Raw genomic sequence first — 54,091 nt, 5'->3', positions numbered from 1 at the left:
CCCAGGTCGTTTAGCTCAGCTGGGAGAGCACCTCCCTTACAAGGAGGGGGTCACTGGTTCGAGCCCAGTAACGACCACCACTTTCTTGAAATAGAAAGTACAAAAATGATACAGATGGGTCGTTAGCTCAGTCGGTAGAGCAGTTGACTTTTAATCAATTGGTCGCTGGTTCGAATCCAGCACGACCCACCATCATTTAGCCATATCCCAGGTCGTTTAGCTCAGCTGGGAGAGCACCTCCCTTACAAGGAGGGGGTCACTGGTTCGAGCCCAGTAACGACCACCATGTTTTACAAATGATTTAGATGGGTCGTTAGCTCAGTCGGTAGAGCAGTTGACTTTTAATCAATTGGTCGCTGGTTCGAATCCAGCACGACCCACCATCATTTAGCTTTATCCCAGGTCGTTTAGCTCAGCTGGGAGAGCACCTCCCTTACAAGGAGGGGGTCACTGGTTCGAGCCCAGTAACGACCACCATGTTTTAAAAATGATTTAGATGGGTCGTTAGCTCAGTCGGTAGAGCAGTTGACTTTTAATCAATTGGTCGCTGGTTCGAATCCAGCACGACCCACCATCATTTAGCCTTATCCCAGGTCGTTTAGCTCAGCTGGGAGAGCACCTCCCTTACAAGGAGGGGGTCACTGGTTCGAGCCCAGTAACGACCACCACTTTCTTGTATTAGAAAGTCAAAAGCCCGCTGCATAGTGGGCTTTTTTGTATCTGCAATTTGCTGAGCAGGAACAGGCAAAGAATTATGCAGCCTATTTAGGCACTTGTGTCCTGCCAGATTTGTTGGTGGGCTTGCGCCCTGCTTCTGGTTATAATTTTTGCCTTTCCAAGCGTTGATGGAACAGTCGCAATGAGCAATGCACTGAGCACGGTCCCTCCGGCTATCGAGATGGACTATCCCTTTCCGGTCAAACCGGCCCCGTTGACTGCCGCCCAGAAGGCAGGCCTGATCGCCGAGATCAAGGATCTGCTCGAGAGTCGACAGGCGGTGCTGGTCGCCCACTATTACACCGATCCCGAGATCCAGGCACTGGCCGAGGCCACGGGTGGCTTCGTCGGTGATTCGCTGGAGATGGCCCGTTTCGGCCGGGATCACGCCGCCCAGACCCTGATCGTGGCGGGGGTTCGTTTCATGGGGGAAACCTCCAAGATTCTGAGCCCTCACAAGCGGGTGCTGATGCCGACGCTGGAAGCGGAATGTTCCCTCGATCTGGGCTGCCCCATCGATCAGTTCTCCGCCTTCTGCGACGCCCATCCCGACCACATCGTCGTGGTCTACGCCAACACCTCGGCGGCGGTCAAGGCGCGCGCCGACTGGGTGGTGACCTCCAGCATCGCGCTGGAGATCGTCGAGCACCTCGACAGTCAGGGCCACAAGATCATCTGGGGCCCGGACAGGCACCTCGGTGCCTACATCGAGAAGAAGACCGGTGCCGAGATGTTGCGCTGGCAGGGCCACTGTATCGTCCACGACGAGTTCAAGGCCAAGGCCCTGCGCGAGCTCAAGGCCCAGAACCCGGATGCGGCCGTGCTGGTGCATCCGGAATCCCCGGCCTCGGTCATCGAGCTGGCCGATGCGGTGGGCTCCACCAGTCAGCTGATCAAGGCAGCCAAAGAGCTGCCCCAGCAGAAGCTGATCGTGGCGACCGATCGCGGCATCTTCTACAAGATGCAGCAGGCCTGCCCGGACAAGGAGATGGTCGAAGCGCCAACTGGTGGCGACGGTGCTACCTGCCGTAGCTGTGCTCACTGCCCCTGGATGGCGATGAACGGTCTGGTGGCAATCAAGGAGGCGCTGACCGATGGCGCCGAGCGTCACGAGATCCTGGTAGACGAGGCGCTGCGGGTGAAGGCGCTGATCCCGCTCGATCGCATGCTGAACTTTGCGGCCGAGCTCAGACTCAAGACGCAAGGCAATGCCTGAGTGATTGAGGCAGTGAATGCAAGAAGGGCACCCAGTGGGTGCCCTTCTTCGTGATGGCGGCCAGCTTGGATATTGGCCGCCTGCATTGCATCAGATAAGCACGGTGGAGAAGCTATGCTCCTCGTCCGGCGCTATGGTGACGCCGGCATCGGCGGTGATGGCGGTCTCGACACAGAGCATGGTGCGATAGCCATCATCGCTCATGTCGGCCATGGCGCTGGCGCCTTCCTGCCAGGGGTTCCAGACCACGACGCTGTCATGGTTGCCACTCACCACCTGAGTGGTGCGTTCAGCGTCCTTGATCCTGACGATGGTGTCGGCTTGGCGATAGATGCGATCCATGGCGGCAGAGAGCGTCAGAGCACCCTGCTGCTGCGCATCCTGACCGCTCAGCTTGTCGAGGTAAGGCTCACCGAGCCCGGTGACGCTGATGGCCTCCGGGCTGCTTATCTGCAGATAGCTGTGCAGGGCGGCGTTATAGACGATGGGGGCCTTGCCGGTATTGCGGGTGGTCAGCACCAGCGAGAGCTCCTTGCCGACCAGCACATCCAGCTCCAGCTCGAAGGCGTGGGGCCAGAGGGCGCGGCTGGCATCGCTGTCGGTCAGGGAGAGATGCACCAGGGTGCCATCCTCGTGATCGGAGACGCCATCGAGCGTCCACAAGCTGGTGCGGGCGAAGCCGTGAGCTGGCTTGCCGCTGCCGACACGAGCAGGGGCCGGGCCGAACCAGGGCCAGCAGAGTGGAATGCCACCGCGAATGGGTTTGCTGCCATCCAGCACGGCCTTGTCGCTGAGCCAGAGGGTGGCGGGTTCACCATGGCGCTGGTAGCGCAGCACATGGGCACCAAACAGGCTGATCTCGGCCTTGGCATAGCCATTGTCGATAGAGAGCTGGGGTTGGCCCGTCTCGTGGCTGAGGCTGCAGTGGGCAGTCAGAGTGCGTATGGGTTGCATGAAGACTCCTGTGCGTTGGCACATTCAAAGAGGGTCGGAAGATCCCGAAGACAAAAAAGGCGGCCAATGGCCGCCTTTTTTACGCTACTTGATTGCGCATCCCAAATTACTTGGAGATGTGAGCGATCAGGTCCAGAACTTTGCTGGAGTAGCCCATTTCGTTGTCGTACCAGGATACAACTTTAACGAATTTGTCGTTCAGTGCGATACCGGCTTTGGCGTCGAACACGGAAGTCTGACGCTCACCCAGGAAGTCAGTGGAAACCACTTGATCTTCGGTGTAGCCCAGCACGCCCTTCATGGAACCTTCGGAAGCGGCTTTCATGGCTGCACAGATTTCAGCGTAGGTAGCGGCTTTCTTCAGGTTGACGGTCAGGTCAACAACGGACACGTCCGGAGTCGGTACGCGGAAAGCCATACCGGTCAGCTTGCCGTTCAGTTCCGGGATAACAACGCCAACAGCCTTGGCAGCACCGGTAGAGGACGGGATGATGTTCTGAGCCGCACCGCGGCCACCGCGCCAGTCTTTAGCAGACGGACCATCAACGGTCTTCTGGGTAGCAGTGGTAGCGTGGACGGTGGTCATCAGGCCGGATTCGATACCGAAGGTATCGTTCAGAACCTTGGCGATCGGGGCCAGGCAGTTGGTGGTGCAGGAAGCGTTGGAAACGATGTCCTGGCCAGCGTAGGTGGCGTCGTTAACGCCCATGACGAACATCGGGGTCGCGTCTTTGGACGGGCCAGTCAGTACCACTTTCTTGGCGCCGGCAGCGATGTGCTTACGAGCAGTGGCGTCGTCCAGGAACAGACCGGTGGCTTCGGCAACAACGTCAACACCGATGGCATCCCACTTCAGGTTTGCCGGGTCACGTTCAGCGGTAACACGTACGGTCTTGCCGTTGACAACCAGGTTGCCGTCTTTGACTTCAACGGTGCCATTGAAGCGGCCGTGAGTGGAGTCGTACTTCAGCATGTAAGCCATGTACTCAACGTCGATCAGGTCGTTGATACCAACCACTTCGATATCGTTGCGCTCAGCGGCCAGACGGAATACGAAACGGCCGATGCGGCCAAAACCGTTAATACCTACTTTGATAGTCATAATTGGTTACCTAACTGTTCAGTAGTCAAAGAAAATTCCGTTTGTAAATTTACTAGAACTCCCCCGTGAGTCAACCAACAATCTGCGTGAAATTGCGCTATATCATGAAAAACTGTGAAATTTATTTTCGGTTTATGTAACTGACTACCAACTTTTGTCGAAAATGTCATCGGCTGGTTTGCGTCACAGAGATCAACAATAGTGCCTGTCTGGTCACACATCCAGCCGGGGAGATATGTAAAAATGTGCGCGGTTTAGCATGGCCAAAGAGCCACTGTTCAAGTACCACCCATAAAAATTAATCATATAGATAGAATCCACAGCGGGAATTCTCAAACTATGACCACCCTGATTGAACAGCTGGCTGCCGCCAAAGGTATCGCCAGTGAGTATGTTGATGCCTGGGGCAATCCGGCCCAGGTATCGGAAGAGAGCAAGGCCGCCATGCTGGGCGCCATGGGCTACCACGTCGACGACGAGGCGGCCCTGATCGAACAGCTGGAGCAGGAACACCGTCAGCACTGGTTGCGTCCACTGGATCCCGTGATGGTGGTGCGCAGCGGCGAACCCGTCAGTCTCGAACTGCGTCTGCCCATCGAGTTCGTCAACGACGCCCTGCACTGGCAGATCACCCTGGAACAGGGGACTGTGTTGACCGGTCAACTCACCCCCATCGAGGGCGAGCTGGTCGGTGTGGCTGAGTTTGAAGAGATGGAGTGCCAGGCCTATCGCGTGGCGCTGGATGTGCAGCCTGAGCTGGGTTATCACCAGCTGGTGCTGCTGGAAGAGGGCAACGACGAGCCGCTCGCCAGCATGCGCCTCATCGTCGCCCCCAAGTCCTGCTACAAACAAGCGCCGATCGCCAACGGCCGCAAGGTATGGGGTCCGAGCGTGCAGCTCTATTGCCTGCGCAGCCGCCACAACTGGGGCATGGGCGATTTCAGCGATCTCGGTCAGTTGGTCGAGAAGGCCGCTAACTGGGGCGCTCACTTCGTCGGTCTGAACCCCATTCATGCGCTCTACCCGGCCAACCCGGAGAGTGCCAGCCCCTACAGCCCGTCCTCTCGCCGCTGGTTGAACCTGGCCTATATCGACGTGGAAGCGGTGCCCGAATATCTGGCCAACCCCGCGCTCCAGGCCGAGGTGGCCAATCCGGCGTTCCAGCAGCACCTTGCCTCCCTGCGCGCCAAGGAGAACGTGGACTACACCGGCGTCATCGAGACCAAGCTCGGTATCCTGCGCCAGGTGTTCGATCAGGCCAGCCTGAGCGCCGAGCGCCAGGCCAGGTTTGATGCCTTCGTGGCCGCCGGTGGTGACAGCCTGCAACAGCAGGCCGCGTTCGATGCGCTGCAGGCGCACTTCTATGCCAAAGGCGAAAATGCCTGGGGCTGGCCGGTATGGCCGGATGCGTATCGCAACTATCACAATCCCGAAGTGGCGGCCTGGATGAGCGCTCACAGCCAGGATGTGAATTTCTATCTCTACCTGCAATTCCTGGCCGACGAGCAGCTCTCCTTGGCCGATGCCAAGGCCAAGGCCGCCGGCATGGTGATGGGGATCTACCGGGATCTGGCGGTGGGGGTCTCCGAAGGCTCCACCGAGATCTGGGCCAACCGGGATCTCTACTGCCCGAAAGCCTCGGTCGGTGCGCCGCCTGACATTCTGGGGCCGCTCGGTCAGAACTGGGGTCTGCCCCCCATGAACCCGAACCAGCTGTTCGAGGCCGCCTATCAGCCGATGGTGGACTTGTTCCGCGCCAACATGCGCTCCTGCGGCGCACTGCGTATCGATCACGTGATGGCGCTGCTGCGCCTGTGGTGGGTGCCGCCCGGAGAGTCAGCTGCCAAGGGCGCCTACATCTATTACCCGGTCAACGATCTGCTGGGGATCCTGGCGCTCGAATCTCACCGCAATCAGTGTCTGCTGATCGGGGAAGATCTCGGCACAGTGCCGGAGGGCATCGACGTGACCCTCAAAGAGAACGGCGTGCACTCCTACAAGGTGTTCTTCTTCGAACGCTCCAAGGGCGACGGTGGCTTCATCTCCCCGGCACACTACACCGAGCAGGCGATGTCGGCCCTGACCACTCATGACATGCCGACCCTCAAGGGCTTCTGGCATTGCGACGATCTGGCGCTCGGTCGTGAGCTGGGATTGTATCCAGATGAAGAGGTACTGAAGACCCTGTATGCTGATCGCCATCAGGCCAAACAGCGGATCCTCGACAGTCTGCACGCCCATGGGGTCATCTCTGGCAACATCAGCCACGACGTGAACTGGGTCGGTATGAACACCGAGCTCAACCATGGTCTGCAGATCCACATGTCCCGTGGCAGCTGCGCCCTGTTCAGCACCCAGCTGGAAGACTGGCTGGAGATGGACAAGCCGGTTAACGTGCCGGGCACCAGTTACGAATACCCGAACTGGCGCCGCAAGCTGTCTCGCGATCTGGAGGATATCTTTGCCGATGAGGCGCTCAAGGCGCTGGCAGGCAAGATGAGCCAGGCCCGTGATGAGGCCAGTCGTTGAGCCACTGTCGCCAACCCGTGACTCACTTTCATCCACTCCGGCTTCGGCCGGAGTGGATGTTCAGCCATGAAAGGAAATGTCGATGCCCGTTGAACGTTTGGTTGCCGCCCGCTGTGCCGATCCCTTCGCCCATTTAGGCCTGCTGGCCAACCCGGCTGGATCAGGCTTGAAACTGACAGCCTGGTTGCCCGATGCCCTCGAGGTCCGCGTCAAGGATCTCAAGTCCGGCAAAATCGTTGCCACCCTGACTGCCGCCGATGAAGCGGGCCTTTTTGAAACTGTTTTCACCCGCCGCAAGAATCCCTTTCCCTATCAGCTGATCGCCAGCTACACCGATGCCAGTACCGACTATCTCGATCCCTATCAATTCCAGGCCGCCGCCTGGGAGGGCTTGGCAGAGCTGACCTCACAGCCGGAAAACATCTACCATACCCTGGGCGCCCAGCTGCGCAGCGTCGAACATCTCGGCCAGCAGGTGGAAGGGGTGCGCTTCGCCGTCTATGCGCCAAGCGCCAGCGCGGTGAGCCTCATTGGCGACTTCAACTTCTGGGATGGCCGTCGCCACCCGATGCAGCGCAGCCAGTGCGGTCACTGGGTGCTGTTCGTGCCTGGACTCAAGGCCGGGGATCGCTACAAATTTGAACTCAAAGATCCGGCGGGTCACCGGCTGCCCCACAAGAGCGACCCGGTCGGCTTCTACTGCGAGCAGTATCCGTCGTTCGCCTCCGTCATCTATGACCATGAGCAGTACCAGTGGCAGGATGCCGCCTGGCGCGAGAGTCAACTCAACGACAAGCGGGAGCAGCCGCTCTCCATCTATGAGCTGCACGTGGGTTCCTGGAAGCGCCACCCCAACGGCGACAGCCTGAGCTGGCGCGAGCTGGCGGTGGAATTGGTCAACTACGTCACCGAGCTGGGCTACACCCATATCGAGCTGATGCCGGTCTCCGAGCACCCCTTCAGCGGCTCCTGGGGCTATCAGCCGGTGGGCATGTTCTCGCCGACCAGCCGCTACGGCAGCGCCGATGACTTCAAATATTTCGTGGATCAGTGCCACCAGGCCGGCATCGGCGTCATTCTGGACTGGGTGCCGGCCCACTTCCCGGCCGATGCCCACGGCCTTGCCCGTTTCGACGGCACCCCGCTCTACGAGTACGAGGATCCGCGCCGTGGCTGGCACCCGGACTGGAACTCCTATATCTACGATTTTGGCCGCAACAACGTGCGCCAGTTCCTGGTGGCGAGCGCCTTGTTCTGGCTCGACAAGTTCCACATCGATGGCCTGCGGGTGGATGCGGTCGCCTCCATGCTCTACCTGGACTATTCGCGCAACGCCGGCGAGTGGGTGCCAAACGTCGATGGTGGCAACCACAACTACGAGGCGATCAGCCTGTTGAAGTGGACCAACGAAGAGGTGTACGGCAAGTATCCCCACGCCATGACCATCGCCGAGGAGTCCACCGCCTTCGCGGGAGTCTCCCGTCCCACCTTCCTCGGTGGCTTGGGGTTTGGCTTCAAGTGGAATATGGGCTGGATGCACGACACCCTGAGCTACATGCAAAAGGAGCCCATCCATCGCCGTTATCACCACAACGAGATGACCTTCTCCATGGTGTATCACTATGACGAGAACTTCATCCTGGCGCTGTCTCACGACGAGGTGGTGCACGGCAAGCACTCCCTGCTCTACAAGATGCCGGGGGATGAGTGGCAGCAAGCCGCCAACCTGCGCGCCTACATGGGCTTCATGTATGCCCATCCGGGCAAGAAGCTGAACTTCATGGGCACCGAGATAGCCCAGAGCAACGAGTGGAATCACGACGCCCAGTTGCCCTGGCACCTGCTGCAGTTCCCCAAGCACGGCGGCCAGCAGCGACTGATCCGCGATCTCAACCAGTTCTACCGTCATGAAGCTGCCTTGTATCAGGCGGATTATGAGCGCGAGGGCTTCCGCTGGCTGGATCATAACGACGCCGACAACAGCATCTTCGCCTGGCTACGTGCCGATAAACAGGGTGAAAATGCTGTCATGGTGGCCAGCAACTTCACCCCGGTGCCGCGTATCGCCTACCGCCTCGGCGTGCCGCAGGCCGGTCACTATCGGATCGTGCTCAACACCGATAGCGAGCATTACTGGGGCAGCAACTATGATGTGGGTTTGGTCTTCGTCGCCGAGCCGACCCCCTGGCAGGGGATGGCGCACAGCATAGTGCTGGACTTGCCGCCGCTCGCGACCTTGTTCATCAAACAGGAGTCTTGATGTTGGTAATGGAGAAAGGGCAGGACCACCCGCTGGGGACTCTGCTCGATGAGACGGGTTGTCATTTCTGCGTCTGGGCGCCCCAATCGGACAAGGTGGAGCTCTGTCTGTTCGATGAACAGGAGCAGGAGCAGCTTCGACTGGCCTTGCCCGGCCGGCGTGGTCAGTATCGCTTCGGCTATGTGAAAGGCATCAAGGCCGGTCAGCGCTACGGCTACCGGGTGTATGGCACCTCCCAGGAGGGCATGCTGTTTGACCCGGACAAGCTGCTGATCGACCCCTACGCCAAGGCGCTCAGCCGCCCGACCCATTGGGACGATGCGCTCTATGAGGGGGACAGCGCGGCCATGGTGGCCAAGTCGGTGGTGGTGGATGACGCTTTCGACTGGCAGGGGGTCGGCAAGCCCGGCATCCCGCCGGAGCGCGTCGTCATCTACGAAACCCACGTCAAGGGTTTCACCCGCCAGCACCCCGGGGTGCCGGCCGCGCTGCGCGGCACCTACCTCGGTATCAGCCACCCCGTGATCATCGAGCACATGCAGTCGCTCGGCATCACGACGGTGCAGCTGATGCCGGTGGCGACCTTCATGTCCGAGCCCAGACTCGAGCAACTGGGGCTCACCAACTACTGGGGCTACAACCCCATCGCCTTCTTCGCCCCCGAGCCACGTTACGGCGCGGGGGACGCGGTCACCGAGTTCAAGACCATGGTGCGCGAGCTGCACCGGGCCGGGCTCGAGGTGATCCTGGATGTGGTCTACAACCACACCGCCGAGGCCGGGGTCGACGGCCCCGTGCTGTCCCTCAAGGGGTTCGACAACGCGGGCTACTATGCCTTCGAGACCGGCGCCCACGGTCCGGACTACCAGCGTCACGCCAACGTCACCGGCTGTGGCAACAGCGTCAATCTGGATCACCCCAACAGCCTGCGGCTGGTGCTGGATGCGCTGCGCTACTGGGTAACCGAGATGCAGGTCGACGGTTTTCGCTTCGATTTGGCGGTCACCCTGGCGCGGGAGGCGGGGGAGTTCGATCCCATGAGCGCCTTCTTCAAGGCGATGATGGCGGATCCCGTGCTGGCGCGGGTCAAGCTCATCGCCGAGCCCTGGGACATAGGCCCGTTCGGTTATCGACTCGGCCAGTTCCCGAGCCAGTGGCTCGAGATCAACGACCGTTACCGCGACACCGTGCGCGCCTTCTGGCGCGGGGATGCGGGCAAGATGGGGGACTTTGCCACCCGCCTGGTGGGTTCGCGGGATCTGTTCCCGAAGAACTGGCGCGCGCCCCACTCCAGCATCAACTACCTCTGCTATCACGATGGCTTCACCCTGGAGGATCTGGTCTCCTACAACCAGCGCCACAACCAGGCCAACGGCGAAGACAACAGAGACGGTCACGGCAACAACCTCTCCTATAACCACGGCGTCGAGGGGCCGACGCTGGATCCCAGGGTCAACAATCTGCGCCAGCAGCAGAAGCGCAATCTGATTGCCACCCTGCTGCTCTCCCAGGGCACCCCGCACTTCCTGGCGGGGGACGAGATAGGCCGCAGCCAGCTTGGCAACAACAATGCCTACTGTCAGGACAACCAGATAAGCTGGGTCAACTGGCAGTGGCGACCGGAGGACGAGCGCCTGCTCGCCTTCACCCGCCAGATGATGGCGCTGCGGGCCGAGTCCGGGGTCTTTGCCAACCTGCAACTGAGCGACGACAGCTGGAATGGCACGCCAACCAGCTGCCATCAGGTCAACTGGTATCACCCGGACGGCCATCAGCTCAACGATCAGGACTGGCACGCCCCCATGGGGCAGGCGTTTGCCATGGACATCGGCATGATCGGCTGCGAGGGGGAGCGCTGGTACGTGCTGTTCAATGCCAGCGACTACGACATCCAGTTCCGGCTGCCGCCGCCGGGGGAGGGGCTGGAGTGGATCCAGACCATAGACACCGCCACCAACGACGGTCTGCCATTCCTGCCCGATGACATCAAACGGCAGGTGACGGTGGGCCGTGCCCACTCCCTCAAATTGCTGGAGCGCGTGGCGTTGTCGGCGGCGACTCTGGCCAAGGAGGGGGTGGTGGCCGTGCCGGATGTTGCTGCCGTGTTGCCAACGGGATCACAGTTCCCGCTGGCGGGGTAGAGCTTGGTCGCCCGAGTGGGTATGCTGGGCGGCGAGATCAATGGTGAGGAGTCAGCATGAGCAGCAATAATCCCGAGCAATGGCGCAAGCAACTGAGCGCCGAGCAGTATCACGTCTGCTGGGAGAAGGGCACTGAGCGTCCCTACAGCGGCGCCCTGCTGCACAACCGCAAGAGCGGCGACTATCACTGTGTCTGCTGCAAGAGCGTGCTGTTTCACTCGGCCGCCAAGTTTGACTCGGGCTGCGGCTGGCCCTCGTTTGACAAGGCCATCGAGGGGCGGGTGACCTACACCGAGGACAGCAGCCACGGCATGAAGCGGGTGGAGATCACCTGCGGCCAGTGCGGCTCCCACCTGGGGCACGTCTTCCCGGACGGGCCGACCGAAACCGGCCAGCGCTACTGCGTCAACAGCCTGAGTCTGGAGTTCGATCCCGACGAGCAGTGATTGGCCCAGAGTCAGATAAAAACGGCGCCTCTTGTGAAAGAGGCGCCGTTTTTTATTGGGGCAGTCGATGGTTGCCCCGCCGGGGCGTCAGAGCGGTAGCAGTGACGTCCCCAGCAGCAGGCCGGCGAGGGCCAGGATCGGCAACTTCAAGACCCGCAGCAGATAGAAGGCGAGGGCGGCCAGCGCTAGATCGGTGGGGGTCAGCACGGCGCTTTGCCACACCGGTTGATAGAGCGCCGCCAGCAGTAGCCCCACCACGGCGGCGTTGATCCCCGCCACGGCGCCCGCCAGCCTGGGCTGAGCCAACCAGTGCCGCCAGCAGGGCCCCAGCGCCCACAGCAGCAGGAACCCTGGCAGGAACAGTGCGAGCGTCGCCAGTAAGGCACCGGCGAGGGGCGTCTGTGGCAGCAACAAGGCGCCGAGGTAGCTGGCCAGACTGAACATGGGGCCCGGCACCAGCTGGGCCAGGCTGTAGCCGGTCAGAAACTGCGGCGGGCTCAAGGCCTGACCCACCGTCTCCTGCAGCAACGGCAGCACCACGTGACCGCCGCCAAACACCAGGCTGCCCGCCCGGTAGAAGTCGGCAAACAGTTGGCTGGCGGGGCCATGAGCCAGCAGCGGCAGGCCAATAAACAGCAAGGCAAACAGCAGCAGGGTCGGCCAGTGGGGTTGCTGGACTCTATCAGGGGAGGAGGGGATGGCTGCTTCAGGCAATCCGTGCCCCGGACTGAACTGAGCCGCGGTCGAGGCGGCGGCGATCAGCAGAAGCATCTGGGTTAGCAGGCCGGGCTGCCACCAGAGCGCGGCGGCGGTGGTGACCATGATCCCTTGTTGCAAGCGGCTCTGGCAGAACTGGCGGCTCATGGTGAGCACCGCATCGGCTACCACCACTAGGGCCAGCAGCTTGAGACCATGCAGGGCGGCATTCAGCCAGAGATTGTCTGTCAGCCGTGCGAGGCCGATGGCCGCCGCCAGCAACAGCAGGAAGGAGGGCAGGGTGAAGCCCACGAAGGCGGCAAGGGCGCCGCCCAATCCCGCCCGCTGACGGCCGATGGCAAAACCGAGCTGGCTGGAGGCGGGGCCCGGCAGCAACTGGCACAGTGCCAGTTGCTGGGCAAACTCGGCCTGGCTGAGCCAGCCGAGCCGGGTGACGAAGGTACGTTGGAAATAGCCGATATGGGCGGCGGGGCCACCGAAGCTGATGCAGCCGAGCCACAGAAATTGAATAAACACCTGCCCCACGTCGTCACTCCCTCGTTGTCATCATCGACCCCGATGATATGACAAAACGGTGACTTTTTGATGACAGTTCGGGTGATGGGGTCGGCGGGCTGGGCGGCGGCAGATAGCTGTGTCCAGCGAGCCAGCAGGGGATGGCCTAGATTGCCGGCTGGCTCGAGTGTGGCAGGTAGCAGCGCCCGGCCAGCCAGCAGGGGATGGTCTAGATTGCCGGCTGGCTTGGTTGCGGTAGATAGCAGGGCCCGGCCGGCCAGCAAGGGATGGTCTAAATTGCCGGTTGGCTCGGCTGCGGCAAGTAGCAGCGCCCTGCCAGCCAGCAGGCAATGGACTGGCGACTGGCATCGAAATGGGGCTCGGGCAGCTCGCGGGGATCGCACCAGATCCAGCCCTCGCACTTCTCCGGCTCCAGCAGTTGCGGCTCCCCTTCCACTTCGGCCAGTAGGGTGACCGAGATATAGTGCAGTCCGCTCTCGCGCCAGGTCTCCAGGTTATTGGTGACGGCGATGACCCGGGGTGCCTGGATGACGAAGCCCGTCTCCTCGGCCACTTCCCGGATGGCGGCGGATTCGAAGCTCTCCCCCAGCTCCAGATGACCGCCGGCGATGGACCAGTAGGGGGCATGGCTGCCCCTGCGCTTGCCGAGCAGCACCTGGCCTTCGGCATTGGTCAGGATGACGCCGACACCGACGCGGGGATAGGGAGTGGACATGGGAAGAGCTCCTTGTTGTGGCTGCACGGTAGCTGCACTGGGTGGCTGGTGGTGGCTGCGTCGCGCACTGTCATGGCGACGGGCTAGGTGCGAGCTGGATTGGGTCGGCTGACCCTATCACCGTCCCCAAATGCTGGAGGAGAAGACGCACCTCGCCGAGAGCAGATTGCACCATAAAAAACGGGCCCACCTTAGGGCGGATGGGCCTGTTTCGCAAGTCACCGGTCGAGGAACTGGCGGGAGAATGCCAGATTGCGCCGATTTACTATCTACCCATCAGATAGATTATTGTGAATAGCATCTGTTTAAACGATGGGATTGGACGGTAAACGCCGAGTCAGATTGCCCGTTCGCCTATCGTTTTGGTCGTTTTCAGCCCATCTCCCTCGATAAAGACCTGAGTCGCACGACCCATACCCAATGCCGGACAGGCACTCAGTCCAGTCTGGCTGGCAGCTTGCCGCCATGATGCCCCCGGCCTGTCTCTTGATAAAGATCCGGGTCGCTTACCGTGTGCTATGTCGGGCGGGCTCTCAGTCCAGCTTGACCAGCATCTTGCCGGTATTGCGGCCCTGGAACAGACCGATAAAGGCCTGTGGCATGCTGGCCAGCCCCTGGCTGACGGTCTCCTCGCTCTGCAGGGCCCCGGCCTCAAAGGCGGGAATGGCCTCGGCCAGGAAGTCGCCGTAGTGCTGCCAGTGGTCGGAGACCAGCAGCCCCTGGATCAGGATGCGCTTGCGGATCACCTGGGCCAGGTTGCGCGGGCCGCTCGCCTCGCCGTTGCTGTTGTACTGCTCGATGAGGCCGCACAGCACGATGCGACCGTGCAGCGCCATGTGATTGAGGGCCGCCTCCAGCATGGCGCCACCGACGTTCTCGAAGTAGACATGGATGCCTTCCGGCGCCAGCCGTGCCAGCTCGGCGTCGAGATCCGGCGTCTCCTTGTAGTTGATCACCGCATCGGCCCCCAGTGTCTTGAGATAGGCGACCTTGTCGGCCGAGCCGGTGGAGCCGATGACCCGCGCCCCGGCGCGCTTGGCGAGCTGCACCGCCATGGTGCCGACCGCGCCGGAGGCCGCCGAGACCAGCAGGGTCTCACCGGCCTGCAACTTGGCGACCTGGTGCAACCCGGCCCAGGCGGTCATGCCCGGCATGCCAAGGGCGCCGAGAAACAGCTGGGGCGGCAGCTCGGTGGCGGGCAAGCGGGTCAGCAGCGAGGCCTTGGCGACGAAGCTGTCTCGCCAGCCCAGCATGCTGCTCACCTTGTCACCCACCTTGAAGTCGGAGTGGCGCGAGGCCAGCACGGTGCCGATGGCGCCGCCTTCCAGGGGGGCATTGAGGGCGAAGGGCGGCACATAGCTCTTGGCCTCGCTCATGCGCCCGCGCATGTAGGGATCCACCGACAGCCACTGGTTGGCGACCAGCACCTCGCCCTCCTGGGGCTCGGGCAGGGCAACGGCCTGCAGGATGAAATCGTCTGGGGCTGGCAGGCCGCTCGGGCGACACAGCAACTGGATCTGATGGCTGAGCTGACTCATGGTATTTCTCCAGGAAAGAGATGGTGGCGTTCGGGAATGAGGCGGCAGTGCGTTGTTCAGACTGCGCCCCTGTGCGGCTCAGGTCCAGCAGTATGATGGCCTGTCGGCTGCATTGTCTTGCGTACAAACTAATGCCAGACTAATCCCGAACAAGTGGTCTGACAACTGTTTTGTGTGCAAATTATTCAGCGCTCCAGTCTCCTGGGGTATACTGGCCGCCATTACCAGCGAGGTGCCCCATGAGTGAATTGAAAAAGCAGGTCTGTTTTGCCCTCTACAGCGCCTCCAATGCGGTGATGCGCGCCTATCGGCCGCTGCTGGACAAGCTGGATCTCACCTACACCCAATACCTGGTCATGCTGTCGCTCTGGGCGCGCGACGAGGTCAGCCTCAAGGAGATTGGCCAGGAGACCGGGCTGGATGCTGGCACCCTGACCCCCATCGTCAAGCGGTTGGAGAGCAAGGGCTGGCTGACCCGCACCGTCTCACGGGAAGACGAGCGGCAAAAATGCATCCGCCTGACCGAGGCCGGGCGCGAGTTGCAGCAAGGGGTCAAGGAGTGCTGCCTGGTGGACAACTTACGCAGCCAGCTGGACTTGGACGATGCGGAGCTGGCCCAGCTGAAACAGCTGTGCGATCGCCTCGCGGCGCAGCTGGGGCGCTGAATCCGACCCCGGCCATGGCTACCCACCAGGGCGCTGCGCAACATCCCCTTTGGACGAATACGCTGCCAGCTGAACCTGTGGTAGATAAAGCCGCCAAAGAGTGTGATGAAGGCGTCATAAAATGACAAAACCGGCCCCTTGGCCGGTTTTTTTCGCGATCTCGCCAGCACTTTGCCGTCTTGTTCATGGTGCACTCACTTTTCTGTTCCCATACTGGCCCCACAGTTCCAGAAGGGGAGAGAGAAGAGATGCAATCATCTATCGTCGGGCTCTCCATTCTGTGGGGGCTGGCCAGTTTTGGTGTTCAAGGGGATTTCATCGAGAGCCGTGATTCCGTTGCGCCGTCCTGGCAGGCCGAGTCCAGAGTGGAGATGGAAGGGTATCTGATAGAGTCATTAGGTGCCGATCGTTGGCTGTTCGACAACGGCAATGAGAGTCTGCTGGTCTCCTTGCCCGAGGGGCAATGGGTGCCTGCCGGCGAGCGGCTGCGTTTGAGTGGCGAGCCTCAGCATGAACAGGCCGGTTGGCTGCTGCAGGTGCAGGATGTCAGCCAGGTGACAGTCTGAGCCTCATCCCAACAGCGGATGAGCGCGGCCAGCGGCCGACCAATCAACATGAATAAAAAGAGGAGGCCAAGGCCTCCTCTTTTTTTGGCGCAGGGCATCAGCCCAGATGATTGAGGGGCAGCGCCGTCTTGTGCTTGATGCGGCGCAGCACGAAGCTGGAGCGCACCCCGGTCACGCCGGGGATGTGGGTCAGCTTGTCCAGCAGGAAGTGCTGGTAGTGCTCCATGTCCCGCACCACCACCTTGAGCTGGTAGTCGGCGTCATTGCCGGTGATGAGATCGCACTCCAGCACCTCGGGCAGATCCTTGATGGCCAGATCGAAGTTCTCGAACCGCTCCGGGGTGTGCCTGTCCATGGAGATATGAATGTAAGCGGTGAGCGTGAGCCCCAGTTGGCGGGCATTGAGCAGAGTGACATGGGTATCGATGAGACCGGCATCCTCCAGTGCCTTGACCCGGCGCGAGCAGGGTGAAGGGGAGAGGCCGACCAGCTCGGCCAGCTCCAGGTTGCTGATGCGGCCATTCTCCTGCATCAACTCCAGAATATGCCTGTCTATACGATCAAGTTTCAGCATTCTCCGTTCCTCGTTGCAATTACTAATTCACTTTTCCTAGATTAAGGGTGAACTATTGCAAAAACAACTGAAAATACCTGCTACTTCGCAACCACTCACCGCCGTGGGAGGGATACTATGGTTGCATCTTCCGGTGGCAAAACAGATACCCGACCAGGTCTCTGTGGTGATTGACCTTATCGGGTCATCAACCCCATCAGCCGTCTGACCTTATCGGGAACTGACGGGCTGGAACGAGGGCATCTCCTCCCCGAAGGCAACAAAGCAGGCATCCCGGCGCCTGCTTTGTTGTTTTTGGCGTCCGGCGTCAGGGCTGAGGCGGGGTGATGCGATAGAGACAGCGCTGATCGCCGTCCAGCAGATATTGTTCCCGCTCCACCTCGGCCGGGGCCAGCAGCTCGCGAAACAGCGCCAGCTCGCTGCGACAAAATCCCCGACAGGCCCGCGCCGCGGCGCAGATGGGGCAGTGACTCTCCCACCACAACCAGCTGCCATCCTCGTCCTGGCGCATGTCCGCCATGTAACCTTCCCGCGTGCGCAGCTCCTTCAACTCCGCCAGCCGATCGGCCAGGGCGGGCTGATCCAGCCGGAGCTGGTAGCGGCTCAACATCTGCTGCTCGCGCTTTTGGATCAACTGCTCCATGCCGGTCTCGCCAAACAGCTGCTGCACGTTGTCGAGCAGTTGCAGGGTCAGCTCGCTGTGGGTGTCGGGGAAGCGCTGCCAGGCCTGCTCGGTCAGGTGCCAGAGCCGCACCGGCCGACCCCGGCCGCGGGCCTCGTCGCTGAATCCGACCCAGCCTTCGGCCTCCAGCGCGATCAGATGCTGGCGGGCGCCCATGGAGGTCATCTGCAACTGCTCGCCGAGGGCGGCGGCGCTCTGGGGGCCATGGGTCTTTAACAGGTAGAGGATCTTGTCGGTGCTGGCGTTCATGGGGTGGCTCTCGTGTTCGACAGGAGGCTTCGGGGGATGGGTGGCAGCTCGAGCAGGCCTTGTCGGTACAGGCGTTGATGGGGCCATTATGGGGAGAGGATTCATTTAAATCAATAATTCACTTTACTTAATGGCGCCACCTTTGCAGTATAAATAAACAAATAACTTTATTTAATGGAATGGACATGGAAGGAATCAAGGCACAGGCCACCCTCTGGGTGCTGGTGATGACGGTGACCCTGGCGGTGGCGGGCTTCAGTCTGCCCTCGCCGGTGCTGGCTCCACTGATGCTGGATCCGGCCCAGGGCATGCTGACGCCGGAAGCCTCTGACTGGAGCCGCAAGGTGTGGCTAGGCGTCATCATGGGGCTCTACCCGCTGTTCCAACTGCTGGGGGCGCCCTGGCTCGGGCGACTGTCCGATCGCTATGGTCGCAAACCCATACTGATCATCTGTCTGGTCGGCGTGCTGGCGGGCTATGCCCTGATGGCGCTCGGCATCGCCTGGCGTTCCCTGCCGCTGCTGCTGCTGAGCCGGGTATTGGAGGGCTTCTTCAACGGTGACATCGCCATCGTCCAGGCGATGGCGGCAGATATGAGCACCACCAAGACCAAGGCGCGCAACTTTGCCAGGATCAACATCGGCATGAACCTGGGTTGGGTGCTGGGGCCGATGATCGGGGGCTACGCCGCGGTGATCTCGGGAGATTACAGTATCGCGGCCTGGCTGGCGGTGGCCATGACGGCGGGCAACCTGCTGCTGGTGCTCTGGCTTATCCCCAACCGGCCACCGGTGCAGGCGGAGCAGGCGCTGGCCAGCCTCTCGACCCGCCAACTGCTGGTGCAACCCCGGCTGTTACCCTACTTCGTGCTGACGCTGCTTAGCTATGGCGCGGTGCAACTCTATTTCACCTACTTCAACGTCTGGTTGGTGGAGCGGCTGGCCTGGGATCCGGTGCAACTGGCCCAGGCGGCGGTGTTGGTGAGTGTGCCCATGATGCTGGGATCCTGGCTGGGGGAATTGCTCGCTCGCCACTGGCGCGGCAGTAGCCTCGGCATCGTCGGCCACCTGGTGATGGCGGCAGGTATGCTGATGTTTATCCTACCGGGGCAGTGGTGGGGGCTGGCGCTCACCTTCATTCCGGCCGGCATCGGCATGAGCATCGGGGAGCTGGCCACCTCGGTCGCTGTCTCCAACCGCAGTCATCCCCAGCAGCAGGGGCAGGCGATGGGGCTCTATCGCGGCTTGGCGGTGGGCAGCGAGATCCTGGCTGTGCTGGTGGGCAGCCTGGTGTTGCTGGCAGGTACCGAATGGCCCTTCTATCTGGCGACGATGTTTGGGTTGATCTGTGCCCTCGGCTTCTATGGCTTGCGCAGGGCGGCGGATCGGAGCCGGCAACCTGACGCCCAGGTCGAGGCTGGCTGATCGGTGGATCACAGATTGGCGCCGGCGGGGCAGCGGGAGCTTGCATCGCGGCGCCGAGTCTGGGACGGTATGACTCTTTGCTCCGTCTTACCCCGTCGCTCGGCGCACCCGGCCAACTCAGGTCATTGCCCCGCGATGCCCGCTTTTGGAGGTGATATGAGCCGTTTCCAGGCCATTGCGTTGGAACCAGGATTGCATGGCACCTCGCGCGATTTAATCTTCTTGGAGGTGATATGAGTCAATACCAGGCCATTGCATTGGAACCGGGATTGTATGGCACCTCGCGCGGATCGACATTTTTGGAGGTGATATGAGTCGTTTTCAGGCCATAGCGTTAGATATGGATGGCACCCTGCTGACCCGGGATCACAAGATCTCGTCCGCCACCCGGGCCGCCCTGGCTCAGGCGCGGGCCCACGGCATCAAGGTGCTGCTGGTGACGGGCCGTCACTTCATGACGGCGCGCCCCTTCCACCACGAGCTGGCCCTCGACACCCCCCTCATCTGCAGCAACGGTGCCTACCTCTACGATCCGGCGCTGGATCGGATCCTGGCGGGGGATCCGCTGGCGGTAGCGCCACTCACCGCCTTGCTGGCGCAGGTCGAGGCGCAGCAGATGGGCGCCCTGTTCCACCTCGATGAGGGCATCGGTTATCTCGGCTGCGATGAGCATGTGGGGCGGATGCGGCGCTGGTCGGCCAATCAGCCGGATCACCTCAAGGTCTCCCTGCTGCCGGCCGAGGATCTCGGTGCCTGGCTGCAAAAACCGGTCTGGAAGCTGGAACTGTTCAATCAGGATCCCGGCCGCTTGCATCGCTTCGTGGGGGAGGTGGTGCAGACGTTGCCCTTCACCCAGGATTGGGCGGCACCCTACGCGGTGGAGCTGGTGCAGCCCGGTTGCAGCAAGGGCAACCGGCTGGCCCAGTGGGCCGCCAGCGAAGGCATTGCGATGGAGAACGTGGTGGCCTTTGGCGACAACAACAACGACATCAGCATGTTCGAGCAGGTCGGGCTGGCGGTGGCCATGGGCAACGCGGCGCCCCAGATCCAGGCCCACGCCCATCAGGTGACGGCGGATCATAACGAGGACGGTATCGCGCTGGCGTTGCAGCGTTGGGTATTGCCCTGAGAGCGAGCAGCCCTGCCGGGCGGCAGGGCTTCAAGTCAGAAGATCAGTCGCCGAAGGAGAACTGGATCACCCGATCCGGGAAGCGAATACGGTTGTACTCCCGGCGCACGCCTTCGTAGTGGCGCACGGCCCTGTCACGCTGGGCGCGGTAGTAGTCCCGCTGCTTGCTGTCGTTTTCGCTTCGGATCTGCTGATCCAGCTGGTAGATGTCCCGCTCGGTGCGCTCCAGCTCCTGCTGTAACTCGCCGAGGCGCTCGGCCAGCAGGAACTCCTTGCGACCGCGATCGAACTGGGTGAGAAAGGTGGTGTCATTGGGGCAGACTCCCAGGTACTCGTTCCCCTCCCGTCCCTTGCTGTAGGCGAGCTCGGGAATGCAGTAGAGCTCAAGCCCCTTGGCGTAACCCCGCTGCCACTCCGCCTCGTCCACCTTGAGGCCATATTCGCCACAGGTCTTGCTGTAGCCGCTGCTGGCCGTCCGGGTCTTGCCTTGGGTGCCATCCTCATAGCCCTGGTTGTACCAACTCATGGCGCGGCACTCCTCTTCGGACAGCGAACTGCAACCGGCGAGCAGCAGGGGCAGGGTCAGCAACAGCATCCTTGGGAACATGGAACGGCTCCTAATGTGAAAGTGCAGGCATTCTAGTGAGGAAGCCCCAGCAGGACAAGCCTTGGCGCCAGCCCGATAGATATGATGTTTTTATCAGTATTTTCAAACCCTTATAACCTTGTCTCCGGCAACCTTTTCTTGCCGGAGGAGGCAGGGTAAACTGCGCCTACTTTTAACTGGCACGTAACAAAAATAATGAAAGTTCTGACCGTGGATTACCGCTCGCCCGATGCGGCCGAGCGCTTCACCGAATCCCTGCGTACCACCGGCTTCGGGGTACTGACCCACCATCCCATCCCCAAGGAGCTGGTGCAGTCCATCTATGACAACTGGTATCGCTTCTTCATGAGCGAGCAGAAGCAGGACTTCCTGTTCAACCGCGAGACCCAGGACGGCTACTTCCCGCCGTCGGTCTCCGAGGTGGCCAAGGGCAACACCCAGAAGGACATCAAGGAGTACTTCCACCTCTACCCCTGGGGTCAGATGCCGGAAGAGCTGAGGGCCCAGGCGATGGAGTACTATGCCTTGGCCAACAACCTGGCCGCCGAGCTGCTCGGCTGGGTGGAGCAATACACCCCGAAGGACATCGCCGCCCACTACAGCTGCTCGCTCTCCTCCATGATTGAAGAGAGCCAGAAGACCCTGCTGCGGGTGCTGCACTATCCGCCGTTCGACGGCACCGAAGCGCCAGGCGCCATCCGCGCCGCAGCCCACGAAGACATCAACCTGCTCACCATCTTGCCCGCCGCCAACGAGCCGGGTCTGCAGGTGAAGGGTTCCGACGGCGAGTGGATGGACGTGCCCTGCGACTTTGGCACCCTGATCATCAACATAGGTGACATGCTGCAGGAGGCCTCCCATGGCTACTATCCCTCCACCACCCATCGCGTCATCAACCCGACCGGTGGCAGTGTCAGCAAGTCCCGCATCTCCCTGCCGCTGTTCCTGCACCCGCGGCCGGACGTGGTGCTCTCGGAGCGTCACACCGCCCACAGCTACCTGATGGAGCGGCTGCGGGAGCTGGGGGTTATCTAGTCCCCGGGATCTTCCCCGTCGATGCAAAACCGGAGCAAAAATGCTCCGGTTTTTGTTTTGTGGCATGAATGGGTGATAAACCGAATATTGTTAGTCATTGCTGCTAATAAGTCGGTTTTAAGCCAGAGATACGACGAGTGATTGCACGGGGTCAGGCGTAGTCTGAGCACCATTCTTGGCCCCTCTGGGTGGGCCCCTCGATTGGAGTTCTCATGAAGCAGTCCCAATGGTCATCCCGGCTCGGTTACATCCTGGCCGCCGCGGGTTCCGCGGTCGGTCTCGGTGCCATCTGGAAGTTCCCCTATGTCACCGCCGCCAACGGTGGTGGCGCCTTCCTGCTGGTGTTCCTGCTGTTCAGCTTCACCCTGGGGGTGGCGGTGCTGATGGGGGAGACTCTGCTCGGTAGCCTGACCCGGCGCGGGGTGGTTGGGGCTTTTAGCGAGTTGATGGGCAAGCGGTGGCGCTGGGTCGGCGCCATGGGGCTGCTCTGCAGCCTGCTGATCTTCTGCTTCTACAGCGTGGTCGGTGGCTGGACCCTGGGCTACACCGGCATGGCGCTGGCGGGTGAGCTGCGCCACGGTGACGGCGCAGCTCTCACCGCCCGCTTCAACGACTACGTCGGCGATCCGCTCTGGCCCGTGCTGACTCACCTGCTGTTCGCGGCCCTCACCTGGTGGTTCGTGCAGGGCGGGGTGCAAAAAGGGGTGGAGCGCACCCTGCGCTGGATGATGCCGGCCCTGTTCATCATGATCCTGCTGCTGGTGGCCTTCGGCCTGACCCTGCCCAACGCCATGGCCGGGGTACGCCACTTCCTGATGCCGGACTTCAGCAAGCTCGGCATGTCCGGGGTGCTGGACGCCCTGGGGCTGGCCTTCTTCTCCCTCTCCATCGGCCTTGGCATTCACACCACCTATGGCGCCTATCTGCCGAGCAGTGAGGGAGTCGGTCGCTCCAGCCTCTGGGTGGTGCTGCTGGCGAGCCTCATCGCGGTGCTGGCGGGGCTGATGATCTTCCCGGTGCTGGCGGCGACCGGCATCGATCCCGCCTCGGGCCCCGGCCTCACCTTTATGACCATGCCGGCGGTGTTCCAGCAGTTGCCGTTCGGCCAGGGGCTGGCGGTGGTATTCTTCGCCTTGCTGGTGGTGGCGGCGCTCTCTTCTTCCATCTCCTTGCTGGAGCATCTGCAATGTTTCCTGTGCGAGAGTTTCGGCTGGTCGCGGCGCGCCTCCTGTAGCCTCATCACTGCGGTGGTGATGGCGGGGGGGATCCCGGTCAGCCTGTCGTTCGGCCCCTGGGCGAGCATCACCCTGTTTGGCAAGAACATCTTCGAGCTGCTGGATTTTGTCACCTCCAACCTGCTGATGCCGATGTTCGGCCTGGCCCTCACCCTGCTGCTCGGCTGGAAGCTCGGCCGCAAGGCGCTGCCCGAAGGGCTGGCTCCCCACTGGCGCCAATTGGTGATGGGCTGCTGGCGCTGGCTGGCGCCCCTGCTCATCGGCGGCATCCTGGTGCGGGGCCTGCTGTGATGCCGGCGGGCGGGCCCCTGGCTCGCCCGCCTTGCTTTGACATCAGAATACGGTTTCCAATCTATCGCCGAGGCCTGCTCGTTGGCGGCATTGACGCAATCTAAAATGCTAAAAAATAATCATATTTCGATATTTAATATTGCAGTTTGAATTGTCGATGCCGCCATGTCGCTGTTCTATGGGCTGAAGTGGACTATTAACTGTCAACTTCTCTTGCCGTGGTTTAGGCTATTGCTCCTTTTTGCCGTGCAGGTTATCCGCTTCATGCCACCTTTCATCGCCTCCTTTGGTCGATTTTTTAGCTCGCAAGAGAGGTGACCTTGCACGCGCAGTTTGTCTGAATGTTCATTGCAAAGGTCGCCAGAGGCGGCCTTTTTTATTTCCCGTCATGGTCAGGAGTCTCGATTCGATGTTGTCTTACCCGGAGGTTGTATGAGCCAGGTTCAGTGGTCTTCCCGTCTTGGGCATGTGTTGGCGGCGGCCGGCACCGCCATCGGTCTCGGTGCCATCTGGAAGTTTCCCTATGTGACTGCCACCAACGGCGGTGGCGCCTTCCTGCTGGTGTTCCTGCTGTTTAGCTTCACCCTGGGGGTGGCGGTGCTGGTGGGGGAGACCCTGCTTGGCAGCCGCAGTCAGCGCGGGGTGCTCGGCGCCTTTAAATCGCTGGTGGGGCCGAACTGGCGCTGGATGGGTTACATGGGGATCCTGTGTGGCTTCTTCATCTACAGCTTCTACAGCGTGGTGGGGGGCTGGACCGTGGGGTATGCGGCGCTGGCGGTGATGGGCAAGCTGAACCTGAGCGAGGGCTCGGCGCTGACCGCCCTGTTCAACGGCTATGTCAGCGATCCCTGGTGGCCCGTGCTGACCCATCTGGTGTTCGCGGGTCTCACCTGGTGGTTCGTGCAGGGGGGCATCCAGAAGGGGGTGGAGCGGGCGCTTCGCTGGATGATGCCGGCCCTGTTTGTCATGATGTTGCTGCTGGTGGGAGTGGGGCTCTCCATGCCGGGCTCCATGGCCGGGGTGCGCCAACTGTTGCTGCCGGACTTCTCCATGCTGACCGGCCAGAGCGTGCTGGACGCGCTGGGGCTGGCCTTCTTCTCCCTCTCCATCGGCCTTGGGGTACACACCACCTATGGCGCCTATCTGCCTAATAGCGACGGGGTGCTGAAATCCGGCGTCTGGGTGGTAACCCTGGCGAGCCTCATCTCGGTGCTGGCGGGGCTGATGATCTTCCCGGCGCTGGCCTCCACCGGTATCGACCCGACTGCCGGGCCAGGCCTCACCTTTATGACCATGCCCGCCGTGTTCAGCCACCTGCCGTTCGGCCAGGGGCTGGGGGTGGTGTTCTTCCTGTTGCTGCTGGTGGCGGCGCTCTCCTCCTCCATCTCCATGCTCGAGCACCTGGTGCGCTTCACCACAGAGGAGTGGGGCTGGTCCAGGCGCGGCGCCTGTCGGGTGCTGACCCTGCTGATCATGGCCTCCGGCATCCCGGTCAGCCTGTCGTTCGGCCCCTGGAGCGAGCTGACCCTGTTTGGCAAGACGATTTTCGATCTGCTGGACTATCTCACCTCCAACCTGATGATGCCGCTGTTCGGTCTGGTGCTGACCCTGCTGCTGGGATGGCGACTGGGGGAGACCATACTGCCCGCCGACCTGTCGCCGGTATGGCGGTTCTGCCTGCTCTGGTGCTGGCGATTGGTGGCACCGCTGCTGATCACCGGCATCCTGGTGCGAGGCATCATCTGATCCGAGGAAGAGCATAAAGAAAGAGGGGTTGGCCAGTGGCCAACCCCTCTTTGTATATCTGGGCATCTGGCGCGGCTTATTGCAGGCCTGGGCCCTTGGCGGAGAAGGGGCAGTCAGATTGCTGAATGAGGCGCTGGCCCTGATGGCCGTTGCCCTGCCAGTGCAGATCGAGCTGGCCGAGCCGACCGAGGTGGCGCAGCTCGAACTCGTAGCGCAGGCAGGGGTTGTCGGTGGGTAGCGCCTTCATTCCCGCCGGTAGCTGATAGCGATAGCGCAGCAAGGGGCCATCCTGCAGCTGGATCTGTTCGGGCACCAATCCCTCCGCCGTGGGGGCGGGCGTCTTGAGGTAGCGGCGCAGGGACGCGGGGGCATCGATGGCCTTCTGGTAGTGCAGCCCGTTCATGGCCGCGAGTTCTTCCTCCAGACGCTCCAGTTCCCCCTCCAGACCATTCAGGGCCTGGCCAAGTTGCTGCTGATGGGCGGGGGCGGCGCAGCCCCCCAGCAACAGGGTCATCAGCAACAGCGGGGCACGGGATGACAACATGGATTTTCCTTGGGGGCGGGCGGCCACTGACTATAGCAGGGGATTGGTGGGCGGTGCGCTGCGCAGCAGACCGGCGAGGCGCTCCAGCCCCTCGGCGACCCGGGCATCGGTGGCCGGCTGACTCAGGCTCAGGCGAATGCCCTGGGGCGCGGCAAACTGGCCGGCAGCGAAGTGCTCGCCGCTGGCAACCCCGACATCAAGGGCATTGGCGGCCTCGACGAACTCCTGACTGCGCCAGGGCTCGGGCAGGGGCAGCCAGGCGTGCATGGATCCCGGATGCCAGCGCGCCCCCGGCAACAGGTGGCGCAGCAGCTCGCCCCGGCGCGCCAGGATCCGTCTCTGTTGCTCGATAAGCGGCATGATCTGGTGCTGGCTCACCAGCTTGCAGGCCAGCTCGATCAGCAGCGGGCTCACCATCCAGCTCGACAGCCGCATAGCCTGGGCGAAGGCGTTGCGCAGCTGGGGCGGGGTCAGCACGAAGCCGACCCGCAGGCCGCCGCAGGCTATCTTGGCCAGGCTGCCGAGGTAGATGACTCGCTCCGGCGCCAGGTTGACCAGGGGCGGGAGCGTGGTCTCGGGCAGCAGGCCATTCACGTCGTCCTCGATGATCAGCAGATCGTGGCGACGGGCGATGGCGACTATGGCTTCCCGCCGCGCCGGGCTCATCACGGCGGTGGTGGGGTTTTGCAGGGTGGGGGTCAGGTAGAGCAGCTTGGCCCGGCGCTGACGGCAGGCCGCATCCAGCGCCGCCGGTATCATCCCCTCCTCGTCGAGCGGCAGGCCCACCACCTGATTCTTCAGCTGACGGGCATTGCCCAGCATGCCGGGGTAGCTGAGCCCCTCGCACAAGATTGTCTCCCCCACGCAGCCGGTGGCCAGCAGGGAGAGCATGATGCCGTGCTGGGCGCCGTGGCTGAACAGCAGGTGCTCCTCCCGGCTGTTGACCCCCAGGCTGGTGAGCCAGTCGACGAACAGCTGGCGCTGCCAGGGGCGGCCCGCCTCCTTGTCATAGCCGAGCAGGGCATTGAGATCCCCGTCCGCCAGCTCCATCAGCATGGGCTTGATGATGGAGGCCCTGTCCAGCGGGATCGGCAGGTTCTGCCACAACTCGATGCGCTGATTGTCCTCGTTGCGGATCACCCACTCATCCACCGGATCCACCGCCGCCCTGACCCAGGTGCCATGGCCCACCCTGGCCGCCAGCAGACCGCGCCGCTCGGCTTCGGAATAGGCGCGGGTGATGGTGCCGACCGTCACCCCAAGCTTGTCCGCGAGGGCTCTGTGGGTCGGCAGCCGGGTCTCGGGGGCCAGGGTGCCATCGTGGATGGCTTGCTCGATGGCCTTGACCAGTTTCAGGTAGATAGGGCCCTCGAATGCATCGAGGTGGGGTGTCCAGATTGTCATGGTGACAATAAATCCATTGATCGCAGAATTGTCTCAATATAGCGTAAATGTCAGCCACGAAACAATGATAAAGGTCACGTTGTATCGATACAATGTGACCATCAAGGAGACAAGATGATGACTATCGAATGGTATGCCACCCTGTTTGGCTTCGCCGTACTTACCTGTGGTACTCCGGGGCCCAACAACCTGATGCTGACCGCGTCCGGCGCGAACTTCGGCGTGCGCCGCACCTTCCCTCATCTGCTCGGGGTCGCCTTGGGTCAGCCGGTGCTGCAGATTGTCCTGGCGCTGGGGCTGCACCCTTTGTTCGAGCGCTTCCCCCTGCTGCGGCTGGGTCTGCAGATCTTCGGCAGCCTCTATCTGCTGTGGCTGGCATGGCGGGTGGCGATCGCCGGTGCCCCCGGTGATCCCGCCAGCCGCGGCCGACCACTGACCATGCTGGAGGGCCTCGGCTTCCAGTTCCTCAATCCCAAGGCTTGGATGATGGGGATCTCCGCCATCAGCCTGTTCAGTCAGGAAGGGATCAACTACTGGCCGAGCCAGATTGCCGTCATGATCATGTTCGTGGTGGTGGCATTGCCGACCTGCTTTGTCTGGGTATTGTTTGGCAATCAGCTGGGCAATTGGATCAGCTCTGAGCAGGGTTGGCGTCGCCTCAATGGCAGCCTTGGCGTGTTGACGGCCCTGTGTGTGGTGATGCTCTGGTATTGAGGCCTGTTTGATTTTTTATGCGAAGAAAATGCATTGGCGAGCTTGTCGTCAAGGGCTCGGCTCTGCATATTAGAAGGCTTGCTGTCACATTTTGAGGTTGAGATGGATCTGAACTGGTTGCTCCCCCTGGCGGGCTTTGCCCTGATCACCTGCGGTACGCCCGGGCCCAACAACATGCTGCTCACCAGCGCCGGGGCGGCCCAGGGTTTTCGCCGCTCCCTGCCGCTGCTGGTGGGGGTGGTGGGCGGCATCAATCTGATGATCCTGGCCATGGCGCTGGGGCTCGGGGTGGTGTTCGAGAAGCTGCCGCTGCTGCACGAGGGGCTCAAGATCCTGGGCTCTGCCTACCTGCTCTGGTTGGCCTGGAAGGTCGCCACCGCCAGCGGCCCGGCAGAGGGCAGCCGGCCGCTTATCCCGGCCCATCAGGGCGCCATGTTGCAACTGCTCAACCCCAAGGCCTGGATGATGGCGCTCTCCGCCATCAGCGGTTTCACCCTGGCGGGGGATGCCTACTGGCCGTCCGCGAGCTGGGTGCTCGGCACCTTCTTTATTACCGGCCTCTACACCGGTGCCTTCTGGGTGTTGTTCGGTGCCCAGGTACGCCGCCTCATCCGTACAGCCCAGGGCTGGCGTCGTTTTAACCTCGGCATGGGGATCGCCACGGCGGCCTGCGTGCTGATGATCTGGATCTAGGTGCTTGCACCTGCCCTTCTGTCTTGTTGGCCCTGCGGGGCCTTTTTTATCTGCGGGTGGCGCCACTGTCGCCATTCCCTCAAGGAGCAAGGATGAAATGTATCGGTCTGCTGGGTGGCATGAGCTGGGAGTCCACCGTCAGCTATTATCAGGCGCTCAACCGGGGCGTGCGGGCGCGGCTCGGCGGCCTGCACTCGGCGCGGGTGCTGCTCAACAGCGTCGATTTTGCCGAGATAGAGCGCTTGCAACATGCCGGTGACTGGCCTGCCACCGCCCGGCTGCTGAGCGTCGCCGCCCGGGATCTGCAGGCGGGGGGCGCGGATTTTCTGCTGATCGGCACCAATACCATGCACAAGGTGGCACCCGAGATAGAAGCCGCCATCGAGATCCCGCTGCTGCACATCGCCGATGCCACCGCCAAGCGGCTGGTGGCCGACGGGGTGAGCCGGGTCGGTCTGCTCGGTACCCGCTTCACCATGGAGCAGGATTTCTACAAAGGACGGCTGGAAACCCTGTTCGGGTTGGAGGTGCTGGTACCCAAGGAAGCAGAGCGGGAGCGGGTCCATCGCATCATCTACGACGAGCTTTGTCTAGGGGAGGTGCATGACGCCTCCCGTGCCGAGTACCTGGCCATCATCGCCGGACTGGCTGAGGCGGGTGCCCAGGCGGTGATCCTGGGTTGCACCGAAATCGCGCTGCTGGTGGGGGATGAGAAGGCTGCGGTGCCGCTCTACGATACCACCGCCATCCATGCCGAGGCGGCGGTGGAGTGGGCGCTGAGCTAAAGATTGTTACCAGAGTTCGCAGCGAAAAGAGCATAAAAAAAGAGGCGCCATGGCGCCTCTTTTTGCTGTTGGAGCAAGCCTTTGCTTAAAGGTGGCTCTGCTTACACGTGGCTATACATGGCCTCGATCTCGCTCTGGTACTTGGCCTCGATGATCTTGCGGCGCAGCTTCATGGTCGGGGTGATCTCCCCCAGCTCCATGGAGAAGGCGCTCGGCAGCAGGGTGAACTTCTTCACCTGCTCGAACTTGGCCAGCTCCTGCTGCAGTTCGTGAATGCGCGACTCGAAGAACTCCACCACCCGGGAGTGGCGCAGCAGCTCGGTCTTGCACTGGTACTGCAGGTTGATGGAGCGGGCGTACTCCTCCAGGGACTCGAAGCAGGGCACGATCAGCGCCGACACGAAGTGGCGGGCGTCGGCGACGATGGCGATCTGCTCGATGAAGCGATCCTTGCCGAGGGTGCCTTCCACCAGTTGCGGGGCCACGTACTTGCCGTTGGAGGTCTTCATCAGCTCTTTCAGGCGCTCGGTGAAGTAGATGTTGCCCTTGCCGTCGAGTTCACCCGCATCACCGGTACGCAGGAAGCCGTCTGCCGTCATCACATCAAAGGTGGCGTCCGGCTTGTTGTAGTAGCCGCGCATCACGGTCGGGGAGCGCACCAGCAGCTCGTTGTTCTCACCGAGTTTCACCTCGATGCCGTCCATGACGGTACCGATGGAACCCAGCTTGAACTGTTGATCCTCGTAGCAGCAGACGGTGGCCGTGGTCTCGGTCATGCCGTAGCCGTATTTGAGGTTGAGCCCCATGGCCTGGAAGAAGAGGTTCACATCGTCCGCGAGACGGGCGCCGGCGACCGGCAGGAAGCGGGCGCGACCACCGAAGCGGGCCCGCAGCTTGCGAAACACCAGTCGCTCCGCCAGCGCGAGCTTGGCATAGAGCAGGGGTGAGGCGGACTTGCCCGCCTGACGGGTTGCCACCATTTGCTTGCCGACCCCGGTGGCCCAGCCGAACAGGGCGCGGCGCAGACGCGGTGCCTGGGCGACCTTGGCCTGGATCATGGCGTAGGCCTTCTCGTAGAGGCGCGGCACGGCGCACATCACGGTCGGCTGCACCTCGCCGATGACGTCCATCACCTTCTGCGGATCGCGAATGTAGACGTTCTCGGCGCCGCAATAGAGCACGTAGTAGGTCCAGGCGCGCTCGAACACGTGGCTGAGCGGCAACATGCACAGGGACACATCCTGCTCGTTCATGTCCAGGCGGCGGTCATGCATCTCGAAGCAGGCGGCGATGTTGGCAAAATCGAGCATGACCCCCTTGGGTTCGCCCGTGGTGCCGGAGGTGTAGATCAGGGTCAGCAGGTCATCCATTCGGTAGTGCTGTTCGCGAAGGCGCAGCTCCTGCTCGCTGGGCTGATGATTGCCGGAGGAGAGGAAGGTCTGGAAGTGACTGGCCGCTGCGCAGCCGCGCAGATCGACGTTGCCATCGAGGGCGACGAGCTGGCGGATCTCGCCTTCATTTAGCAAGACGAGCGCCTGATCAAACTGTTGCTGCTCACCCACGAACAGCAGCTGGATGCCGGCATCACGCACTATGTAGCGCAGCTGATCCAGGGTGCTGGTGGGGTAGATGGGCACGCTGACGCCGCGGGCGGCCAGGATGCCGAGATCGGCCTGGGTCCACTCCGGCATGTTGCGGGCATAGATGCCGACCATCTCGGTAGGCTGGTGGCCGGTGCGGATCAGGGCCTGGGCACAATAGTCCATCGCCTGACCCAGGGTGCGCCAGCCGATGGCACGCCACTGGCCATCTTGCTGAACGCGCAGGGCGGCCTTGTTGCCAAGGCGGGCAATGCGTTCACGCATCAGTTTAACCAGATGAAACTGCGACATGGTCAATCATCCTCAAGTAACAGTTGTACGCCCGCAGGGGGCATTTAAAACCGGGCTGGAGTTTAAACTCTAGCATTACAGCTTACAAGTGTGCGCTGTTTGTTCTGGATCACAAAGTCGTCAAGTCGAAGCGACTCAGGCATGATGGGGCGAGTATTCGGATTCGTTCAGGGAGGGGGACTATGAGTATCGGGATCAAGAGCCTCATCACGGGCGCCTTGCTGGTGCTGGCGGGAGCCGGTGGTCTCTGGTATGCCCTCGGCGGCTTGCCGTCCGGAGACGACAATCCCTGGCTGAGCGGGGCCGAAGGCTATGAGCAGGCGCAAGAGCTGGCGCTGCAACAGGGCTATCCCCTGCTCTATGTGATAGAGAGCGCCAAGTGCCGGCGCTGCAAGGCGCTCGATGCAAGGCTGTGGCGCTCACCCGAGATGCAATCCACCCTGGCCGACCTGGTCAAGGTGCGCCTCAACCCGGATGCGGGAGACGGCAGTAGCCACATTCTGCGCCGCTTCCCCAAGGTGGCAACGCCGCCCGGTGTCTATATCCAGCGCCCCGGTGAGTCGTTGCGCCCCATCAACATCGAGGTGGAGGATCAACAGATCTGGATGCCCGGGGTCACCTATGGCCGCGGCTTCTTCATGCCGCTCTCGGCCGCGGGGTTTGACGCCGTGCTGCGGGTCACCCTCGCCCTGGAGGACCCCGCCATCGACAACGCGCCGCTGCCTTGAGCGCACGGCGCGAGTCGACGTGGATCCCACAAGACATGCAGCTCGAATCGCCCCAGCCAATGCCGTGGGGCCTTGGTCGGGAATAGAGGTTTAGAGGTCGCGCCGATGGAAGATGCGCAGCTAGCCCCCAGCCAGTAGCTTGAGGCGACGTAGCGGCTTAGAAGTCGAACAGGCGGGACATCAGCACAGCGTCTTCCCTGTCCTGGCCGGTGCCGTAGTAGCCATCACGGCGGCAATATTCGGCAAAGCCCTCACTCTCGTAGAGCGCGATGGCGCGTTTGTTGCCGGCGCGCACCTCCAGAAACCAGGCCTCCGCCTTCTTGGCCTTGCTGCGGGCGAGGTACTCCTTGAGCAATGCCCGGCCGAGCCCTTTTCCCTGAAAGTCGGGATGCACGCAGATGTTCATCAGCGAGCTGTCGCCCGCCACCAGATCCGAGATATAGAAACCGGCAGGGCGCTCGCCGATCAGCATCAGCCCGTTGAGATAGCGCGGCCCGAAGCAGGAGAGCAGATTGGCCTGGCTCCAGGGCTCCTGATGGGCGGCCTGTTCGATGGGATAGATCAGCTCGAAATCGGATTCGAGCAGGGGGCGAAAGTGGGGCATGGCGTCAGACATGGGGACTCCGGGAAGGATTGGCACTTGCGATGGGGGGCATGGGCGTGCCATGTTCGTGGCATGAGCGTCGATGGCCGCAGGATGAGCCGCCTGACTCAGCCGGGCAAACGCTGCCGCAGCTGCTGCCACAGGCTGCGCTTCTGGGCCGCGTCGGGCTGCAGTGGGCACACCAGGGCGTCGGGCCAGCGGGGATCGGCACTGGTCAGCCAGAGCAGGGGAGGCGTCAGCCCCTCGGGCAGGCTCTCCAGCAAGCTGACTTCGTCCGCGTCGATGCCGAGTAACTGGCAGATATCCCCCAGCAGGGCCGGGGCGGGCAGGGCCGGAGCCAGCAGCCATAATTTGCCCGTAGGCATCGCCACGACGGCCGGCGCCGCGGTAACCGTGGGCGCTGCACTCTCGTCCTGCGCCGGGGTGGCATGGCCAGCCAGCAGGCTTGGCGCTCTTAGCTGCCAGCTCGAGATGCCCATCCGGGTCAGGATGCGCTGACGCAATGGGTCCAGCAGGGGATCTTGCATGGCGAAGGCTCACTCTTGATCTGCATTGGGGTAAATCTTGATGCGCAGAGTACACTTTCGCGGGTTTTGCTGCACCCCTGAGTTTGCGTTTGCACGCGGCGCCGGAGGCGCAACGCCGCAGCGCTTGCGAGTCGATGCGAGCCTTGAATCGCGATATGAACCGTGATCTTCGGTGCTTGGCGGCGGAGATGACCAGAATCAACAGACCATCGTCGTGGTGCGGGGCCAGAGGCCGGACCCGCGCTCACCGGCGACCACCCCAGCTTCGGAACCGTGCCTATGCCGCCTTTAGCCCAGAATACCGTTCGTACCCTGCCCATCCATGAGCGTCTGCCCAGATTGCTGGCCGCCCTCGGCGAGGGGCTCTACGAGCGGCAAGATGCACTGCGGCTCGGGCTGCTGGCCGCCCTCAGTGGCGAGAGCGTCTTCCTGCTGGGCCCGCCCGGCATCGCCAAGAGCCTGATCGCCCGTCGCCTCAAGCTGGCCTTTCACGATGCCCGTCATTTTGAATACCTGATGACCCGTTTCAGCACGCCGGAGGAGGTATTCGGCCCCCTCTCCATCCAGGCGCTCAAGGAGGATGGCAAGTACCTGCGGCTGACCCGCGGCTACCTGCCGGAGGCAGAGGTGGTGTTTCTCGACGAGATCTGGAAGGCGGGCCCGGCCATCCTCAACACCCTGCTCACCGCCATCAACGAGCGCCAGTTCCGCAACGGCGACAGCCAGCACCCTATCCCCATGCGGCTGCTGGTGACCGCATCCAATGAATTGCCCGCGCCGGACAGCGGCCTGGAAGCGCTCTATGACCGTATGCTGGTGCGGATCTGGATGGACAGGGTGCAGGAAAAATCCAACTTCCAGGCCATGCTGGCGAGCGACGGTCACTCGGGGCAGAATCTCTCGCCCTCGGTACAGATCCATGGCGAAGAGTATGAGGCCTGGCAGGAGCAGATCGAGCAAGTGCGCCTGCCGGACGCCTGTTTCGAGCTTATCTATCAGCTGCGCCAGCAGCTCGACAGCCAGCTCGGTCACGGCTGTTATGTGTCGGATCGGCGCTGGAAGAAGGCCGTCAGGCTCATCAAGGCGAGTGCCTTCTTCAACGGTCGTGACGAGGTGGCGCCGCTGGATCTGCTGCTGTTCAAGGATTGCCTCTGGCACGACGAGGCGTCTCGCACCGCCTTGCTGGAGATGATCGGCGAGTTCTCCCGTCTCTATGGCTATCAGCAACTGGCCATGACCCGCCAGCTGCTCTCCCTGCGCGAACAGTTCAAGCAGTTGAAAGGGGCCGTCTCCCAACGCCTCGGTTGCAAGGCCATCAAGCGCAAGCAGTGGTTCGGCCGCCGCGCCCGTGGCACCCAGCTGCCGCTGCTCAACGCCAAGCCGTTTGGCAAGCAGGTGCATTTCCACCTGCTCACCCCGGCGCCGCTCGATGGCGGCGATCCCGAGCGCCTGACCGGCACCCTCACCTTCGATCGCACCCTGCTCTCCCACTGGTATCCGGCCGGCGAGGCGCTGGTGGGCTGGCCCCTTGGCAATCCCAAGGAGGGTCACTTCGAGCTGGTGCTGGATGATCAGCTGCGCCTGCACGTGCTGGACATCCAGCGCCAGCCGGTGCCGCTGGTGCTGGTGGAGCGCACCGCCATCCCCGAGCTGGTGATCGCCCCCTGGCAGGCCGAGCTGGACGAGCTGGTGGTCCAGGTGGGCCGGGTGCAGCAGAGCCTCAAGGGGCAGCGCAGCCTGTTCGAGCGCCATCAGCAACACCTGTTTATCGGCGATCACTGGTTGCAGCAGGTGGAGGACAGCTTCTTCGTGCTGAACCGGGATCTGGATCAGTTGCGCAGCGATCTGCAGCAGTGGCGCGACCGCCTGCCCGGGCTCGATGCATGATGATATTTTGTGCTGCATTAGTCACAAAAAACACGTCAAACATGCTGTCTACGTGTGACTGGCAGCATCTCCTTTGCCGGTGTCGCCCCCTAAGGAGATCCCGTGCTTGAGATCGGCATGATGGACCTGGGGCTCCTCATCGGAGAGGGGGAGCTCGCGGGGGAGATGGCGCTGCTCTTGGCCTCCACCCCCAAGATCTCCGAATTCCTCAAGCGCTCTCCGTTGCAGGGCAAGCTGCTGAAAAAACGCATCCAGCACTGGAGCGAGCAGCTCGGCGAGGAGATGCGCCACAAACCGGTGCCGGTGGCGCTGGAGCGGGAGTACCTGCTCTATCAGGCCCATCGTCTGTTGCCGTTGCCAGAGCTGGTGGGCCGCCTGCCGAGCCTGCTGGAGACCCTGGAGCAGCAGAGCCCCTTCGCTGGCGATGCCCGCAGCTTGGTGCGCCAGATCATGGTGCAGCCGACCGAGAGTCTGCGTCAGCTGTTCATCGAAAAATGGCGGGCCAGCCTGGTGGGCAGCCTGTTGCAACTGCAGCAGCAGATCGCCGAGGCGGAGCGGGAGAAGCAGCGCCAGGAGATTGAGGATCAGCTGCTGGCGAACCGCACCCTGGCCGATGCGCTGGATCCGCACCAGATCTCGGCCGGTGGCCTCTGGGACTTGGCCCAGGGCATCTGGCACAAGCGCAGCCTGGTGCTGGTCAAGCAGTATGCCCGCATGTTGCAGCAAGAACCCCTGCTGGCGGAGATTGCCGCCCTGCTCGGGCGCAGCGAACGGGACAGGCGCAGCGACGCCAGGACTCTGCCGCCGGTGCAGGTTCATGAGCTCGAAGAGGTGCAGACCGACGATGTGCCGGACGATCTGGTGGGGGTGCATCCCGCCAGCGATCTGATGCGATTGCTGCCGAGCGAGGCGGTGATGCTGGCGCTGCCCGAGCTGGAGCTGGAGTTCTATCGCCGCTATCTGGAGCGGCGCCTGCTCAGCTACCAGTCACGGGGCACTTTGCCGCGCCAGCGCCTGATGTTGCGCACCCCGGAGCAGGGGGGGCAGGAGCCGCAGCCGCGCGGACCATTCATCGTCTGCGTCGATACCTCCGGCTCCATGGGCGGCTACCCGGAGGAGTGCGCCAAGGCGCTGTTCCTGGCCCTGCTCAAGCTGGCGATGGAGGAGAAGCGAGGCTGCTATCTGATGCTGTTTTCCACCGAGGTGGCGACCCTCGAGATCACCGCCGAGACCGGTCTGGACAAGGCGGAGCGCTTCCTCTCCATGAGTTTTCACGGCGGTACCGATCTGGTGCCCTGCCTCGAGAAGGCGCTGACTCAGCTCGAACAACCGGACTTTGCCAAGGCTGATGTGCTGGTGATCTCCGACTTTATCGCCCAGAGCCTGCCCCATGCCCTGCTCGATCGGATGAACCTGCGGCGCAAACAGCAGACCCGCTTTCACGCCGTCGCCATGTCGCGCCACGCCAAGCCGGCCATCTTGCGGGTGTTTGACAACAGCTGGCTGCTCGACTGCGGCCTGCGTGGCCGCCTGCTCAGGCGCTGGCAACGCAGCTAAGACAATAGACCCAGAGAGCTCAGCGGCTGTCATCTCGGGCTGGGTTGCACAGGTCTTCTTTGAGGAAAGGGATCGGGAGGATAAACACTGGCAGTACCACGGCACCGGCTGTCAGGGGAAGGGGGTATGACCCAGCCCCCGCTCGTTCACTTGTTCTTGATCCAGCAGCGGCTGGCCACTCGGCTGGGCGATATAGAAGCCCCGTTTGCCGCCGTGTTTGACTCGGTACATGGCCTGATCGGCCCGGGCCAGGGCGCTGCTGAAATCATCCTGTGGCCGAATGGTCGCGATCCCCATGCTCAGCCCCACGACCACCTCACCATTTGGCAACTCGAACGGGGTGGCGATGGTGTCGATGCACCGGCGAGCCAGCTGATGGGTGCGGGGATCCTCGCTGTGCCAGGGTAGCAACAGCACGAACTCGTCGCCGCCGAGCCGGCCCAGCTTGACCTCTTCGCCGCAACAACTGCGCAGGCGCTGACTGAGCGCCAGCAGCAGCTCGTCGCCGGCGCGGTGACCCAGGTTGTCGTTGACCTGCTTGAAGTCATCCAGATCGATAAAGCAGATGGTCTTGAACGTATGCGGAAACTGGCGCTGCAGCGCGTTGCGGTTGAGCAGGCCGGTGAGGGGATCCCGGTGGGCGAGGCGGGCCAGCTGCTGCTCGTACTCCTTCTCATGGGTGATGTCGATGTGGGTACCCATCACCCGGATAGGGTTGCCCTCGGCATCCCGCTCCACCACCCGCCCTCTGTCCAGCACCCAGGTGACCTTGCCATCCTTGGCGAGCATGCGGTGCATCGCCTGATAGAAGGGACTCTTGCCTGACAGGTGATCGAAGAAGGCCTGCAATACCTGCTCCCTGTCTTCCGGGTGCAGGTGGGCGCGCCACACGTCGAAGTGGGCCGACAGCTCCTTGGGCTGATAGCCGAGCATGGCGCCCCAGCGCCGGTTGAAGATGACGAGCTTGCCGGTGGGAACGTGGTTCTGCCAGATGCACAGGCCGGTGCCGTCCATGGCGGCATCCAGTTTCTCGCGAGCGTCCTCGGCGATGCGTTTCAGGCGCTCGTTTTCCTGCAGCAACCTGTCATAGGCCTCCTGCAGCTCCTCATGGGTCATTCATCATCCCTTTCCTTATCCGGTTGTGCCTATAGTCGATGCAGATTTTCCTTCTGTAAAGAATGAGATAGCGGGTGGCTTCACAGCGTGCAGATTGATTTCTCTGGCTGGCGATGACTGTGCGCCTGCCAAAAGGAGGGATATGATTGACGCAGCGAGCACGGCATCCGTGCAATCGAATGGGGAAACCGAATCGGCATGAAGATCCTGATGAGCTGGAGCCTGCTGCTATGGCTGTGCTGGACCCCGGTCTGGGCGGAGCAAGTCGCACTCACCGAGCCCGCCTTGTTGCAGGAGTTGCAACAGCTGGAGGAGAACCCTCAGCCACAGCAGGTGTTCCACGAGCGCGTCGCCGCCCTGGTGGCCCTGCGTGACAGCTATCCAGCGGAGGTGCAGGGGCGCATCACCCGGCTGCAATGCTGGGCCCAGCCGGCGGATCGGGACGAGGAGTACCAAAGTGCGGTGATCTTCGCCGACCGCGCGCTGGCGCTCGCTCGGGCCCGCAAAGATCGCGTCACCGAGAGTGGCCTGCTCGCTTGTCGCGGCTTCCATCAACAGTTGCTCGGCAACATGCAACAGGCAGGTCAGGATTACGATGAGGCGCTGACTCTGGCGCGCAGGTTGGGGGATAACAAGCAGCGCGCCGATATTCTCAGCCTGCGCGGCGAGATGTACTCCTATCAGGGGGAGATGGCCGAGGGGCTGATGGAGCTGATGGATGCCCATCGACGCTACGAGGAGATCGGGCTCGACAGCAAGGGCCGGGAGGTGCTGGCCAAGATCGCCAATGCCTATCGCCGGATGGGACTCTTTGAGCGGGCTGAGGGCTACTTTCAGGAGCTGGAGTACGACTTTCGCACCCGCAATGAGCAGGAGAGCCTGATCGAGATCCGCTCCCAGCAGGGGCTGCTCTACAGCGAGATGGGGGAGTATGACAGAGCGCTGCCGCTGATGGCACAGGCCGAGCAGTACTATCAGGGGCAGCAACAGCGGGGCATGCTGGCCTGGAGCCAGATTGAGATGGCCACCATCTTGCTTCATCAGGGCAAGACGGCGCAGGCGCAGGAGAAGCTGGAGCAAGCTTCCCGTTTGCTGCATCAGGGGGAGGGGGCCGACAGCGTGACCCGGGGTCACTGGCACATCGTCATGGCCACGGTGCAGGACGCCATGGGGCAATCGGCCAAGGCGCTGCACCACCTGGCTCTGGCCGAGCCGATTTTTGCCAAGGAGCAGAACTTGCGCTTCCTTGCCTGGATCCATGAGGTACGGGCCCGGGTGCTGGAGCGGCAGGGGCGCATCCGGGAGGCGTTGACCAGCCTCAAGCAATTCGTGCAGACCAAGCAGGCGCTCGAGCAGATGCTGCGGGAGCAGCGCTCCTTGCAACTGCGTTTCGAGTTCGATCTCGCCCGCAAGGAGCTGGAGAACCAGGCCCTCAGATCCAACCAGCAGTTGCAGGCCGAGAAGCTCAAGCAACTGCAGGAGCGGCGCTACTGGCAATATCTGGTGGTGATCTTGCTTATCCTGGTGATGGGCATCCTGGTCATTCATCAGCGCGGTCGCACCCGCAAGATGCATCGGCTCGCCATGACCGATGAGCTGACCGGCATCCACAACCGGCGCCAGATCCAGGCCAAGGGGCGCAAATGGTTCAGCGAGGCGCGCGAGAGCGGCAAGCCGCTGTGCGTGCTGCTGCTGGATATCGACCACTTCAAGAAGGTCAACGATCAGCTCGGCCACCACGTGGGGGATCGGGTGCTGACCGCGGTGGCCCAGTGCATCGAGGATCAACTGCGCAGCCTGGACAGGGTCGGGCGCAACGGTGGCGAGGAGTTTCTGGTGTTGCTGCCAGATACCCGGATCGACGAGGCGGCCGAGGTGGCGGAGCGAATTCGCCAGCAGGTCTCCTTGCTGCGCATCGAGGGAGTACCTGAGGATCACCCCATCCATGTCAGCATCGGTTGTGCCCAGTACCGTCGTCAGGATGACAACCTGGGGGAGCTTGTCCGCCGCGCCGACGAGGCCATGTACCTGGCCAAGCAGAGCGGGCGCAACCGGGTGGTGAAGGCGCAATGATCCCGCCCGGGCAGGGGCCCGCCTTGCTGTTAAGCCGGGCTGGGTATTTTTCACTCGCGCGGGTATAATGTCGCGCAATTTTGCTTTGGCTCAGGCGAGAAGACCCATGTAACGCAACACTCCGTCTTTCCCCACCAGGTTGGCCAGATGCCAGTTTGCGTGGCGTTGTTGCGTCTAGCCGGGCCCTGAGTCGAGAGCGGCATCCCGGATTTATTCCCACGGTGGCTTAACGCCGCCGCTAAATAGAAGAACATCGAACTATGTCTGCTGAATTTCTGAGTGAAGTCTCCAAGAGACGCACTTTTGCGATCATCTCGCACCCGGATGCGGGTAAAACCACCATCACCGAGAAAGTCCTGCTGTTCGGACAGGCCATTCAGCGCGCCGGTACCGTCAAGGGCCGTGGCTCGGGCCAGCATGCCAAATCCGACTGGATGGAGATGGAGAAGCAGCGCGGTATCTCCATCACTACCTCGGTGATGCAGTTCCCCTACAGCGATTGCCTGGTCAACCTGCTCGATACCCCGGGTCACGAGGACTTCTCCGAAGATACCTACCGAACCCTCACGGCGGTCGACTGCTGCCTGATGGTCATCGATGCCGCCAAGGGCGTCGAAGATCGTACTCGCAAGCTGATGGAAGTCACCCGCCTGCGCGATACCCCCATCCTCACCTTCATGAACAAGATGGACCGCGAAGTGCGCGATCCCATGGAGGTCATGGACGAGGTGGAGCGCGAGCTGAAGATCATGTGCGCCCCCATCACCTGGCCCATCAGCTGCGGCAAGTCCTTCAAGGGTGTCTATCACCTCTACAAGGACGAGACCTACCTGTACCAGACCGGTCAGGGCCACACCATCCAGGAGAAGCGGGTGGTGAAGGGGTTGCACAACCCCGAGCTGGATGCCGCCATCGGTGAGGATCTGGCGGCGCAGCTGCGCGGCGAACTGGAGCTGGTGCAAGGCGCCTCCCCCGAGTTCGATCACGATGCCTTCATCGCCGGCGAGATGACCCCGGTCTTCTTCGGTACCGCGCTCGGTAACTTCGGTGTCGACCACATGCTGGACGGCCTGACCGACTGGGCCCCGGCCCCGATGCCGCGCAAGGCCGAGAGCCGTATCGTTGCCGCCACCGAGGAGAAGTTCTCCGGTTTCGTGTTCAAGATCCAGGCGAACATGGACCCGAAACACCGCGACCGTATCGCCTTTATGCGCATAGTGTCAGGTACCTACAGTAAAGGCATGAAGATGCGCCACGTGCGCATCGGCAAGGACGTGAACATTTCCGACGCCGTCACCTTTATGGCCGGTGACCGCGAGCAGGCCGTCGAGGCCTGCGCCGGCGATATCATCGGCCTGCACAACCACGGCACCATCCAGATCGGTGACACCTTCACCCAGGGTGAGGATCTGAAGTTCACCGGCATCCCGAACTTCGCTCCCGAGCTGTTCCGTCGCATCCGCCTGCGCGATCCGCTCAAGCAGAAGCAGCTGCTCAAGGGGCTGGTGCAGCTCTCCGAAGAGGGCGCCGTGCAGGTGTTCCGTCCGCTCATCAGCAACGACCTCATCGTCGGTGCGGTCGGTGTGCTGCAGTTCGACGTGGTGGTCTCGCGTCTGAAGAGCGAGTACAACGTCGAGGCCCTGTACGAGGCGGTCAACGTCTCCACCGCCCGCTGGGTGGAAGGTACAGACGTCAAGAAGTTCGAGGAGTTCAAGCGCAAGAACGAGCTAAACCTGGCGCTCGATGGCGGTGACAATCTCACCTACATCGCCCCGACCATGGTCAACCTGCGCCTGGCCCAGGAACGTCACCCCGACGTGCTGTTCCGCCAGACCCGCGAGCATTGATATTCGTTCGTAAGGCTGGAAGGCTGACAATAAAAAGACCCCGCTTCGGCGGGGTCTTTTTTATGGCGATCGAGATAGAGATAGAGATAGAGATAGAGAAGGAACAATCCGTCGCCAACTTATTTTCTCCCTTCTCCCCTCGTGGGAGAAGGGTTGGGGATATTTGACTGTGGGCTAGAAGGCGCGCAGCAGCCTGGCCGGATTGCCAGCATAGGTGCCTGGGATCAGGATGTCGCGGGTCACTACTGCGCCGGCACCTATGACGGTTCCCCGGCAGATCCGCACCGGCAAAATGGTGGCGTTCGAACCGATGGAGACCTCATCTTCGATGAAGGTCCGACCCCAGTTTGCAGGATCAGGGTCTGGGCTTCCCTCTTGAAACAGGTCATTGGCAAAGATGACGCCGTGGCCGATAAAGCAGCGAGCCCCGACTGTGACGTACTCACAGATAAAGCTGTGGGACTGGATCCGGGTGCCCGATCCTATGCTAACGTTCGACTGGATCTCGACGAAGGGGCCAACGAACACATCGTCGGCCAAGGAACAACCATAGAGATTCACCGGTTCAACCAACTTCACGCGCTTGCCAAACTGCACATCACGGATACCGACCGTCAGGTGAGTAGGGCCGTTCATACCGTGTTTTCCGGTATTAGCGTCAGCACCATGCAGATCTCGCAGGCATCGTGGCCGGTGCTACCAAGCGGGCCCGGCAGGTGCTCGAAGCCAAGCGACTCGTAGAGCGCGGTCGCCTCGCGCAGCACGCCTGTGGTCTCCAGATAGCAGCGCCGGTAGCCGAGGGCTCTGGCTTCATTCATGGCTTGCAGCACCAGCCGCCGTCCCAGTCCCAGTCCACGCAGGGTGGGCATAAAGTACATCTTCTGCAGCTCGCAGATCTCCTCTTCCCCCGCCAGCGGCGCTATGCCGCCGCCGCCGAGAATGGTGCCGTCCGGCCCTTCGATGACCCAGTAGTGACTGCGTTCCCCCTGGTAGGTTTCATGGAGGAAGTCGAGATTGGGATCCGCCACGCCATAACCCTTGTCGGCGGTGAGGCCGTATTCGGCGGAGACGGCACGCACCACGGCGGCGATAGGAGGGTTATCGGCAGGAGTGATGGGGCGAATGCGATAACCCTGCTGGCGACGGGCGCGGGAGAGGGCGCTGCGATAGAGCCGCAGACCATCCCACAGGCGCTCGCTCTCGGCCGGGCTGAGCTGGGCCAGGGCCTGCTCGGTGGCGCTGTCCATCTCCTGATGCAGGGCCAGCAACTGGGCCTGACCGGCCTGGGTGAGACGGGCCTCCTTGCTGCGTCCGTCCGAGGGATGGGGGTGCCAGTCGATAAGGTCACGCTCGGCGAGGCGGGCAAGGGGGCGACTGGCGTTGGACTTGTCGATGCGCAGCCGCTCGGCCAGTTGCTGATTGGTGGCAGGGCCATTTTCCAGTTCGATCAGCAGGTGAGCTTCGAGCGGGCTCAGGGCCAGTGCGCCGCACTGTTGGGAGAGCATACCGAGCTCGCGTACCAGGTCGCGTGACAGGGCACGCAGGGGGCGGGGATCCATGGTAAAGATATCCTTTTGGTTGTCATCAGCAACCAATATAGCTAGATAGTTGTTACTAGCAACCTCTTTCTCGGGCAAATGATGGAGTATGGGGACGGACAGGGGGATGGCGGGTACAAAAAAAGGGCCCGGGAGGGGGCCCAAACATTGGAAACCCGCGCCGGAGCGCGGATCCCATCCTTGGTCAGTAACAGAATCAGTTAGACGCCTCGGTCTGTATGGCGTCGGTGCAAGGCTCCGGGTATTCCGTCGGCTTCGCCTTGGGCAATCAACGGTGCGGGTTTATACCAACTCGGCCAGCATGGCATCGGCATAGGGGACCAGCGGCTCGGCCTTCTTCACCCGGGTGAGATAGTCCGGGTTGGCGATGAGCGGGCGACCGATGGCGATAAGATCAAAGCGATCGGCGCGGATAGCCTCGGCAGCGCTCTCTGCTGTGTAGTTGCCAACCCCGACCAGATGGCCATCGTAGTGGGCGCGCAGATAGTCGGAGGCGCGACCATCCAGGTAGTCGAAGGTGAGGCTGTCATCGAAGATGCCCAGATGCACATAGGCCAGGGTACGGCCGTTGAGTTGGGCCAGCAGATAGTCGAACACGGCGCGGTCGCGCGGGTCACCCGCCAGATGCACGTAGGCGCCAGGGGAGAGGCGCAGCCCCACCCGCTCGCCGCCGATGCGGGCAGCGACGGCATCCACCACTTCCAGGGCGAAGCGGCTCATGTTCTCCGGGGTGGCACCGTAGGCGTCGTCACGCAGGTTGCTGGCATGGTGCAAGAACTGATCGATGAGGTAGCCGTTGGCACCGTGGATCTCGACCCCGTCAAAGCCGGCTTCGATGGCGTTGGCGGCGGCCTGGGCATAATCCTCGATAAGCTCCAAGATCTCGGCCACCGTCAGGGCGCGGGGCACCTGATAGACCAGATCGCGCATGCGCGGCACTGTGCCCTCATGGGCAATGGCGGACGGAGCCAGCACCTCGGCCTGGTGGAAGAAGGGGTGGGAGAGGCGACCCACGTGCCACAGCTGGGCGAAGATCTTGCCACCCTTGGCATGCACCGCCTGGGTGACTTTTTTCCAGCCTTCGACCTGCTCCGGGCTGTAGAGCCCCGGGGTATTGGGGTAACCCTGACCATCCGGGCGAATGATGGTGGCTTCGGAGATGATGAGGCCAATGTCGGCGCGGCGCGCATAGTAGGCGGCCATCTGCTCGGTCGGCACCAGACCCGGACCCGCCATGCAACGGGTCAGTGGGGCCATCATGAAACGGTTTGCCAGCGTGAGAGTACCGTTGAGGCGATAGGGTTGAAACAGGGTATCCATGGTCATCGTCCTGGGAGAGGGTTTCTTGAATGTGCATTCAAGACTCTTTTTGTTTTGCACGCAAGTCTTTTTTGAGCGAATATTCAGCCAGGATTGGTCTTGCCTGCCCACTGGGGTAGACTTGCCGCCCTTTTCTACCCCTGTCGACAGAGCGCGACGAGGGCCTGCCAACGGAGATCAGATGCGCATCGCCGAGTTTGACCGGGACCATGTCCTGCGACATGCCATGGAAGCCTTTCGCGCCAAGGGTTATGCCAAGACCACCATGCAGGATCTGGTGGCGGCGACGGGGCTGCATCCGGGCAGCCTCTACGCGGCCTTTGGCAACAAGCGCGGTCTGCTGCTGGCGGCCGTCGATCACTATGTGCAGGAAAAGAGCGCGCTGCGCCGCGCCTGTTTCGATCAGCCGACCCCGCTGGCGGGGTTGCAGTGCTACTTTCAGCAACTGGTGAGCGATGCCCTGCAGGGCTCCTGTCTGGTGACCCGTGCCCTGATGGAACTGGCGGAGCAGGACGAGGAGCTGCACCTGCGCTTCAAGGCCATCTATGCCGAGCTGGAAAGCGATCTGGCGTTGATGCTGCAACGGGCCAAGGCGCAGGGGGAGCTGGCCGACACCAGCGACATCCCGACCCTGACCGCCTTCTTGCAGATCACTATCCAGGGCCTGATCACCTTCGCCCAGTGCCGCCCCGACCGCGCCCTGCTCGAGGGTGTTGTCAGCCATCTGATGAGTGCCCTAACGCGCTCCCGCTAAGTACTCCCCGTCGTACGCTAGCGCCGATTTTTCCCTCCTGCGCTTACCCTTATTGCGCTCCTTGCTCGAGGGGGTAATCAGCCATCTGATGAGTGCCTTGGTGCTCTCCCGCTAGGTACTCCTCGTCGTACGCTAGCGCCGATTTTTCCCGCCGGCGCTTGCCCTCATTGCGCTCCTCTTCCATCTTCAAGTGGATGTTTCACGGAGGAGAAGGCCATGGCCAGGAAGTCAAAGTCGCAGGCGATGCTGCTGCATTTCACCGCCCCAAGGCTCACCATTGCGGAGCGGTTTGCCGCCGGCAAGCAGCTGCGCGAGCAGGTCCCCCGCGAATCACATGCCGAGCTGCCGCCGGTCTTGCCCGAGCGGGATCCCATCGCCGTGCTCAAGGCCCAGGCCCGCACCCGCCTGAAGCAGCTGGTGCCGGTGCGTCACGCCCGCATGCAGGAGTCCCCCTTCGCCTTCTTGCGCGGGGCGGCGGCCATCATGGCGGCGGATCTCGCGGCTACCCCCCGCTCCGGGCTGATGGTGCAGGCATGCGGCGACATGCACGTGGCCAACATCGGCCTCTATGCGAGCGCCGAGCGCAATCTGGTGTTGGCTATCAACGACTTCGATGAAACCCATCTCGGCCCCTGGGAGTGGGATCTCAAGCGCCTGGCCGCCAGTGCCCTGGTGGCGGCGGAGTACCTAGGTGCCGATGTCGCCCGCCAGCGGGAGGCGGCCAGGGTGATCGCGGCCAGTTATCGCACCAAGCTGCGGGAATACGGCAAGATGGGCTTTATGCAGGTCTGGTACGATCGTCTCGATCAGAGTGCCGTGCTCGACGCCTTCTCCGCCGATGCCCATAAAAAAGTCGAGGCCAGCTTCGCCAAGGCCAGGGGCCGGGATCACCTGCAGGTGCTCGGCAAGATGACGGATCTGGTGGACGATCAGCACAGGATCCGCGAGTTGCACCCCTTCGTCATTCGCGAGACTCATACCGAGGATGGGGAGCCGGTCTACGATGTGCTCGGTGAGCTGCTGGAGGCCTATCTGGCCTCTCTGCCGGAGGACAGACGCATCCTGTTGCAGCGCTACCGGATCCTGGACGTGGTGCGCAAGGTGGTGGGGGTCGGTAGCGTGGGCACTCGCTGCTGGGTGATGTTGCTGACCGGTGCCGACGATGATGATCCGCTGTTCCTGCAGGTCAAGGAGGCCCAGCCCTCGGTGCTGGCGCCCTATTTCACCTCCGAGGATGACAGCGGCAGCCAGGGGCGACGGGTGGTGCGGGGGCAGCGGATGATCCAGGGCTCGCCTGACATCTTCCTCGGCTGGTGTGAACTGCGGGGGCGCCACTTCTACGTGCGCCAGTTGCGGGACATGAAGGGAGGCATCGACATTACCCCGGGGGTGGTCAAGCCTCGACACTTCGTCGAATACTGCCAACTCTGTGGCTGGGCGCTGGCACTGGCCCATGCGAAATCGGGGGATGCGGCGCAGATCGCCGGTTACATGGGCAAGTCGGAGGTGATGGATGAGGCCATCGCCGACTTTGCGGTGGCCTATGGCCAGCGCACCCGGGATGACCATCGTCTGCTGCTGGCCGCCATCGCCCGCGGCGATCTGCCGGTCGCCAGCGAGGCCCGCTGAACCCGTTGCACTCAGTCCCATGAAAAGCGGCGCTTACAGGCGCCGCTTTTCATATCCGAGTTTAAGACCTCACCACCGCACTCAATTGATCTACATGGAATTGATCTACATGGAATTGATCGACCAACTCCCGCATCAGCTCCTTTAGCCATACCAATGCGGGTTGCTGGGCGTGGTTACCGAGAGTGTGCCAGGCGCAGTTGGCTGCGCTAACTCGGCTCTTGATTGACCAGCCCCCGCATCAGTTTCTTTAGCCAAATCAATGCGGGTTGCTGGGCGTGGTCGCCGAGAGTGTGCCAGACGTAGTTTGCTGGGCTAACTCGGCTCCTGATTGACCAGCTCTCGCATCAGCTCCTTTAGCCAGATAAGGGCCGGTTGCTGGGCGTGGTCGCCGAAAGTGTGCCAGACGCAGTTTGCTGCGTTAACCCGGCTCCTGATTGACCAGCTCTCGCATCAGTTCCTTTAGCCAGATAAGAGCCGGCTGCTGGGCGTGGACCGGGTGCCAGACGCAGTTGAGATGATAGTCCGGCACGTCCGCCGGCAGCGGCAGGCTCTTCAGCGGCCAGTGCTCGGCCAAGAGCTCGGCGACCTTGCGGGGCAGCACCAGCAGGTGATCGCTTTGGCTGACGATGGCGGCGGCGGACATATAGCTCTGGCTGTTGACCGAGATGGTGCGCGATAACCCCTGGCTCTGGAGGAACTTGTCTAGGCTCGCCTCCGAGGTGCCGAGCGGCGAGTGGAACACATGAGGCATCTCGACCAGCTGTGCCAGCGTGATGCGCTCCTCGGGCAGTTCGCGGGTGGCGCGCACCAGCCCGGCCAGGGGCTCGGTGAGCCAGGTCTCCTTGCCCAGATATCCGGGCACCTGCATGTACTCGTCAAACCCCAGCACCAGATCGATTTCACCGCTGGCGAGCTCCGCCTCCGGCAGGCTGTCGCGCAGGATACGGATCTCGATGGTGACCCCGGGCGCCAGCCTTTTCAGGCGTGAAATCAGCGGCGGGATCAGCACGCACTCCACGTAATCCGTGGTGCAGAGCACGAAGCGGCGTTTGGAGTGGCGCGGCTCGAACACCTCCTCATCGCTGAGCTGCTGCTCCAGCAGCCGCAGCACCTGCTGCACCCCCAGATGCAGGCGCTGGGCGCGGGGGGTCGGCAGCATCCCCTGGGGCGTGCGCACCAAGAGCGGATCGCCAAAGAAGGTGCGCAGCCGACCGAGGGAGTGGCTCATGGCGGGCTGGCTGATAAACAGCGCCTCCGAGGCGCGGGTGACGCTGCCTTGTGTCATCAGGGCGTCAAAGGCGAGCAGCAGATTGAGGTCGAGCTGGTGCAATTTCATGGGGGGATTATTCACGCTGTTTATGGGATGATTAATCCTATTCATTTGATTGATGTGGATGCAACTTCATACACTGCATCTCACCGCGATATTTCGCCCTTTTTACCATTTGGGCTGCCGGTCAGTGCCCTGTTTGGCTCAATCATCACGAGTCTCGTGCTGGAAAGCTGAGGTAGCGGCAACCCGGGCGGCCTGTTCCCGTGGCCTGGCAGGCAGTATCCAGGGCGCCGAGACGCGGGTTCGCCAGGCGATTGCGTAACTGTTAACAAGCAGGTGGGCCAGGCCCGCCCGTTTCCCCATTACCGGCCCTGTGCTGCGCCTATCGCTCGCACCGGCCAACAAGGAATTTGCGATGAGCATCAAGACACTCAACACCACGCCTGCCGCTGACGGCTTCCACATGCCCGCCGAGTGGGCGCATCAGCAGGCCGTCTGGATGATCTGGCCGTTCCGCCCGGACAACTGGCGCGAAGCTGGTCGCTTCGCCCAGAGCACCTTTGCCAAGGTAGCCGACGCCATCGGTGGCGCCACTCCGGTCTTTATGGGTGTGCCGGCCGAGTTTATGGACAAGGCGCGCGCCATCATGCCCGCCCACGTCACCCTGGTCGAAATGAGCAGCGATGACTGCTGGGCCCGCGACTCGGGCCCGACCGTGGTCACCAATGCCGCCGGCGAGTGCCGTGGGGTGGATTGGGGCTTCAACGCCTGGGGCGGCCTCAAGGGCGGTCTCTACGCACCTTGGAATCAGGACGAAGAAGTGGCCGCCAAGATGCTGGCCCAGCACGGCATGGCGCGCTACGACGCACCGCTCATCCTGGAAGGGGGCTCCATCCACGTGGATGGCGAGGGCACCTGCATGACCACCGCCGAGTGCCTGCTCAACGAGAACCGCAACCCGCACCTCTCCAAGGATCAGATCGAAGCCTTGCTGCGCGACTATCTGGGCGTGAAGAGCTTTATCTGGCTGAACGAGGGCGTCTATCTGGACGAAACCGACGGCCACATCGACAACATCTGCTGCTTCGTGCGCCCGGGCGAAGTGGCCCTGCACTGGACCGATGACGAGACCGATCCCCAGTACGCCCGCTCCCTGGCCGCCCTCGAAGTGCTGGAAGCGGCGGTGGATGCCAAGGGTCGCAAGCTGAAAGTCTGGAAGCTGCCCCAGCCGGGCCCGCTGTTCTGTACCGAAGAGGAGTCAGCTGGCGTCGAGAGCGGCAGCGGCGTGCCGCGCGAGGCAGAAGGTCGTCTGGCCGGCTCCTACGTGAACTTCCTCATCACCAATGATCGCATCGTCTATCCGCTGCTGGATGTCGCCACCGACGGCGAAGCCCAGCAGATCCTGGAAGAGATCTTCCCGGAGCATAAGGTCATCGGCGTACCGGCCCGCGAGATCCTGCTGGGGGGCGGCAATATCCACTGCATCACCCAGCAAATTCCTTCCGGTAAGTAATCTGGCCGAAGAGTGTAGAAATTCAAAACCCCACGCTGTGGGGTTTTATCTCTTGATGGCGTGATGGTCGAAGGCGCTGATGCGGCGATCATCATTACAAACAGTCACCCTTTTACAGGAGATCCCCATGATCGAAGTGACAGAGGTTTCCATTGCCGAGCTGCGTGCCGCGCTCGAATCCGGCCGCACCACGGCGGTCGAACTGGTCGAGGCCTATCTGGCCCGCATCGCCGCTTATAACGGCCCCGAGACCGACACCAAGCTCAATGCCCTGGTGGTCGCCAATCCCGATGCACTGAAAGAGGCGCAAGCCTCCGATGCTCGCCGCGCCCGTGGCGAGACTCTGGGGCCGCTGGACGGCATCCCCTACACCGCCAAGGACAGCTACCTGGTCAAGGGGCTGACCGCCGCCTCCGGTAGCCCGGCGTTCAAGGACTTGGTCGCTCAGCGCGACGCCTTCACCGTCGAGCGGCTGCGGGCCGCCGGCGCCATTTGTCTGGGCAAGACCAATATGCCACCCATGGCCAATGGCGGCATGCAGCGTGGCGTCTATGGCCGCGCCGAGAGCCCCTATAACGCCGACTACCTCACCGCGCCCTTTGCGTCGGGTTCCTCCAACGGCGCCGGCACAGCCACCGCCGCCAGCTTCTCTGCCTTTGGTCTCGCCGAAGAGACCTGGTCGAGCGGCCGTGGCCCTGCTTCCAACAACGGTCTGTGTGCCTACACGCCATCGCGCGGCGTCATCTCGGTGCGCGGCAACTGGCCGCTGACCCCGACCATGGACGTGGTGGTGCCTTATGCCCGCACCATGAGCGATCTCTTGGAAGTGCTGGATATAGTGGTGGCCGACGATGCGGATCCCCGTGGCGATTTGTGGCGCCTGCAACCCTGGGTCAAGTTACCCAAGGCCTCCGAGGTGCGCCCGGCCTCCTATCTGGATCTGGCCGCCAAGAGCGATGCCCTCAAGGGCAAGCGCCTCGGCGTGCCGCGCATGTTTATCAACAAGGATGAACTGGCCGGCACCAGCGACAATCCCGGTATCGGCGGCCCGACCGGCCAGCGCATCCACACCCGCGAGTCTGTGATCGCGCTCTGGGAGCAGGCCCGTCAGGCCCTGGAAGCCGCTGGCGCCGAAGTGATTGAGGTGGACTTCCCGCTGGTCTCCAACTGCGAAGGGGACAGACCCGGCGCGCCGACCGTGTTCAACCGCGGCATCGTGAGCCCTGAGTTTCTCAATGACGAGCTGTGGGAGCTGTCCGGCTGGGCGTTCGACGATTTCCTGCGCGCCAACGGCGATCCCAAGCTCAACAAGTTGGCCGACGTAGATGGCCCCAAGATCTTCCCCCACGATCCGGGCACCTTGCCGAACCGCGAGGGAGATCTCGCCGCCGGCATGGATGAATACGTCAAGATGGCCAAGCGTGGCCTCAAGCGCTTCGACGAGATTGCCTCTGTGCCAGATGGCCTGCGTGGCCTGGAGCAGACCCGCAAACTGGATCTGGAAGACTGGATGGATGAGCTGAAACTCGACGCCGTGCTGTTCCCGACTGTGGCTGATGTCGGCCCGGCGGATGCGGATGTGAATCCGGCCTCCGCCGATATCGCCTGGAGCAACGGCGTCTGGGTCGCCAACGGCAACCTCGCCATTCGCCACCTCGGCGTGCCGACTGTCACCGTCCCCATGGGGGTGATGGCCGATATCGGCATGCCGGTGGGTCTGACCTTCGCCGGTCGCGCCTATGACGACAACAATCTGCTGCGCGTCGCCTCGGCCTTCGAGTCCACCGGCAACAAGCGCAAGGTGCCGCCGCGCACCCCGCCGCTGGCTTGATTGCTGTTGTGAGTTACATATTTCGGGGTTGACCGGTAATAACAAAAACAAACCCACCCGCTATGCGTGTGGGTTTTATTTCCTCTGTTCTAATACTTCATCGATCATTACATGTGCAGCGGAACCAATCCAAAAGAATATAGAGGTTGCAACAATGTAGAGAATTACTTGGATGATCATAATGTAAATTGAGTTAGCATCATTCAATAAAATTATCGCAATAAGAATTAAACATGGGGCAACTCCCATTATAAAAAGCAATGTAACTATCAAAACTATTCTTGGTGAAACAGAACTCTTATTAATTACACCAGCGCTAACAATTTTCACTATTGCCTGACCGAATAGTATGGCAGATGCAAAACTCCAATCAGCGGCAGCAAAAAAATCACCCATACTTGATTTATATAATTTCACCATTCCAATAACAATAAATGGTAAGAGTATAAACAAATACTCAGAAAGTAATGTTATTCTTGCATTAGAGTAGACTTTACTCTTCATAGTCAAAGTTTCCCTGTTTATAAAAGCGCATTTCTACAGGGTTATGCACTTTGATTACTTCATATTTTGTCTCTACAGGCTTGTCATATTTATCATAAAACACAATGGTAACTAAGTCGCATAATAAGCCATCTCCCGGCGCCACGAATACTTTCCGATTATGAAACTCTGTCAACCATTCAGGAACACGCATCTTAGCTGATATTTTTGTTTTCCCCTTAATAAAATCCCACATGGAGTTACCAATAAAATCTGCTTTTTTAATGATGAGCGTCTCTTTCGTTATATTGCTTCGAGTTGAATCTACGATTAGTAAATCAATGTCATCCTTTGTAAGCCTAAAATTTTTATTAAGCTTTACAGTATTCTCGTTTGCTAAAACATATATATCATCCTGAGTATTCAGTTTTCCTGATGCATCACTTATGGATGTATAAGCTTTTAACAATCTATATCTGTTAAGGTCAAAGACATTCGGGAACTCTTCCAGTTTAAGTTCATCGGCTTTTCTATGAAGTTCATTTATAAGAGGGTCTAATTCATCTACATTCGTTATAGTATCTTTGTCTTTTATAAAGGTGATCAATCGTTCTGTACAATAGTTCATGAAATCAATGAACTTATTTTGCTTTTCATTGGGTATTTCACCATCTATATTGATGGTGAGCCAAGATTTTATAGAACCTTCATTAATATCAGATAAAAGAAGAAAAGGTCGAATTTCTGTATCTACGGCTTGCAAAACACTTTCGTGAAATTCTTCAACGCTGCTAATTAGAAGACTCATGGAGTCAAAAACGCGCTGAGGCTTTTCAGAGTTTTTCTGGAAGTCGATTTTTAAGCAGATGTTATTTTTGTATGAGTTTTCTGTTTGCATAAAATTTATCCATTCAGCATTAGATGTATATATTAAGAATAAGCTCTAGCATCTTAATAATTAACCCATCCCATCGACCTCAATAACTTCTTCACTTTCTGAGTTCAGAGATACACAATTTTTATTGAATTAATCAACTCATAATGGAGTCAGGAAAGCTTTGGTATGACGTCTAGATTTTTCTGTAATCCTTGATGTGTATACATGAAAACGCTCCGTTTTGATACTTGAATGAGTATGGTAGCCATAATGAGGTATTATGGAGATGAGAACAAGAGAGCCGTAGGTTCGATTAGCGAAGCGCATTCTGACGATCACGAAAAGGAGCTGCTGAGTGCCGATGGTCTCAACGGTTTTGCGCAAAATCTGGGGCACCCACCCATCCCTACGCGTTGACAAGGTTTTTGCACTCGGTTTGGCTTAAATAGTTGTGATCTAGAAGGAAAGTCCCATAACCATCGCTCGCGCTACCGGCATCCTGACGACTTTGCCACTGCGCCTGCTATGGGTGGATGTTCAATATGGTCAGGAGCTGGCTCGGCCCACCTTGGCTGTTTTTCTTGACGCTTTGTTATTCGGGTATGCGAGATTTGAGTGAAATGCGCATGACCTTGTGATCAGGCTCACTTTCAATATCCACCTCAGACCAACCCAAGGATTGATAGAGTATCGGGACATTCGTATAAGCATAGAGATAGTCTTGTGACGACGCTAATAACTGTGCAACACCGGCATTGATGAGTTGGCTGGCAAGGCCTTTACCCCGATGTTCGGCACTGACAAAAACGGCATTGACCCATATTACGTCACCACTACGATTCGGCTCTTTGAAACGAGAATACGCTAAACCGCCAATCACCACATCATCTATGGCTGCAACTAGCACAGGCGGCAAATTTGCGTTCTTTTTGTAAGTATCGCAAAACTGAAAGTCTGGCCATTTGGATTGAAATAATGATTCTATTTGCGCTAAATAGGGTGAGTCGTCTTCGCAATAAATCAGCTCAACGGTGTGTGGGTTTATCATATTTCTCCAAAGTATATAAATGTTGTTAGGGTATTGTATCTAGACGTTGACTTTAGCCTATTCCAGCAAGTGATTTCAATCATTTGTTAGACTTGCCTCATATCATATATTTACTACCGTTCTTATATATTTAATTTCCATTCGGTATTAAATTTTATTAAATGCTGTTCGAGGGTGAAAAACCGATGGCCTAGGTGCGAATAGCGAGGCGTATTCGAGCGATCGTGATAAGGGGTTATCGGGAGCCCGTCGGTATCCAAGGTTTCCTGCTTGTCTTGCCATCATGTCGTTTGCGGTAAACGGACGATTACGCTGCATTGAACGTCCCTATATGGCTGATCATCTACCTCCTCAGCCCCAATCCCAATCCCAATCC

General features: G+C 61.2%; 45 protein-coding genes and 7 tRNA genes. 31 read left to right on the top strand and 21 right to left on the bottom strand.

Features of this window, described 5'->3' with window-relative positions; all coding sequences use genetic code 11:
* Positions 1-4: 4 nt before the first annotated feature.
* The 8 genes from BN1137_RS07080 to nadA all read left to right on the top strand — a co-directional run bounded on the left by BN1137_RS07080 (position 5) and on the right by nadA (position 1,933).
* A tRNA-Val gene (locus tag BN1137_RS07080) sits at positions 5-80 on the top strand.
* Between the two features lie 36 nt (positions 81-116).
* Positions 117-192, top strand: a tRNA-Lys gene (locus BN1137_RS07075).
* A gap of 18 nt (positions 193-210) precedes the next feature.
* Positions 211-286: transfer RNA gene (locus tag BN1137_RS07070), tRNA-Val, on the top strand.
* 21 nt (positions 287-307) lie between these two features.
* Positions 308-383 (top strand) — tRNA-Lys (locus tag BN1137_RS07065).
* An 18-nt stretch (positions 384-401) separates the two neighbouring features.
* Positions 402-477, top strand: a tRNA-Val gene (locus BN1137_RS07060).
* 21 nt (positions 478-498) lie between these two features.
* Positions 499-574 (top strand) — tRNA-Lys (locus BN1137_RS07055).
* An 18-nt stretch (positions 575-592) separates the two neighbouring features.
* A tRNA-Val gene (locus BN1137_RS07050) sits at positions 593-668 on the top strand.
* 191 nt (positions 669-859) lie between these two features.
* Positions 860-1,933: a quinolinate synthase NadA gene (gene nadA, locus BN1137_RS07045; RefSeq protein ID WP_050717926.1), complete on the top strand. Its 1,074-nt coding sequence runs from the start codon at positions 860-862 to the stop codon at positions 1,931-1,933.
* 90 nt (positions 1,934-2,023) lie between these two features.
* Here the strand turns inward: nadA and BN1137_RS07040 are convergent, their stop codons facing one another.
* Positions 2,024-2,887, bottom strand: a complete 864-nt coding sequence (locus BN1137_RS07040; RefSeq protein ID WP_050717925.1) for a D-hexose-6-phosphate mutarotase — start codon at positions 2,885-2,887, stop codon at positions 2,024-2,026.
* A 106-nt stretch (positions 2,888-2,993) separates the two neighbouring features.
* Positions 2,994-3,989, bottom strand: a complete 996-nt coding sequence (gene gap, locus BN1137_RS07035) for a type I glyceraldehyde-3-phosphate dehydrogenase (protein WP_050717924.1) — start codon at positions 3,987-3,989, stop codon at positions 2,994-2,996.
* 339 nt (positions 3,990-4,328) lie between these two features.
* On the opposite strand from gap, the gene malQ reads away from it, so the two are divergent.
* The 4 genes from malQ (at position 4,329) to msrB (ending at position 11,365) form a co-directional block, all read left to right on the top strand.
* Entirely contained in the window at positions 4,329-6,518 is a 2,190-nt protein-coding gene (gene malQ, locus BN1137_RS07030) for a 4-alpha-glucanotransferase (RefSeq protein WP_050717923.1), read from the top strand.
* Between the two features lie 82 nt (positions 6,519-6,600).
* Entirely contained in the window at positions 6,601-8,778 is a 2,178-nt protein-coding gene (gene glgB, locus BN1137_RS07025; protein ID WP_050717922.1) for a 1,4-alpha-glucan branching protein GlgB, read from the top strand.
* A complete protein-coding gene (glgX, locus tag BN1137_RS07020) occupies positions 8,778-10,919 on the top strand; it encodes a glycogen debranching protein GlgX (protein ID WP_050717921.1) in 2,142 nt (713 codons plus the stop codon). Before glgB ends, glgX begins: the two co-directional genes overlap by 1 nt.
* A 56-nt stretch (positions 10,920-10,975) precedes the next feature.
* Positions 10,976-11,365: a peptide-methionine (R)-S-oxide reductase MsrB gene (msrB, locus tag BN1137_RS07015; protein ID WP_050717920.1), complete on the top strand. Its 390-nt coding sequence runs from the start codon at positions 10,976-10,978 to the stop codon at positions 11,363-11,365.
* A gap of 87 nt (positions 11,366-11,452) precedes the next feature.
* Here msrB and chrA read toward each other — a convergent pair whose 3' ends face one another.
* From chrA to BN1137_RS07000, 3 genes are all read right to left on the bottom strand, one after another.
* Positions 11,453-12,607 carry a chromate efflux transporter gene (gene chrA / locus BN1137_RS07010; RefSeq protein ID WP_050717919.1) on the bottom strand — a complete coding sequence of 385 codons (1,155 nt, stop codon included), beginning with the start codon at positions 12,605-12,607 and terminating at the stop codon, positions 11,453-11,455.
* Positions 12,608-12,869: 262 nt separating this feature from the next.
* Complete coding sequence (locus BN1137_RS07005) at positions 12,870-13,313, bottom strand: nucleotide triphosphate diphosphatase NUDT15 (protein WP_050717918.1); 444 nt, start codon at positions 13,311-13,313, stop codon at positions 12,870-12,872.
* A gap of 533 nt (positions 13,314-13,846) precedes the next feature.
* Entirely contained in the window at positions 13,847-14,851 is a 1,005-nt protein-coding gene (locus BN1137_RS07000; RefSeq protein ID WP_050717917.1) for an NADP-dependent oxidoreductase, read from the bottom strand.
* 239 nt (positions 14,852-15,090) lie between these two features.
* On the opposite strand from BN1137_RS07000, the gene BN1137_RS06995 reads away from it, so the two are divergent.
* The gene (locus BN1137_RS06995) at positions 15,091-15,516 is read left to right on the top strand and encodes a MarR family winged helix-turn-helix transcriptional regulator (RefSeq protein WP_050717916.1); all 426 of its coding nucleotides are present in this window, start codon (positions 15,091-15,093) and stop codon (positions 15,514-15,516) included.
* A 248-nt stretch (positions 15,517-15,764) separates the two neighbouring features.
* On the top strand, positions 15,765-16,082 hold the full coding sequence (locus BN1137_RS06990; protein WP_050717915.1) for a hypothetical protein: 318 nt from the start codon (positions 15,765-15,767) through the stop codon (positions 16,080-16,082).
* Positions 16,083-16,179: 97 nt separating this feature from the next.
* Here BN1137_RS06990 and BN1137_RS06985 read toward each other — a convergent pair whose 3' ends face one another.
* Together BN1137_RS06985 and BN1137_RS06980 are read right to left on the bottom strand one after the other, a co-directional pair.
* A complete protein-coding gene (locus tag BN1137_RS06985) occupies positions 16,180-16,656 on the bottom strand; it encodes an Lrp/AsnC family transcriptional regulator (protein ID WP_050717914.1) in 477 nt (158 codons plus the stop codon).
* 307 nt (positions 16,657-16,963) lie between these two features.
* Positions 16,964-17,587 (bottom strand): helix-turn-helix transcriptional regulator, encoded by a 624-nt coding sequence (locus tag BN1137_RS06980; protein ID WP_050717913.1) that lies wholly within the window; start codon positions 17,585-17,587, stop codon positions 16,964-16,966.
* Between the two features lie 185 nt (positions 17,588-17,772).
* Here BN1137_RS06980 and BN1137_RS06975 point away from each other — a divergent pair, with 185 nt between their 5' ends.
* Complete coding sequence (locus BN1137_RS06975) at positions 17,773-19,011, top strand: MFS transporter (protein ID WP_050717912.1); 1,239 nt, start codon at positions 17,773-17,775, stop codon at positions 19,009-19,011.
* Positions 19,012-19,321: 310 nt separating this feature from the next.
* Complete coding sequence (locus BN1137_RS06970) at positions 19,322-20,140, top strand: Cof-type HAD-IIB family hydrolase (RefSeq protein ID WP_050717911.1); 819 nt, start codon at positions 19,322-19,324, stop codon at positions 20,138-20,140.
* Between the two features lie 43 nt (positions 20,141-20,183).
* Here the strand turns inward: BN1137_RS06970 and BN1137_RS06965 are convergent, their stop codons facing one another.
* Positions 20,184-20,747, bottom strand: coding sequence for a DUF2799 domain-containing protein (locus BN1137_RS06965; RefSeq protein WP_050717910.1), 564 nt, complete (start codon positions 20,745-20,747; stop codon positions 20,184-20,186).
* A 195-nt stretch (positions 20,748-20,942) separates the two neighbouring features.
* Here BN1137_RS06965 and BN1137_RS06960 point away from each other — a divergent pair, with 195 nt between their 5' ends.
* The 3 genes from BN1137_RS06960 (at position 20,943) to BN1137_RS06950 (ending at position 25,054) form a co-directional block, all read left to right on the top strand.
* On the top strand, positions 20,943-21,782 hold the full coding sequence (locus BN1137_RS06960) for an isopenicillin N synthase family dioxygenase (RefSeq protein ID WP_050717909.1): 840 nt from the start codon (positions 20,943-20,945) through the stop codon (positions 21,780-21,782).
* A gap of 212 nt (positions 21,783-21,994) precedes the next feature.
* Entirely contained in the window at positions 21,995-23,308 is a 1,314-nt protein-coding gene (locus tag BN1137_RS06955; RefSeq protein ID WP_050717908.1) for a sodium-dependent transporter, read from the top strand.
* A gap of 432 nt (positions 23,309-23,740) precedes the next feature.
* Positions 23,741-25,054, top strand: coding sequence for a sodium-dependent transporter (locus BN1137_RS06950; protein WP_050717907.1), 1,314 nt, complete (start codon positions 23,741-23,743; stop codon positions 25,052-25,054).
* Between the two features lie 76 nt (positions 25,055-25,130).
* Here BN1137_RS06950 and BN1137_RS06945 read toward each other — a convergent pair whose 3' ends face one another.
* Both BN1137_RS06945 and BN1137_RS06940 read right to left on the bottom strand, forming a co-directional pair.
* The gene (locus BN1137_RS06945; RefSeq protein ID WP_050717906.1) at positions 25,131-25,598 is read right to left on the bottom strand and encodes a hypothetical protein; all 468 of its coding nucleotides are present in this window, start codon (positions 25,596-25,598) and stop codon (positions 25,131-25,133) included.
* Between the two features lie 30 nt (positions 25,599-25,628).
* Positions 25,629-27,002, bottom strand: coding sequence for an aminotransferase-like domain-containing protein (locus tag BN1137_RS06940; RefSeq protein ID WP_050717905.1), 1,374 nt, complete (start codon positions 27,000-27,002; stop codon positions 25,629-25,631).
* Between the two features lie 117 nt (positions 27,003-27,119).
* Here BN1137_RS06940 and BN1137_RS06935 point away from each other — a divergent pair, with 117 nt between their 5' ends.
* The 3 genes from BN1137_RS06935 to BN1137_RS06925 all read left to right on the top strand — a co-directional run bounded on the left by BN1137_RS06935 (position 27,120) and on the right by BN1137_RS06925 (position 29,194).
* Entirely contained in the window at positions 27,120-27,716 is a 597-nt protein-coding gene (locus BN1137_RS06935) for a LysE family translocator (RefSeq protein ID WP_050717930.1), read from the top strand.
* A gap of 102 nt (positions 27,717-27,818) precedes the next feature.
* A complete protein-coding gene (locus BN1137_RS06930) occupies positions 27,819-28,409 on the top strand; it encodes a LysE family translocator (protein WP_050717904.1) in 591 nt (196 codons plus the stop codon).
* Positions 28,410-28,501: 92 nt separating this feature from the next.
* Positions 28,502-29,194 carry an aspartate/glutamate racemase family protein gene (locus BN1137_RS06925; RefSeq protein ID WP_050717903.1) on the top strand — a complete coding sequence of 231 codons (693 nt, stop codon included), beginning with the start codon at positions 28,502-28,504 and terminating at the stop codon, positions 29,192-29,194.
* Positions 29,195-29,295: 101 nt separating this feature from the next.
* Here the strand turns inward: BN1137_RS06925 and BN1137_RS06920 are convergent, their stop codons facing one another.
* Positions 29,296-31,086 carry an AMP-dependent synthetase/ligase gene (locus tag BN1137_RS06920; protein ID WP_050717902.1) on the bottom strand — a complete coding sequence of 597 codons (1,791 nt, stop codon included), beginning with the start codon at positions 31,084-31,086 and terminating at the stop codon, positions 29,296-29,298.
* Between the two features lie 182 nt (positions 31,087-31,268).
* On the opposite strand from BN1137_RS06920, the gene BN1137_RS06915 reads away from it, so the two are divergent.
* Positions 31,269-31,814: a thioredoxin family protein gene (locus tag BN1137_RS06915; protein WP_050717901.1), complete on the top strand. Its 546-nt coding sequence runs from the start codon at positions 31,269-31,271 to the stop codon at positions 31,812-31,814.
* Positions 31,815-31,971: 157 nt separating this feature from the next.
* On the opposite strand, the gene rimI is transcribed toward BN1137_RS06915, so the two are convergent.
* Positions 31,972-32,418 (bottom strand): ribosomal protein S18-alanine N-acetyltransferase, encoded by a 447-nt coding sequence (gene rimI, locus BN1137_RS06910; protein WP_050717929.1) that lies wholly within the window; start codon positions 32,416-32,418, stop codon positions 31,972-31,974.
* A gap of 107 nt (positions 32,419-32,525) precedes the next feature.
* Positions 32,526-32,945, bottom strand: coding sequence for a DNA polymerase III subunit psi (locus BN1137_RS06905; protein ID WP_083443396.1), 420 nt, complete (start codon positions 32,943-32,945; stop codon positions 32,526-32,528).
* 279 nt (positions 32,946-33,224) lie between these two features.
* Between BN1137_RS06905 and BN1137_RS06900 the strand changes: the two genes are divergently transcribed.
* Together BN1137_RS06900 and viaA are read left to right on the top strand one after the other, a co-directional pair.
* Entirely contained in the window at positions 33,225-34,832 is a 1,608-nt protein-coding gene (locus BN1137_RS06900; protein ID WP_050717900.1) for an ATPase RavA domain-containing protein, read from the top strand.
* Positions 34,833-34,934: 102 nt separating this feature from the next.
* Positions 34,935-36,389 (top strand): ATPase RavA stimulator ViaA, encoded by a 1,455-nt coding sequence (gene viaA / locus BN1137_RS06895; protein WP_050717899.1) that lies wholly within the window; start codon positions 34,935-34,937, stop codon positions 36,387-36,389.
* 111 nt (positions 36,390-36,500) lie between these two features.
* On the opposite strand, the gene BN1137_RS06890 is transcribed toward viaA, so the two are convergent.
* Entirely contained in the window at positions 36,501-37,505 is a 1,005-nt protein-coding gene (locus BN1137_RS06890; protein WP_050717898.1) for a sensor domain-containing diguanylate cyclase, read from the bottom strand.
* Positions 37,506-37,703: 198 nt separating this feature from the next.
* Between BN1137_RS06890 and BN1137_RS06885 the strand changes: the two genes are divergently transcribed.
* Together BN1137_RS06885 and prfC are read left to right on the top strand one after the other, a co-directional pair.
* On the top strand, positions 37,704-39,578 hold the full coding sequence (locus BN1137_RS06885; protein WP_050717897.1) for a tetratricopeptide repeat-containing diguanylate cyclase: 1,875 nt from the start codon (positions 37,704-37,706) through the stop codon (positions 39,576-39,578).
* Positions 39,579-39,838: 260 nt separating this feature from the next.
* On the top strand, positions 39,839-41,425 hold the full coding sequence (gene prfC / locus BN1137_RS06880; protein ID WP_050717896.1) for a peptide chain release factor 3: 1,587 nt from the start codon (positions 39,839-39,841) through the stop codon (positions 41,423-41,425).
* A gap of 174 nt (positions 41,426-41,599) precedes the next feature.
* Here the strand turns inward: prfC and BN1137_RS06875 are convergent, their stop codons facing one another.
* The 3 genes from BN1137_RS06875 to BN1137_RS06865 all read right to left on the bottom strand — a co-directional run bounded on the left by BN1137_RS06875 (position 41,600) and on the right by BN1137_RS06865 (position 44,304).
* On the bottom strand, positions 41,600-42,061 hold the full coding sequence (locus tag BN1137_RS06875; RefSeq protein WP_050717895.1) for an acyltransferase: 462 nt from the start codon (positions 42,059-42,061) through the stop codon (positions 41,600-41,602).
* The gene (locus BN1137_RS21855; RefSeq protein WP_083443395.1) at positions 42,058-42,984 is read right to left on the bottom strand and encodes a bifunctional helix-turn-helix transcriptional regulator/GNAT family N-acetyltransferase; all 927 of its coding nucleotides are present in this window, start codon (positions 42,982-42,984) and stop codon (positions 42,058-42,060) included. The genes BN1137_RS06875 and BN1137_RS21855 overlap by 4 nt, the downstream gene beginning before the upstream one ends.
* A gap of 282 nt (positions 42,985-43,266) precedes the next feature.
* Positions 43,267-44,304, bottom strand: a complete 1,038-nt coding sequence (locus BN1137_RS06865) for an alkene reductase (protein WP_198150608.1) — start codon at positions 44,302-44,304, stop codon at positions 43,267-43,269.
* A 181-nt stretch (positions 44,305-44,485) separates the two neighbouring features.
* On the opposite strand from BN1137_RS06865, the gene BN1137_RS06860 reads away from it, so the two are divergent.
* Positions 44,486-45,058 carry a TetR/AcrR family transcriptional regulator gene (locus BN1137_RS06860; RefSeq protein WP_050717893.1) on the top strand — a complete coding sequence of 191 codons (573 nt, stop codon included), beginning with the start codon at positions 44,486-44,488 and terminating at the stop codon, positions 45,056-45,058.
* Between the two features lie 216 nt (positions 45,059-45,274).
* Positions 45,275-46,687 (top strand): DUF2252 domain-containing protein, encoded by a 1,413-nt coding sequence (locus tag BN1137_RS06855; protein WP_050717892.1) that lies wholly within the window; start codon positions 45,275-45,277, stop codon positions 46,685-46,687.
* Between the two features lie 421 nt (positions 46,688-47,108).
* Here BN1137_RS06855 and BN1137_RS06850 read toward each other — a convergent pair whose 3' ends face one another.
* The gene (locus BN1137_RS06850) at positions 47,109-48,026 is read right to left on the bottom strand and encodes a LysR family transcriptional regulator (protein ID WP_050717891.1); all 918 of its coding nucleotides are present in this window, start codon (positions 48,024-48,026) and stop codon (positions 47,109-47,111) included.
* Positions 48,027-48,378: 352 nt separating this feature from the next.
* Here BN1137_RS06850 and aguA point away from each other — a divergent pair, with 352 nt between their 5' ends.
* A complete protein-coding gene (gene aguA, locus BN1137_RS06845) occupies positions 48,379-49,476 on the top strand; it encodes an agmatine deiminase (protein ID WP_050717890.1) in 1,098 nt (365 codons plus the stop codon).
* A gap of 127 nt (positions 49,477-49,603) precedes the next feature.
* A complete protein-coding gene (locus BN1137_RS06840; RefSeq protein WP_050717889.1) occupies positions 49,604-51,307 on the top strand; it encodes an amidase in 1,704 nt (567 codons plus the stop codon).
* 75 nt (positions 51,308-51,382) lie between these two features.
* On the opposite strand, the gene BN1137_RS06835 is transcribed toward BN1137_RS06840, so the two are convergent.
* From BN1137_RS06835 to BN1137_RS06825, 3 genes are all read right to left on the bottom strand, one after another.
* Positions 51,383-51,811: a hypothetical protein gene (locus tag BN1137_RS06835; protein WP_050717888.1), complete on the bottom strand. Its 429-nt coding sequence runs from the start codon at positions 51,809-51,811 to the stop codon at positions 51,383-51,385.
* On the bottom strand, positions 51,801-52,688 hold the full coding sequence (locus BN1137_RS06830; protein ID WP_050717887.1) for a hypothetical protein: 888 nt from the start codon (positions 52,686-52,688) through the stop codon (positions 51,801-51,803). Before BN1137_RS06830 ends, BN1137_RS06835 begins: the two co-directional genes overlap by 11 nt.
* Positions 52,689-53,259: 571 nt before the next feature.
* Complete coding sequence (locus tag BN1137_RS06825; RefSeq protein WP_050717886.1) at positions 53,260-53,715, bottom strand: GNAT family N-acetyltransferase; 456 nt, start codon at positions 53,713-53,715, stop codon at positions 53,260-53,262.
* Positions 53,716-54,091: the final 376 nt, after the last annotated feature.

It is taken from the genome of Aeromonas tecta (assembly GCF_000820185.1).
Classification (GTDB): domain Bacteria; phylum Pseudomonadota; class Gammaproteobacteria; order Enterobacterales; family Aeromonadaceae; genus Aeromonas; species Aeromonas tecta.
This window is presented reverse-complemented; position numbering and strand designations above follow the sequence as displayed.

Coding starts and splice junctions, on each gene's coding strand:
- nadA (WP_050717926.1), top strand. CDS start 860: ATGAGCAATGCACTGAGCACGGTCCCTCCGGCTATCGAGATGGACTAT.
- BN1137_RS07040 (WP_050717925.1), bottom strand. CDS start 2,887: ATGCAACCCATACGCACTCTGACTGCCCACTGCAGCCTCAGCCACGAG.
- gap (WP_050717924.1), bottom strand. CDS start 3,989: ATGACTATCAAAGTAGGTATTAACGGTTTTGGCCGCATCGGCCGTTTC.
- malQ (WP_050717923.1), top strand. CDS start 4,329: ATGACCACCCTGATTGAACAGCTGGCTGCCGCCAAAGGTATCGCCAGT.
- glgB (WP_050717922.1), top strand. CDS start 6,601: ATGCCCGTTGAACGTTTGGTTGCCGCCCGCTGTGCCGATCCCTTCGCC.
- glgX (WP_050717921.1), top strand. CDS start 8,778: ATGTTGGTAATGGAGAAAGGGCAGGACCACCCGCTGGGGACTCTGCTC.
- msrB (WP_050717920.1), top strand. CDS start 10,976: ATGAGCAGCAATAATCCCGAGCAATGGCGCAAGCAACTGAGCGCCGAG.
- BN1137_RS07005 (WP_050717918.1), bottom strand. CDS start 13,313: ATGTCCACTCCCTATCCCCGCGTCGGTGTCGGCGTCATCCTGACCAAT.
- BN1137_RS07000 (WP_050717917.1), bottom strand. CDS start 14,851: ATGAGTCAGCTCAGCCATCAGATCCAGTTGCTGTGTCGCCCGAGCGGC.
- BN1137_RS06995 (WP_050717916.1), top strand. CDS start 15,091: ATGAGTGAATTGAAAAAGCAGGTCTGTTTTGCCCTCTACAGCGCCTCC.
- BN1137_RS06990 (WP_050717915.1), top strand. CDS start 15,765: ATGCAATCATCTATCGTCGGGCTCTCCATTCTGTGGGGGCTGGCCAGT.
- BN1137_RS06985 (WP_050717914.1), bottom strand. CDS start 16,656: ATGCTGAAACTTGATCGTATAGACAGGCATATTCTGGAGTTGATGCAG.
- BN1137_RS06980 (WP_050717913.1), bottom strand. CDS start 17,587: ATGAACGCCAGCACCGACAAGATCCTCTACCTGTTAAAGACCCATGGC.
- BN1137_RS06975 (WP_050717912.1), top strand. CDS start 17,773: ATGGAAGGAATCAAGGCACAGGCCACCCTCTGGGTGCTGGTGATGACG.
- BN1137_RS06970 (WP_050717911.1), top strand. CDS start 19,322: ATGAGTCGTTTTCAGGCCATAGCGTTAGATATGGATGGCACCCTGCTG.
- BN1137_RS06965 (WP_050717910.1), bottom strand. CDS start 20,747: ATGTTCCCAAGGATGCTGTTGCTGACCCTGCCCCTGCTGCTCGCCGGT.
- BN1137_RS06960 (WP_050717909.1), top strand. CDS start 20,943: ATGAAAGTTCTGACCGTGGATTACCGCTCGCCCGATGCGGCCGAGCGC.
- BN1137_RS06955 (WP_050717908.1), top strand. CDS start 21,995: ATGAAGCAGTCCCAATGGTCATCCCGGCTCGGTTACATCCTGGCCGCC.
- BN1137_RS06950 (WP_050717907.1), top strand. CDS start 23,741: ATGAGCCAGGTTCAGTGGTCTTCCCGTCTTGGGCATGTGTTGGCGGCG.
- BN1137_RS06945 (WP_050717906.1), bottom strand. CDS start 25,598: ATGTTGTCATCCCGTGCCCCGCTGTTGCTGATGACCCTGTTGCTGGGG.
- BN1137_RS06940 (WP_050717905.1), bottom strand. CDS start 27,002: ATGACAATCTGGACACCCCACCTCGATGCATTCGAGGGCCCTATCTAC.
- BN1137_RS06935 (WP_050717930.1), top strand. CDS start 27,120: ATGACTATCGAATGGTATGCCACCCTGTTTGGCTTCGCCGTACTTACC.
- BN1137_RS06930 (WP_050717904.1), top strand. CDS start 27,819: ATGGATCTGAACTGGTTGCTCCCCCTGGCGGGCTTTGCCCTGATCACC.
- BN1137_RS06925 (WP_050717903.1), top strand. CDS start 28,502: ATGAAATGTATCGGTCTGCTGGGTGGCATGAGCTGGGAGTCCACCGTC.
- BN1137_RS06920 (WP_050717902.1), bottom strand. CDS start 31,086: ATGTCGCAGTTTCATCTGGTTAAACTGATGCGTGAACGCATTGCCCGC.
- BN1137_RS06915 (WP_050717901.1), top strand. CDS start 31,269: ATGAGTATCGGGATCAAGAGCCTCATCACGGGCGCCTTGCTGGTGCTG.
- rimI (WP_050717929.1), bottom strand. CDS start 32,418: ATGCCCCACTTTCGCCCCCTGCTCGAATCCGATTTCGAGCTGATCTAT.
- BN1137_RS06905 (WP_083443396.1), bottom strand. CDS start 32,945: ATGCAAGATCCCCTGCTGGACCCATTGCGTCAGCGCATCCTGACCCGG.
- BN1137_RS06900 (WP_050717900.1), top strand. CDS start 33,225: ATGCCGCCTTTAGCCCAGAATACCGTTCGTACCCTGCCCATCCATGAG.
- BN1137_RS06890 (WP_050717898.1), bottom strand. CDS start 37,505: ATGACCCATGAGGAGCTGCAGGAGGCCTATGACAGGTTGCTGCAGGAA.
- BN1137_RS06885 (WP_050717897.1), top strand. CDS start 37,704: ATGAAGATCCTGATGAGCTGGAGCCTGCTGCTATGGCTGTGCTGGACC.
- prfC (WP_050717896.1), top strand. CDS start 39,839: ATGTCTGCTGAATTTCTGAGTGAAGTCTCCAAGAGACGCACTTTTGCG.
- BN1137_RS06875 (WP_050717895.1), bottom strand. CDS start 42,061: ATGAACGGCCCTACTCACCTGACGGTCGGTATCCGTGATGTGCAGTTT.
- BN1137_RS21855 (WP_083443395.1), bottom strand. CDS start 42,984: ATGGATCCCCGCCCCCTGCGTGCCCTGTCACGCGACCTGGTACGCGAG.
- BN1137_RS06865 (WP_198150608.1), bottom strand. CDS start 44,304: ATGGATACCCTGTTTCAACCCTATCGCCTCAACGGTACTCTCACGCTG.
- BN1137_RS06860 (WP_050717893.1), top strand. CDS start 44,486: ATGCGCATCGCCGAGTTTGACCGGGACCATGTCCTGCGACATGCCATG.
- BN1137_RS06855 (WP_050717892.1), top strand. CDS start 45,275: ATGGCCAGGAAGTCAAAGTCGCAGGCGATGCTGCTGCATTTCACCGCC.
- BN1137_RS06850 (WP_050717891.1), bottom strand. CDS start 48,026: ATGAAATTGCACCAGCTCGACCTCAATCTGCTGCTCGCCTTTGACGCC.
- aguA (WP_050717890.1), top strand. CDS start 48,379: ATGAGCATCAAGACACTCAACACCACGCCTGCCGCTGACGGCTTCCAC.
- BN1137_RS06840 (WP_050717889.1), top strand. CDS start 49,604: ATGATCGAAGTGACAGAGGTTTCCATTGCCGAGCTGCGTGCCGCGCTC.
- BN1137_RS06835 (WP_050717888.1), bottom strand. CDS start 51,811: ATGAAGAGTAAAGTCTACTCTAATGCAAGAATAACATTACTTTCTGAG.
- BN1137_RS06830 (WP_050717887.1), bottom strand. CDS start 52,688: ATGCAAACAGAAAACTCATACAAAAATAACATCTGCTTAAAAATCGAC.
- BN1137_RS06825 (WP_050717886.1), bottom strand. CDS start 53,715: ATGATAAACCCACACACCGTTGAGCTGATTTATTGCGAAGACGACTCA.